At 71.2% G+C, this 56,426-nt stretch carries 49 protein-coding genes (2 of these 49 only partly in view); 24 read left to right on the top strand and 25 right to left on the bottom strand.

The window, feature by feature from the left end; translation table 11 throughout:
• A protein-coding gene (locus tag ACTMTU_RS11830) for a universal stress protein (protein ID WP_441263425.1) crosses the window boundary here: on the top strand, positions 1–188 show its end. Its footprint begins 265 nt before the window's first position; the window shows 188 of its 453 coding nt (coding positions 266–453); its start codon lies beyond the left edge, outside the window; it ends in the stop codon at positions 186–188.
• Between the two features lie 70 nt (positions 189–258).
• Here the strand turns inward: ACTMTU_RS11830 and ACTMTU_RS11825 are convergent, their stop codons facing one another.
• The 3 genes from ACTMTU_RS11825 to ACTMTU_RS11815 all read right to left on the bottom strand — a co-directional run bounded on the left by ACTMTU_RS11825 (position 259) and on the right by ACTMTU_RS11815 (position 2,717).
• Positions 259–1,116: an ABC transporter permease gene (locus tag ACTMTU_RS11825; RefSeq protein ID WP_441263424.1), complete on the bottom strand. Its 858-nt coding sequence runs from the start codon at positions 1,114–1,116 to the stop codon at positions 259–261.
• The gene (locus ACTMTU_RS11820) at positions 1,113–2,081 is read right to left on the bottom strand and encodes an ATP-binding cassette domain-containing protein (protein WP_441263423.1); all 969 of its coding nucleotides are present in this window, start codon (positions 2,079–2,081) and stop codon (positions 1,113–1,115) included. Before ACTMTU_RS11820 ends, ACTMTU_RS11825 begins: the two co-directional genes overlap by 4 nt.
• A gap of 231 nt (positions 2,082–2,312) precedes the next feature.
• Entirely contained in the window at positions 2,313–2,717 is a 405-nt protein-coding gene (locus ACTMTU_RS11815; protein WP_441263422.1) for a hypothetical protein, read from the bottom strand.
• Between the two features lie 192 nt (positions 2,718–2,909).
• Between ACTMTU_RS11815 and ACTMTU_RS11810 the strand changes: the two genes are divergently transcribed.
• From ACTMTU_RS11810 to ACTMTU_RS11800, 3 genes are all read left to right on the top strand, one after another.
• Entirely contained in the window at positions 2,910–3,935 is a 1,026-nt protein-coding gene (locus ACTMTU_RS11810) for an endonuclease/exonuclease/phosphatase family protein (RefSeq protein WP_441263421.1), read from the top strand.
• A 156-nt stretch (positions 3,936–4,091) separates the two neighbouring features.
• Positions 4,092–4,361, top strand: a complete 270-nt coding sequence (locus ACTMTU_RS11805; RefSeq protein WP_441263420.1) for a DUF2630 family protein — start codon at positions 4,092–4,094, stop codon at positions 4,359–4,361.
• Positions 4,362–4,430: 69 nt separating this feature from the next.
• Positions 4,431–6,392, top strand: coding sequence for an FUSC family protein (locus ACTMTU_RS11800; protein WP_441263419.1), 1,962 nt, complete (start codon positions 4,431–4,433; stop codon positions 6,390–6,392).
• Positions 6,393–6,419: 27 nt separating this feature from the next.
• Here ACTMTU_RS11800 and ACTMTU_RS11795 read toward each other — a convergent pair whose 3' ends face one another.
• Positions 6,420–6,824: an RNA-binding S4 domain-containing protein gene (locus ACTMTU_RS11795; protein ID WP_441263418.1), complete on the bottom strand. Its 405-nt coding sequence runs from the start codon at positions 6,822–6,824 to the stop codon at positions 6,420–6,422.
• Between the two features lie 231 nt (positions 6,825–7,055).
• Between ACTMTU_RS11795 and ACTMTU_RS11790 the strand changes: the two genes are divergently transcribed.
• Complete coding sequence (locus ACTMTU_RS11790) at positions 7,056–8,528, top strand: APC family permease (protein ID WP_441263417.1); 1,473 nt, start codon at positions 7,056–7,058, stop codon at positions 8,526–8,528.
• A 61-nt stretch (positions 8,529–8,589) separates the two neighbouring features.
• A complete protein-coding gene (locus tag ACTMTU_RS11785; RefSeq protein ID WP_441263416.1) occupies positions 8,590–9,546 on the top strand; it encodes a hypothetical protein in 957 nt (318 codons plus the stop codon).
• Positions 9,547–9,559: 13 nt separating this feature from the next.
• Here ACTMTU_RS11785 and ACTMTU_RS11780 read toward each other — a convergent pair whose 3' ends face one another.
• Entirely contained in the window at positions 9,560–11,608 is a 2,049-nt protein-coding gene (locus ACTMTU_RS11780; protein ID WP_441263415.1) for a PhoX family protein, read from the bottom strand.
• A gap of 273 nt (positions 11,609–11,881) precedes the next feature.
• On the opposite strand from ACTMTU_RS11780, the gene ACTMTU_RS11775 reads away from it, so the two are divergent.
• Together ACTMTU_RS11775 and metG are read left to right on the top strand one after the other, a co-directional pair.
• Positions 11,882–13,600, top strand: coding sequence for a VWA domain-containing protein (locus ACTMTU_RS11775; protein ID WP_441263414.1), 1,719 nt, complete (start codon positions 11,882–11,884; stop codon positions 13,598–13,600).
• Positions 13,601–13,739: 139 nt separating this feature from the next.
• Complete coding sequence (gene metG / locus ACTMTU_RS11770; RefSeq protein WP_441263413.1) at positions 13,740–15,347, top strand: methionine--tRNA ligase; 1,608 nt, start codon at positions 13,740–13,742, stop codon at positions 15,345–15,347.
• Between the two features lie 68 nt (positions 15,348–15,415).
• Here the strand turns inward: metG and ACTMTU_RS11765 are convergent, their stop codons facing one another.
• The 4 genes from ACTMTU_RS11765 to aspS all read right to left on the bottom strand — a co-directional run bounded on the left by ACTMTU_RS11765 (position 15,416) and on the right by aspS (position 19,476).
• Positions 15,416–16,198, bottom strand: coding sequence for a L,D-transpeptidase family protein (locus ACTMTU_RS11765; RefSeq protein WP_441263412.1), 783 nt, complete (start codon positions 16,196–16,198; stop codon positions 15,416–15,418).
• 11 nt (positions 16,199–16,209) lie between these two features.
• Complete coding sequence (locus ACTMTU_RS11760; protein ID WP_441263411.1) at positions 16,210–17,058, bottom strand: hypothetical protein; 849 nt, start codon at positions 17,056–17,058, stop codon at positions 16,210–16,212.
• Positions 17,045–17,566 (bottom strand): SigE family RNA polymerase sigma factor, encoded by a 522-nt coding sequence (locus ACTMTU_RS11755; protein WP_441263709.1) that lies wholly within the window; start codon positions 17,564–17,566, stop codon positions 17,045–17,047. Before ACTMTU_RS11755 ends, ACTMTU_RS11760 begins: the two co-directional genes overlap by 14 nt.
• 137 nt (positions 17,567–17,703) lie before the next feature.
• Positions 17,704–19,476 carry an aspartate--tRNA ligase gene (aspS, locus tag ACTMTU_RS11750; RefSeq protein ID WP_441263410.1) on the bottom strand — a complete coding sequence of 591 codons (1,773 nt, stop codon included), beginning with the start codon at positions 19,474–19,476 and terminating at the stop codon, positions 17,704–17,706.
• Positions 19,477–19,615: 139 nt separating this feature from the next.
• Here aspS and ACTMTU_RS11745 point away from each other — a divergent pair, with 139 nt between their 5' ends.
• Complete coding sequence (locus ACTMTU_RS11745) at positions 19,616–21,742, top strand: ATP-binding SpoIIE family protein phosphatase (protein ID WP_441263409.1); 2,127 nt, start codon at positions 19,616–19,618, stop codon at positions 21,740–21,742.
• Here the strand turns inward: ACTMTU_RS11745 and ACTMTU_RS11740 are convergent.
• The 3 genes from ACTMTU_RS11740 to ACTMTU_RS11730 form a co-directional block, all read right to left on the bottom strand.
• A complete protein-coding gene (locus ACTMTU_RS11740) occupies positions 21,670–22,737 on the bottom strand; it encodes an AI-2E family transporter (protein WP_441263708.1) in 1,068 nt (355 codons plus the stop codon). The two genes, ACTMTU_RS11745 and ACTMTU_RS11740, sit on opposite strands and share 73 nt — an antisense overlap.
• Positions 22,738–22,916: 179 nt before the next feature.
• Positions 22,917–23,873: a pirin family protein gene (locus ACTMTU_RS11735; RefSeq protein WP_441263408.1), complete on the bottom strand. Its 957-nt coding sequence runs from the start codon at positions 23,871–23,873 to the stop codon at positions 22,917–22,919.
• Between the two features lie 144 nt (positions 23,874–24,017).
• Entirely contained in the window at positions 24,018–24,470 is a 453-nt protein-coding gene (locus tag ACTMTU_RS11730) for an SseB family protein (protein ID WP_005314710.1), read from the bottom strand.
• Between the two features lie 132 nt (positions 24,471–24,602).
• Between ACTMTU_RS11730 and ACTMTU_RS11725 the strand changes: the two genes are divergently transcribed.
• From ACTMTU_RS11725 to ACTMTU_RS11715, 3 genes are all read left to right on the top strand, one after another.
• Positions 24,603–26,429 (top strand): acyl-CoA dehydrogenase, encoded by a 1,827-nt coding sequence (locus ACTMTU_RS11725; RefSeq protein WP_441263407.1) that lies wholly within the window; start codon positions 24,603–24,605, stop codon positions 26,427–26,429.
• Between the two features lie 189 nt (positions 26,430–26,618).
• Entirely contained in the window at positions 26,619–27,914 is a 1,296-nt protein-coding gene (locus tag ACTMTU_RS11720) for a M18 family aminopeptidase (protein ID WP_441263406.1), read from the top strand.
• A 197-nt stretch (positions 27,915–28,111) separates the two neighbouring features.
• A complete protein-coding gene (locus tag ACTMTU_RS11715) occupies positions 28,112–28,411 on the top strand; it encodes a hypothetical protein (protein WP_159689632.1) in 300 nt (99 codons plus the stop codon).
• A gap of 104 nt (positions 28,412–28,515) precedes the next feature.
• Here ACTMTU_RS11715 and ACTMTU_RS11710 read toward each other — a convergent pair whose 3' ends face one another.
• A complete protein-coding gene (locus ACTMTU_RS11710; protein WP_441263405.1) occupies positions 28,516–30,327 on the bottom strand; it encodes an NHL domain-containing thioredoxin family protein in 1,812 nt (603 codons plus the stop codon).
• Between the two features lie 128 nt (positions 30,328–30,455).
• Between ACTMTU_RS11710 and ACTMTU_RS11705 the strand changes: the two genes are divergently transcribed.
• Both ACTMTU_RS11705 and ACTMTU_RS11700 read left to right on the top strand, forming a co-directional pair.
• Positions 30,456–31,118: a hypothetical protein gene (locus ACTMTU_RS11705; RefSeq protein WP_441263404.1), complete on the top strand. Its 663-nt coding sequence runs from the start codon at positions 30,456–30,458 to the stop codon at positions 31,116–31,118.
• Between the two features lie 115 nt (positions 31,119–31,233).
• The gene (locus ACTMTU_RS11700; protein ID WP_441263403.1) at positions 31,234–31,728 is read left to right on the top strand and encodes an LURP-one-related/scramblase family protein; all 495 of its coding nucleotides are present in this window, start codon (positions 31,234–31,236) and stop codon (positions 31,726–31,728) included.
• Between the two features lie 42 nt (positions 31,729–31,770).
• Here the strand turns inward: ACTMTU_RS11700 and ACTMTU_RS11695 are convergent, their stop codons facing one another.
• Positions 31,771–32,577: a carbon-nitrogen family hydrolase gene (locus tag ACTMTU_RS11695; protein WP_441263402.1), complete on the bottom strand. Its 807-nt coding sequence runs from the start codon at positions 32,575–32,577 to the stop codon at positions 31,771–31,773.
• Between the two features lie 167 nt (positions 32,578–32,744).
• Between ACTMTU_RS11695 and ACTMTU_RS11690 the strand changes: the two genes are divergently transcribed.
• Positions 32,745–33,569, top strand: a complete 825-nt coding sequence (locus ACTMTU_RS11690) for a maleylpyruvate isomerase family mycothiol-dependent enzyme (RefSeq protein WP_441263401.1) — start codon at positions 32,745–32,747, stop codon at positions 33,567–33,569.
• An 87-nt stretch (positions 33,570–33,656) separates the two neighbouring features.
• On the opposite strand, the gene ACTMTU_RS11685 is transcribed toward ACTMTU_RS11690, so the two are convergent.
• From ACTMTU_RS11685 to pdhA, 5 genes are all read right to left on the bottom strand, one after another.
• The gene (locus ACTMTU_RS11685) at positions 33,657–34,964 is read right to left on the bottom strand and encodes an MFS transporter (protein ID WP_441263400.1); all 1,308 of its coding nucleotides are present in this window, start codon (positions 34,962–34,964) and stop codon (positions 33,657–33,659) included.
• Positions 34,961–35,614, bottom strand: coding sequence for a GntR family transcriptional regulator (locus tag ACTMTU_RS11680; protein WP_441263399.1), 654 nt, complete (start codon positions 35,612–35,614; stop codon positions 34,961–34,963). Before ACTMTU_RS11680 ends, ACTMTU_RS11685 begins: the two co-directional genes overlap by 4 nt.
• A gap of 160 nt (positions 35,615–35,774) precedes the next feature.
• A complete protein-coding gene (locus tag ACTMTU_RS11675) occupies positions 35,775–37,205 on the bottom strand; it encodes a dihydrolipoamide acetyltransferase family protein (RefSeq protein WP_441263398.1) in 1,431 nt (476 codons plus the stop codon).
• Between the two features lie 14 nt (positions 37,206–37,219).
• The gene (locus tag ACTMTU_RS11670; RefSeq protein WP_441263397.1) at positions 37,220–38,200 is read right to left on the bottom strand and encodes an alpha-ketoacid dehydrogenase subunit beta; all 981 of its coding nucleotides are present in this window, start codon (positions 38,198–38,200) and stop codon (positions 37,220–37,222) included.
• Positions 38,201–38,202: 2 nt separating this feature from the next.
• Entirely contained in the window at positions 38,203–39,354 is a 1,152-nt protein-coding gene (gene pdhA / locus ACTMTU_RS11665; protein WP_441263396.1) for a pyruvate dehydrogenase (acetyl-transferring) E1 component subunit alpha, read from the bottom strand.
• Between the two features lie 327 nt (positions 39,355–39,681).
• Between pdhA and ACTMTU_RS11660 the strand changes: the two genes are divergently transcribed.
• The 3 genes from ACTMTU_RS11660 (at position 39,682) to ACTMTU_RS11650 (ending at position 41,908) form a co-directional block, all read left to right on the top strand.
• Positions 39,682–40,347 (top strand): response regulator, encoded by a 666-nt coding sequence (locus ACTMTU_RS11660; protein ID WP_441263395.1) that lies wholly within the window; start codon positions 39,682–39,684, stop codon positions 40,345–40,347.
• A 121-nt stretch (positions 40,348–40,468) separates the two neighbouring features.
• Positions 40,469–40,885, top strand: coding sequence for a pyridoxamine 5'-phosphate oxidase family protein (locus ACTMTU_RS11655; protein ID WP_441263394.1), 417 nt, complete (start codon positions 40,469–40,471; stop codon positions 40,883–40,885).
• Positions 40,886–40,900: 15 nt separating this feature from the next.
• Positions 40,901–41,908, top strand: a complete 1,008-nt coding sequence (locus ACTMTU_RS11650) for a phosphotransferase (protein ID WP_441263393.1) — start codon at positions 40,901–40,903, stop codon at positions 41,906–41,908.
• Between the two features lie 46 nt (positions 41,909–41,954).
• Here the strand turns inward: ACTMTU_RS11650 and ACTMTU_RS11645 are convergent, their stop codons facing one another.
• Positions 41,955–43,505: a protein kinase domain-containing protein gene (locus ACTMTU_RS11645; RefSeq protein ID WP_441263392.1), complete on the bottom strand. Its 1,551-nt coding sequence runs from the start codon at positions 43,503–43,505 to the stop codon at positions 41,955–41,957.
• Positions 43,506–43,875: 370 nt separating this feature from the next.
• Between ACTMTU_RS11645 and ACTMTU_RS11640 the strand changes: the two genes are divergently transcribed.
• From ACTMTU_RS11640 to ACTMTU_RS11615, 6 genes are all read left to right on the top strand, one after another.
• Positions 43,876–45,483, top strand: coding sequence for a protein kinase domain-containing protein (locus ACTMTU_RS11640; RefSeq protein ID WP_441263391.1), 1,608 nt, complete (start codon positions 43,876–43,878; stop codon positions 45,481–45,483).
• A gap of 385 nt (positions 45,484–45,868) precedes the next feature.
• Positions 45,869–46,243 carry a hypothetical protein gene (locus tag ACTMTU_RS11635; protein ID WP_441263390.1) on the top strand — a complete coding sequence of 125 codons (375 nt, stop codon included), beginning with the start codon at positions 45,869–45,871 and terminating at the stop codon, positions 46,241–46,243.
• Positions 46,244–46,327: 84 nt separating this feature from the next.
• Entirely contained in the window at positions 46,328–46,975 is a 648-nt protein-coding gene (locus ACTMTU_RS11630; protein WP_441263389.1) for a PadR family transcriptional regulator, read from the top strand.
• Between the two features lie 349 nt (positions 46,976–47,324).
• On the top strand, positions 47,325–48,086 hold the full coding sequence (locus ACTMTU_RS11625) for an ABC transporter ATP-binding protein (RefSeq protein ID WP_441263388.1): 762 nt from the start codon (positions 47,325–47,327) through the stop codon (positions 48,084–48,086).
• Entirely contained in the window at positions 48,083–50,944 is a 2,862-nt protein-coding gene (locus ACTMTU_RS11620; protein ID WP_441263387.1) for an FtsX-like permease family protein, read from the top strand. The genes ACTMTU_RS11625 and ACTMTU_RS11620 overlap by 4 nt, the downstream gene beginning before the upstream one ends.
• Positions 50,945–51,089: 145 nt before the next feature.
• Complete coding sequence (locus ACTMTU_RS11615) at positions 51,090–51,632, top strand: bacterial proteasome activator family protein (protein WP_005314769.1); 543 nt, start codon at positions 51,090–51,092, stop codon at positions 51,630–51,632.
• Positions 51,633–51,807: 175 nt separating this feature from the next.
• Here the strand turns inward: ACTMTU_RS11615 and ACTMTU_RS11610 are convergent, their stop codons facing one another.
• The 5 genes from ACTMTU_RS11610 to ACTMTU_RS11590 all read right to left on the bottom strand — a co-directional run.
• On the bottom strand, positions 51,808–52,797 hold the full coding sequence (locus ACTMTU_RS11610) for an NAD(P)H-quinone oxidoreductase (protein ID WP_441263386.1): 990 nt from the start codon (positions 52,795–52,797) through the stop codon (positions 51,808–51,810).
• Between the two features lie 10 nt (positions 52,798–52,807).
• Complete coding sequence (locus ACTMTU_RS11605) at positions 52,808–53,887, bottom strand: potassium channel family protein (RefSeq protein ID WP_189473223.1); 1,080 nt, start codon at positions 53,885–53,887, stop codon at positions 52,808–52,810.
• Positions 53,884–55,305 (bottom strand): molybdopterin molybdotransferase MoeA, encoded by a 1,422-nt coding sequence (locus ACTMTU_RS11600; protein WP_441263385.1) that lies wholly within the window; start codon positions 55,303–55,305, stop codon positions 53,884–53,886. Before ACTMTU_RS11600 ends, ACTMTU_RS11605 begins: the two co-directional genes overlap by 4 nt.
• Complete coding sequence (locus tag ACTMTU_RS11595) at positions 55,302–56,201, bottom strand: NTP transferase domain-containing protein (protein WP_441263384.1); 900 nt, start codon at positions 56,199–56,201, stop codon at positions 55,302–55,304. The genes ACTMTU_RS11600 and ACTMTU_RS11595 overlap by 4 nt, the downstream gene beginning before the upstream one ends.
• Before the next feature lie 88 nt (positions 56,202–56,289).
• Positions 56,290–56,426 carry the end of a dihydrolipoamide acetyltransferase family protein gene (locus ACTMTU_RS11590; RefSeq protein WP_441263383.1) on the bottom strand. The gene runs 1,309 nt beyond the window's last position, so 137 of the gene's 1,446 nt are visible here — the last part of the coding sequence; the start codon falls outside the window, past its right edge — the gene reads right to left on this strand; its stop codon occupies positions 56,290–56,292.

The raw sequence follows: 56,426 nt of genomic DNA, 5'->3' as shown, positions 1-56,426 counted from the left end.
TGACCCGTACCGTCCTGATCGGCAGTGCGGCGCAGGCCCTGATGGACAGGTCCGCGGGCGCCTCGCTGCTGGTCGTCGGCGACCGGGGCTACAGCGGCTTCAAGGCGACGCTGCTCGGCTCCGTCGGCCTGCACCTCACCCAGCACGCACCCTGCCCGGTCGTCGTCGTACGCGGCGAGCGCGACTGACGCACCTTCTTGACGGCGACGCCCCCGGCCTCTTCACGGGCCGGGGGCGTCGCCGTCGCGGCGGGCGGGGTCACTTGCGGTTGTAGAGGCGCATCGTGACCGTGCCGAAGACGACCACGAGCACGGCCGACCAGCCGAGCAACCAGGCGATGTCCGCCGCCGGCCAGTTGCCCGCCATCAGCTCCCGTACCGCGGTGGAGACATGGGTCACGGGACTGTTGTTTACGAAGGCCTGGAGCCAGCCGGGCATCGTCCGCGGGTCGACGAACACGTTGCTCAGGAACGTCATCGGGAAGATGACCATCATGCTGACGCCCATCACCGACTTCTCGGTGCGCAGCAGCAGGCCGAACATCGTCCAGATCCACGAGAACGCGAACGAGAAGACCATCAGCACCGCGATACCGAGCACGATGCCGACCGGTCCGCCGTCGGGGCGGTACCCGATGATCAGCCCGACGGCCAGCATCACGACCGAGGCGATCAGATAGCGGACCACGTCGCCGAGCAGATAGCCGACCATCGGCGCGGGCCGCCAGATCGGCAGCGTGCGGAACCGGTCGAAGACGCCCTTGGAGATGTCGTTGTTGACGGCGACACCCGTGTACATCGTGATCATCACGACGCTCATGGTCAGGATGCCGGGCAGCAGGAACTGGATGTACGCGTCAACGGAGCCGGCGATCGCGCCCCCGAAGAGGTACGTGTACATCAGCACCATCATGATCGGGAACGCCGTCACGTCGAACAGCTGCTCCGGCACATGCTTGATCTTGAGCATGGCGCGCCAGCCGAACGTCAGCGACGCCGACCACGCACTGGGCCTCGGGGGCCGCTCCGCGGCCACCAGCAGCGAGGCGAGGTCCTCCGCCTTCGGTGCTTCGAATTCCAGCTCGCCGGGGTCCTTGGTGGTGGTGGCGGTGCTCATGCGGCCTCCCCCTTCTTGTCGGTCAGGGCGAGGAAGACCTCGTCCAGGCTGGGCTGTCCCAGCGCGAAGTTGTCCACGGTGATGCCCGAGCGGGCGAGCTCGGCCAGCGCGTGCGCCGCCTGCTCCGCCGCTCCGCGTTCGGTGGCCCGGCCGTTGACCCGGGCGGTGAGGGCGACCGGGTCGGCGTCGAGCAGCACCTCCGCGCCCAGCGCCTCCGCCAGCACCCGCTCGGCCTTCGGCCGCTGGTCGGCGTCGCGCAGCCGCAGGTGCACGGCCCCCGACCCGACGGAGGCCTTCAGCTCGCCCTTCGTGCCCTCGGCGATGACCTTGCCGTGGTCGATCACGGCGATCCGTGACGCGAGATGGTCGGCCTCGTCGAGGTACTGCGTCGTCAGCAGCACCGTCGTCCCCTGGGAGACGACGGCCCGCACGATGTCCCAGACCTGGTTGCGGCTGCGCGGGTCGAGGCCGGTGGTGGGCTCGTCGAGGAAGAGCAGGTCCGGGGTGTTGAGGATGGACGCGGCGATGTCGATGCGGCGCCGCATGCCTCCCGAGTAGTTCTTCACCTGCTTGCCGGCCGCCTCACGCAGACCGAACGCCTCCAGCAGCTGGGCCGCCCGGTCCCTGGCCGCCGGCTTGGCGTGGCCGAGCAGCCGCGCGAGCAGCACCAGGTTCTCCGTGCCCGTCAGGTCCTCGTCGACGGAGGCGTACTGGCCGGTGAGGCTCACCCGGCTGCGGACCGCGTCGGCGTCCTTCTGCACGTCCTTGCCGAAGACGCGGGCTTCGCCGCCGTCCGGTCGCAGCAGGGTGGCGAGCATCCGGACCGTGGTCGTCTTGCCGGCGCCGTTCGGTCCGAGAACTCCGTAGACCGTGCCGGCCGGCACCCGGAGGTCGACGCCGTCCACGGCGCGGTTGTCGCCGAAGACCTTCACCAGTCCGGTGGTCTCGATTGCCAGATCAGTCATCGTCAAGTCCTTCGGTCCCTTGGTGCCCGTGCAGTAGAGACGCCGTGGAGTGCGGGAAGTCATCGGTCGGGCGGAAAATTCGCGGCCGGCCCGGTGGTCCCGAGTCAGCGCGATGCCCCCGACCGCCGCCGCCCGGGACGGTCGCGGCAGGGCGCCGGCCCCCGGCGGCATCGCGTCGGCGGGCCGTCGTTGACGGCCCGCCGATCGAGGTTTGCCTGTGACCAGCCTGTCTCACTCCCGCGTGTAATAGAAGTAGAAGGTCACGGCGGCCACACCCGCCCCGACCGCCACACCGATCCCGGCGGCCCGCAGGACGCTCCCTCCGGCGAGACTGGTCAGGAATCCGACCGTCGCCGCGGTCAGGGCCCCGTAGGCCAGGGCCCGCAGTTCACGGGGCAGCGCGTGCTGGACGCGCATCAGCGCGAACAACAGCGCGGCGATGACGACCGCGGTGATCACTCCGAGGACCCACTGGCCCCCGGTCGCCACGCCGTCGTTCTGGGCCCGCTTGATGAACGCTGCCCAGATACCGAGGACGAGTCCCACGGTGACGGGCACCGCCCAGGCGGTGGGACTGTGGTGCTGTCGTTCTGAAGTCCGGCGCCGGCGGTGCGGCATCGCTGCGTGTGCGGCCATGACGGAACGCTCCTTCCCTCTTCCCCCGCGCCTCTTCAGGGCACACCCGTGGGCGGCCGCGGGCAAGTCCTGGGAGGACCGGACCGGGACCGGCGCTCCGTTGCCGGGGGTCGTCCGCAACGAACCCGCGGAAACGGGCGTCTCATGTCCCAGGGGCCACACGTTCCCGTACGCAGAGGCTCGGAGGCCGGTTTGGACAGCGCGACCCGGCAGAGCGCGGAGGCGGACGGGGCAGGGACCCCGTACGGCACGGCCGGCTCCGGCGCACGGCGCACCGCGGGATGGCTCGCCGCGCTGCTGCTCCTCGCCCCCACCGCCGTCGCCGCGTGCCGCGCCGCGGACACGGACGGTGTCACGCCCGTCCCGCAACTGCTCGCGTTCCTGCCGTGGCTGCTGCTGCCCGCCGGCGCCGCCCTGCTCCTCGCCCTGCCGGCGCGCAGCCGTTTCCTCGCGGGCTGGGCGGTCGCGGTGCTCGCGGTCACGGGGTGGTTCGTCAGGCCCTACGACACCGGGCTGACCGAGAAGCCGCCCGGTCCCGTCGTCGCCCGCCTCGACGTGCTGACCTCGAACATCGAGTTCGGGCAGGCCACAGGGGCGCTGGTGGCCACGCTGCGCCGCGAGCGGCCGGACATCGTCTTCGTCCAGGAATGCGACCACGCGTGCGCCGATGCCCTGGAGGCGGACGTGCCGCGTGCCGACTACCCGTACCGCCATGTCGTGGCGGACTTCTCCGCCGCCGGTTCCGCGATCCTCAGCAGGCATCCGCTGCGGCCCGCCCCCGGTGTCGACACCACGCTCGCCATGCCGGGGGCCGTCGTCGACGTCGCCGGGCGCGAGGTCGGCCTCCAGCTCGCGCATCCCCTGCCGCCGGTCCCTGAAGCCGTGGACGACTGGCGCCGGGAACTGGGGCTGCTGCGGGACCACGCGGCCCGCGCGAAGGGCTCGCCGACCGTGGTGGCGGGCGATTTCAACGCGGGCCAGGACCACGCCGCGTTCCGCCGCATCCTCCGGGCGGGCGGGCTGAGCGACGGCGCCACCCTCGCCGGCGCCGCCCGCACGCCCTCCTGGCCGGCCGCGCTGCGCCGCCCGCTGGGCACGCAGATCGACCATGTGCTGGTCAGCGACGACTTCTCGGTGCGCCGGGCCCGCTTCCTAGACCTCCCGGACACCGACCACCGCTCGCTCCTCGTAGAACTCGAACTGCACGACGTGCGCTGACCGCCGGTGGGAGCGAAAGTGGGTACGTGGTGCGGGACGACGGGGGCCCCGGTCAGGAGGCACCGGGCGGGCGCCTCGCGCCGTGACCGTGTGACCGGCTCACCGCCGAGGACGGCACACCGGGCACCCCGCACTACGGACCACGGAGCGGACGCCATGGACCACGAGCAGAAGAACGAGCAGGTCGACGAGCAGATCATCGACGACATCGGCAACCTCGTCGCCGAGGAGCGGGCGCTGCGCGACCGTTCCACCGACCAGCGCGGCCTCGGTCCCGACGAACAGGCCCGGCTGCGGCAGCTGGAGATCCGTCTCGACCAGTGCTGGGACCTGCTGCGCCGGCGTCGCGCGAAGGCCGAGTTCGGTGAGGACCCCGGCACGGTGCGGGAACGGCCCGCCGAAGAGGTGGAGAACTACCGCAGCTGAGCACGGTCTCGGCAGGGCGGGCCGCGGTGGAGCTTGCGCCCGGCGGCCCGTTCGGGGTCTCTTGAAGCCATGGGACGACGCGAGGACGGCAACGGCGGCCGCACGGGGCGCCTGACGCCGCCGGCCTGGCTGATGCACGGTCTGCGGCCCGCGTCCGTGCCCGTCCCCAAGGCCGCTGTCGGCCGTGCCGCCGTCGCCCTCGCCGCGCCACTGGCCGTCGGTCTGGCGACCGGCCGCCCCGAATACGGCGCGCTGGTGTCGATGGGCGCACTGGCCGGTGTCATCGGCGACACCGCCGACGCCTACCGGATGCGTCTGCTGAACATCGCCGTCCCGCAGTTCTTCGGAGCGGTCGGCGTGACCCTCGGCATCCTGGTTCACGGGGAGGGCTGGGTCGCGGTCGGTGCGCTGACCCTCGTCGCGCTCGTCTCCGGCATGATCTCCTCCATCGGCGCGGTGGCCTCCGTGTCCGGGCTGCTGCTCCTGCTCAACGCGGTGGTGGGGGCGGGACTGCCGATGCCGGGGCCGTGGTGGAAAGCGCCGCTGCTGCTGACGCTCGGCGGGCTGTTCGTCCTCGTACTGACCCTGCTGGCCTGGCCGGTGCGTGCCCGGGTCCCGGAGCAGGCGGCGGTCGCCGCGACCTATCGCAGCGTCGCCGCGCTGCTGGCCGCCGCGGGCACCACCGACTACGACGCCCGCCGTCAGGACGTCACCCAGTCGCTCAACACCTCGTACGACCTCGTCCTGGCCCGGCGTGCCCGCGACCACGGCCGGCGGGGAGGGCTGGTCCGGCTGCTCGCCCAGCTCAATGTGATCGTCCCGCTCGTCGAGGCGGCGGCCGCGGCGCATCTTTACGGGCGTGCCTCCCGGCGGCCCGAGATCGCGGCGGCAGTACGCGAGTTGGCCGACTCGGTGGAGCAGGAGCGCACCACCGCGCCCGAGTTCGTGCTGCCCGAGCCCGAAGGCCCGGCCGACCGTGCCGTGAACAGCGCCCTGCGCCACGCGTCGGCAGTCGTCCACCGGACCGACCCGGACCCCGCGGGCGTGGACGACCGGCTGGGCCGGCCGGCGGCGCTCGGCGTCAGGGCGCGGCAGGCGGCCCGCAACGTACTGCTGTCGGAGTCCTCTTGGCGCTACGGGCTGCGGCTCGCGCTCTGCATCGGGCTGGCGCAGACACTGGTGTCGCTGATCCCGGTCACACGCTCCTACTGGGTGGCCCTCACCGTCACGTTCGTCCTGAAACCGGACTTCGGCTCGGTGTTCTCCCGCGCCGTGCTGCGTGCGCTCGGCACGGCCGCCGGTCTCCTCGTCGCGGCCGCCGTGCTGGCGGCGGTGGAACGCGGCTGGTGGGACGTGCCCGTGATGATGGTTCTCGCGGCGCTGATCCCGGCGTTCTCCGTCAAGGGCTACGCCTTCCAGACCGCGGCGATCACCCCGGTGATCCTGATGCTGTCGGACATCCTCAACCACGAGGGCTTCCATCTGGTGCTGCCGCGTCTCGTGGACAGCCTCATCGGGTGCGCCATCGTGCTGGTGGCCGGCTATCTGATGTGGCCGGAGAGCTGGCACACCCGGATCGGGGACCGGCTCGCGCAGTGCGTGGAGGACACGGCGCACTATGTGGCGTCCGCGTTCGGCGGCACGGACCACACGGAGCGCGCGCACGCCCGGCGGCGGATCTACCGCGACCTGTCCTCCGTGCGTTCCGAGTTCCAGCGGGCCCTGACGGAACCGCCGCCGACCGGCGCGCGGGCCGCCGCCTGGTGGCCGCTGGTCGTCGCCGCCGAGCGGATCGTGGACGCGACGACAGCGGCGCGGGTCCGCGTCGACCACGGCGCCGAACCGCCCGACGCCACCGAGGTCACTGACATCGAGCGGCAGCTGCGCGAGCTGGCGGACGGGCTGCGGTCGAGCGAGGTGCTGGTCGAGGTGCGGGCGGATCTGCCGGGCGACGAGGAGGGTGTGCTGGCGCCGCTGCGCCAGGAGGTGCGGGCGGCGCGGGCGATCGCGTCACCCGCGCCGAGGTCGTGACCCGCCGCGTGCTCCCCGCCGGACCGGTCAGCCCTTGTGCCGGGCGCCGTGGAGCCGCTCCAGCTCACGCCGGTCGCGCTTGGTCGGACGGCCGGCACCGCGGTCACGTACCGCCGCCGGGGCGGCGAACTCCTTGGGCGGGGGCGGCGGGCTGTTGTCCACGTACGCCTCCGCCGCGACCGGCGCGCCCACCCGCTTCCGCAGGATCTTCGAGACGACCACAAGACGCTCGCGCCCGGCGTGGAACAGCCGTACCTGGTCCCCGACGCGCAGCGCCTGGGCGGGCTTGACGCGCTCGCCGTTGACACGCACATGGCCGGCGCGGCAGGCGGCGGACGCCTGCGAGCGGGTCTTGGTGAGCCGTACGGACCAGATCCACACGTCGACGCGTACGGTCCCCTCGCCTGACGTGGACGCTCCCTCTGCAGCCATGTCCCGACTCTACGACCCGCGGCGCTCCGCGGCACGGACCCGTACGGAGGGGACCGGACCCGGCCCGCCCCACCCCGTGCCGAGGGGAGCGGACCCCGCCCCCTCACCCGTACGCACACATCCGACTACGATGCGCACGATCCCCCGGAACGGAGCCTTCCCTCCGTACGGGCGACCCCTTTCTGATGCGCCGGCACCTACCGCGCGGCACAAGGGCTTTCGGAGACTTTCATGCGCAGCAGCTCCGGCAGAGGGCTCCGGCCCAATGTCCTCGGGACGTTCGACACCATCGTCATGGCCGTGGCGGGCAGTGCCCCCGCCTATTCGATCGCGGCCACCACGGCGGTGCTCGTCGCCACGGTCGGACTCGCCGGTCCCGCGGCGCTGCTGTACTGCGCGATCCCCATGCTCGGCATCGTCCTCGCCTTCGGCAGGCTCGGCCGTATCGACGTCAACGCGGGCGCCGGTTACTCCTGGGTCGGGCGAACCCTCCACCCGTTCCTGGGATTCCTCTCCGGGTGGGCGCTGGTCGTCTCGACGACGATCTTCATGGTGGCGGGGTCGCTGCCCGCGGGCGCGATGACCCTGGCCCTCTTGGACCCGGATCTCGCCGACGACCGGTTCCTCGCCACGGCCGTGGGGGCGGCGTGGTTCGTGGCGATGCTGCTCGTCGTGCTGGGCGGGGCGCGGCTGACGGTACGCGCCCAGCTGATCCTGACCGGCACCGAGCTGGCGATCCTGCTCTTCTTCGTGGGGGCCGCCGTGCTGCACGAGGGCGCCGCGACCGCCTTCGACTGGTCCTGGTTCGGCTTCTCGCACTTCGACGGGCCGGCCGGCTTCGCCTCCGGGGCGCTGATCGCCACGTTCTACTACTGGGGCTGGGACGTCACCAGCAACCTCAGCGAGGAGACCCGGAACAGCCGCCGCACCGCCGGGCTGGCCGCGCTCGTCGGTGTCGGGATCGTCTTCCTGCTGTTCGAGGCGTTCGCGATCGCCGTCAACGTCGTCCTGACGCCCGGCGAGATCCAGGCGGCCGGAGCGAACGTGCCGGCCGTGCTCGGGGCCGCCGTCTGGCCCGGTGTCGGCGGAAAACTGCTGGTCCTGGCGGTGTTGCTGTCGACCGTCGCCACCTTGGAGACCACCCTGATCCAGGTCACCCGCTCGCTGTTCGCGATGGGCCGCGACCGGACGATGCCTGCGGCACTGGGCCTGGTCCACCGCCGCTGGAACACACCGTGGGCGGCCGTGACGGTCGTCGGCGTGGTCGCCCTCGCCATGTTCGTGGCCTCCACGGCACTCGGCTCCGTCGCCGACGTGGTCGCCGCGGCGGTCGCCGCGATAGGCCTCCAGATCGCCTTCTACTACGGGCTCGCCGGGATCGCCGCCGTCGTCGCGTACCGCAGGATGCTGCTGGTGTCCGTGCGCGAGTTCGTGCTGGGCGGCGTCTGGCCGCTGCTGGGCGCGCTGTTCATGCTGTGGATCTTCTTCGAGTCGCTCGGTGAGCTGAGCGGCGCCTCGATCGCGATCGGTCTCGGCGGTCTCGCCTCGGGACTCGTCCCGATGGTCCTCTACTGGCGGCGGGGCAGCGCGTACTACCGGCCGGCCCGGCTGGACGCGGCCCGTGCCGTCGCCGGGGACGGCAGCAGTGACCGCGGCCCCCATCGCGGTGACTACGCCGACAAGGCGCTGGCCACGGACTTCTGAACACCACCCGGACCGCTGAGGGCCCGTCGCACGAAACGCACCGCCGAGGGGAGTGACGCAGATGGCCGTACGCCGCCGCTTCGTACCCGACTTCGATCCCGCCTTCGGGGACCGGCCCCTCACCGACGCTCTGCACGACATCGTCATCGGCCGCTGGCAGGGCGTCCGCGACCTGCTGCACGCCACCGGCGACGACTGGCCGCTGCGCACCCACCGGATACGGCTGCTCGCCCATGCCGCTGCCGGCTCCTCCGCGGCCGAGATATGGCGGGCCGCTGAACCGGACCGCCCCGACGCCGCGGTCCTCGGCGCCGCCACGGATGTCGTCCGCGCGTTCCAGCGGGTGATCGCCACCGGCCGCGGCGGGGCCGACCCCACACGGCTCGACGCCGCGGTACGGGCCTGCCTCACCGCCGCCGACGCCCACCCCGCCGACCCGATGCCGTGGGTGTCGCTGCTGACGGTGGCCCGGCTCTACGAGGACGGGGTCCCCCGCCGTGAACTGCGCGGCTGGTGGGACGAGCTGCGCCGGCGCGACCCGTACAACGTCGAGGGCCATGTGCAGCTGCTGCGCTACCACTCGGCCCGCTGGCACGGGACGCACGGCCGGATGTACGACTTCGCCCGCGACGCGGCCGGCGCGTCACCGCCCGGCTCACCGCTGCCGGTGCTGGTGCAGATCGCCCGCGCGGAGGAGTACCGGTACGTCGCCGACGCCGCGCAGGGCCGGGTCGTGCGCGGATTCGACCAGCACTGGAAGCACGAGCTGGCGATCAGGGAGATCCGCCGCACCTGGGAGCGGTGGGTCCTGTGGCGTACGGACGGACCCGTCGCGCCCGAGGAGATCGGGGAGCTCAACTACCTCACGCACGCCGCGTGCCTCGCGGGACTGCGGCAGGAGGCGGGCGGACTGTTCCAGCTGCTCGGCGGCAGGGCGGCGTATCTCCCGTGGGCGTACACGGGAGACGCCGCCGAACAGTTCACGAGGTGGCGCGCACAGACGGGCGCCACCTCGTGAACGCGCCGCCGGGTCAGACGCCGATGTCCCCGCCGTCCTTGCGGTAGACGGCGACGACCGACGGGCGGACCAGCTTGCCCGGTCCGTCGGGCCAGGCGCTCGCGGGCTTCTCGACGGACGCGCCGTCGACCTCGCCCGGGTGCTGCACCGCCACCAGGACACGACGGTCCTGGATGACCGGGCCGCAGGTCTCCGCACCGATCGGCACGGTCAGGAACTGCTTCAGTTCACCACGGCGCTCGCCCTGCGTCGCCACGCCGAAGAGACCGTCGTGGGTGCCGAGCGCGTTGCCGTCCGTGGAGAGCCACAGGTTCCCGTGCGCGTCGAACGCCACGTTGTCCGGGCAGGAGATGGGGCTGACCCTGTCCTTCGGGAAACCGGCGAAGTAGGTCGCCGGGTCGTTCGGGTCGCCGGCGACCAGGAAGAGACGCCAGGCGAAGCCGTCCGACGCCGGGTCGTCCCAGTGCTCGGCCAGCTCGAGGACCTGGCCGTGCTTGTTGCCGTTGCGCGGGTTGGCCTCGTCCGCGCCCGCCTTGCCGGCGGCGCCGCGGTCCTTGTTGTTGGTGAGCGCCACGTACACCCGGCCGGAGCGGGGGCTCGGCTCGACGTCCTCGGGGCGGTCCATCTTCGTCGCGCCGACCTTGTCACCGGCGAGACGGGTGAAGACGTACACCTCCTCGGCGGTCATGCCGGGCACGTGCGACACGTCGCCCGTCGCGAGCGGGATCCACACGCCGGAACCGTCGAACTCGCCGTCGTTCGGGAGCTTGCCGGTGCCGTCGATCTCGGCGACCGGACTGTCGCCGGTCAGCTTGGCGACGTAAAGGGTGCCCTCGTCGAGGAGCGTGCGGTTGTGCTCGCGCGCGGCGCGGCCGCCGCCCTTCTTCATCCGCTTGGAGGAGACGAACTTGTAGAAGTAGTCGAAGCGCTCGTCGTCGCCCATGTAGACGACGGGCCGGCCGTCGGCGGTGAGCCGGGGCTGCGCCGCCTCGTGCTTGAACCGGCCCAGCGCGGTGCGCTTGGCGGGCGTGAAGTCAGGGTCGAACGGGTCGAGTTCGACGACCCAGCCGTGGCGGTGGACCTCGTTGGGCTCCTGCTTGAGGTCGAAGCGCTTGTCGAAACGCTCCCACTTGCGCTCCGTGGCGCCGGAGCCGAGGCCGTAGCGCTTGTCCGTCGCGCTCGAACCGTTCGCGAAGTACTGGTTGAAGTTCTCCTCGCCGTGGAGGGTGGTGCCCCACGGGGTGGTGCCGCCGGCGCAGTTGTTGAGCGTGCCCAGCACCTTGGTGCCCGACGGGTCGGCGGAGGTGCGCAGCAGCGCGCTGCCGGCGGCCGGGCCGGTGACCTCGAACTCGCTCGTCGCGGTGAGACGGCGGTTGAGCGGGTGGCGGTTCACCGGGGTGAGCTTGCCGGAGCGGTGCTCCTCCTGGACCACGACGACCGACAGACCGTGCGCGGCCCAGGCGATCTCGACCTGCTCGCGGGTCGGGTTCTCGGGGTCGTACCCCTTGAACATCAGGACCTCGTCCGTGTACTCGTGGTTCGCCACGAGTACCTGGCGGCCGCGCTCGCCCCGGAGCGGGAGCAGGCTGAGGAAGTCGTTGTTGTAGCCGAACTGGCCGGCCTGCGCCTTCGCCGACTGCCGGTCGGGGTCGAAGGCGGGGGCGCCGCGGAGGATCGGCTCGCCCCAGCGGATGACCACACTCTGCGCGTAGCCCTCGGGGACGGTGACCTTGTCGTCCTTGTTGGGGGCGACGGGCGCGAAGCGCAGACCCCGGGCGCCGTCCACCTTGCCGGCACCCGTCTTGCGGCCGGAGGCCTCCGCGGGAGTGGCCGACTGGACGACGACCGAGCCGCCGGCCGCGGCGGCGACGGTCACCACCGCGGCGGCGCGCATCATCGAACGGCGCGACAGGGCGCTCGCTATGACGTCACCGACGTACTCGTTGTCGCTGGTGTTCGGGACCTCGTGGAAGCAGGCGTCGCCACAGCGGTAACGGCAAGTGAGGGCGGAACGTCCGCCCGCGTGCGGAGTGGTGGTCAACAGCGGCAGCAGTTTGCGCACTTCGTCCTCCTTCGGCGCACCTGCGCCGACATGGTGTCGGAATGATTCCGGCCATGACGTTAGAGGCGCACATCTGCACGGCGGCGGACGCGAGATGAACGACGGATGAATGGGGCACGGCCGGGGCCCGGTCGAGGTGTGTGGAACGGTCCGGCGGGTGCCCTCCCCGGAGCCGCGCCGGGCGGCCGCTAACCTTACGTGTCCGCCCTGGCCTTGTTGCCCCGGGCAGGAGCGGACAGTCACCGCACCCAACTCATGTGAAAGGCCTCGCCCATGGGTATTCGGAGCATGCTGCGCAAGGTGTTCGGACGCGACCGCGATGAGCGTAACGAGTCGGCGGCACCCTCCGTTCCGGCCCAGAGCGAGCGCACGGAACCGGCCAAGGACACGTCCACCGCGACGGTCCCGTCCCAGCCCCCCACCGACCGGGCGGCAGACCTGGTCTCCGCCGCGTTCGACAACCCGGTGCCGCGCCCCCGCCCCACGTCGGTCCCGGCCCAGGCCACATCGCCGGAGCCGAGCGTCTCCACCGACGCGGCCGGGCCGAAGCCCGCCGCCGAGGACGTGGCCGCCGAGGCCGATGCCCCGGTGACCGAGCCGACGACGGAGGAGGCTCCCGAGGCCGAGTCCGCCGCGGACAAGGCGGTCGTGGCCGAGACGGCCGAGGACAAGGCCGCTGAGGCCGAGACCCCGGTGACCGATCCGACGACGGAGGAGGCTCCCGAGGCCGAGTCCGCCGCGGACAAGGCGGTCGTGGCCGAGACGGCCGAGGACAAGGCCGCTGAGGCCGAGACCCCGGTGACCGATCCGACGACGGAGGAGGCTCCCGAGGCCGAGGTCGAGGCCGTCGTGGCCGGGACCACCGATGTCGAGGTCGCGGCTGAGAAGGCCGCCGTGGACGAGGTCGCGGAGGACACCGCCGCCGAGGTCGTCGAGGACAAGGCCGTCGAGGTCGACTCGCCGACTGCGGACACGGACACGGACGAAGCCGCCCGGGACGCTGTCGCCGAGGCCAAAGCGTCCGAGGCCGTCGCGGCCGAGGAGCCCGCCGCCGAGCCCGTCGCCGCCGCTGACCCGGTCGTGGCCGAGCCCGAGGCGGCCGCGGAGGAGCCCGAGGCCGTCGCGGCCGAGGAGCCCGTCGTCGCCGAGCCGGTCGCCCCCAGCGAGCCCGCCGCCGACGAGCCCGTCGCGTCCGACGAGCCCGCCGCCGAAACCCCGGTCGCGGCCGAGGCCGAGGAGCCCGAGGCCGCAGCCGCCCCCGTCACCGAGGCCCCAGAGGCCGACGAGACCGAGGCCGCGGAGACCGAGCCCACCGTCGCAGACGGGCCCGCCGGGCGCGCCGCGATCGGGCTCGCGCGGGTCAAGGCGCGGGCACCGCAGCTGGTGGACGCGTACAAGGCCGCCGGCGCCGCCCTCAAGAAGGCGGAGCTCACCGGGGCGCGTGCCCGCGTGTACCTCGTCCTCGACCGGTCCGGATCCATGCGCCCGTTCTTCAAGGACGGCAGCGCCCAGCGCCTCGGCGAGCAGGCGCTCGCGCTCTCCGCGCACCTCGACGCCGACGCGACCGTCGACGTCGTGTTCTTCTCGACCGAGATCGACGGCACCGGCGAGCTCACCCTCGACTCCCACGAGGGCCGTGTGGACGAGCTGCACGCCGGGCTCGGCCGTATGGGCCGGACGAACTACCACCTCGCCGTCGAGGAGGTCCTCGCCCTGCACGCGAAGAAGAACACCGACGCCCCCGCGTTCGTGATCTTCCAGACCGACGGCGCCCCCGAGTCGAAGACCGCCGCCACCGCCGCGCTCGCGGCGACCGCCGGCAAGCCGGTGTTCTGGCAGTTCGTGGCGTTCGGTGAGCACGACGCCAAGGCGTTCGACTACCTGCGCAAGCTCCAGGTGGACAACGCCGCCTTCTTCCATGCCGGCCCGGCGCCCCTCGAGCTCCCGCACGCGGAGCTGTTCAAGGGCATCCTCGAGGTCTGGCGGCCGTGAGCACGACCCGGCGGTGACCCCCGGTGACGTCCGGGCGGACGCGGACAGCGTCCGCCCGGACGTACGGGGGCGCCGGAGGTCACCCGTGCCCTCGGCACGCGTGTGAGTCGATCTTCTCGGGCCCGATAGGATTTCGACCATGGCGGCCACTGGATCCGAGAAGCAGGGGGCGAAGGCGTATTACGTCTCGACCCCCATTTACTACGTCAACGACGCTCCTCACCTGGGCCACGCCTATACGACCGTCGCAGGCGACGTGCTCACACGCTGGCACCGTCAGCGTGGCGAGAAGGTGTGGTACCTCACCGGCACGGACGAGCACGGTCAGAAGATCATGCGCACCGCGGAGGCGAACGGCGTCACGCCCCAGGAGTGGTGCGACAAGCTCGTCGAGGAGGCCTGGAAGCCCCTCTGGGAGCACCTGAACATCGCGAACGACGACTTCATCCGCACCACGGAGAAGCGGCACACGGACCGTGTGCAGGAGTTCGTGCAGGACCTGTACGACAAGGGCGAGATCTACAAGGGCGGGTACGAAGGCCCGTACTGCGTGGGCTGTGAGGAGTACAAGCTCCCCGGCGACCTCATCGAGGCCGAGGACGGCACCAAGCTGTGCCCGATCCACAAGAAGCCGGTGGAGATCCTCAAGGAGGAGAACTACTTCTTCAAGCTCAGCGAGTACGGCCCGAAGCTGCTCGACTTCTACGCGGCGAACCCGGACTTCATCCAGCCCGAGTCGGCCCGCAACGAGGTCGTGAACTTCGTCAAGCAGGGCCTTCAGGACCTGTCCATCTCGCGCTCGACGTTCGACTGGGGCGTTCCGGTCCCGTGGGACGAGAAGCACGTCATCTACGTGTGGATCGACGCGCTCCTCAACTACGCCACCGCTGTCGGCTACGGCTCGAACCAGGCGAAGTTCGACGAGACCTTCCCGGCGAACGTCCACCTGGTGGGCAAGGACATCCTGCGTTTCCACGCGATCATCTGGCCCGCGATGCTGATGGCGCAGGGCCTGCCGGTGCCCGGCAAGGTCGCTGCCAACGGCTGGCTGATGGTCGGCGGCGAGAAGATGTCGAAGTCCAACCTGACCGGCATCAAGCCGCAGGACCTGACGTCCCACTTCGGTGTGGACGCGTACCGCTGGTACTTCCTGCGCGCCATCGCGTTCGGCCAGGACGGTTCGTTCTCCTGGGAGGACTTCACCGCCCGGTACACCTCCGAGCTCGCCAACGACTACGGCAACCTCGCCTCCCGCGTGGCGGCGATGGTCGGCAAGTACTTCGACGGTGCACTGCCCGCGGCCACGGCCTCGGGCGAGGCGGAGAAGGCCGTCCAGGACGGTCTGGCGAAGGCGGTCGCGGAGGCCGACCGGAAGATCGGCGAGGAGCTGGACTTCCAGAGCGGCATCCTGAGCGTCTTCGAGTTCGTGAAGCAGGTCAACGGCTACATCACGGAGCAGGAGCCGTGGAAGGTCGCGAAGGACGACTCCCCCGAGGGCCGGGCGCGTCTCGCGACGATCCTGTACACGGCGGCGGAGTCCCTGCGCGCGGTCGCGGTCCTGCTCAACCCGGTCATGCCGGAGACGTCCCAGAAGCTGTGGGACTCCCTCGGCGCCGAGGCCCCGCTGGGCGCCCTCGCGGACCAGAAGGTCCAGGAGGCCGGCGAGTGGGGCAAGCTGCCCGCCGGAGCGACGGTGACGAAGGGCGCGGTCCTGTTCCCGCGCCTGGAGGAGCCGAAGAAGGCCTGACATGCACTGATGTGCGACACGGCGAGGGCCCGGAACCGCTCGGCGGTTCCGGGCCCTCGCCGTCGCTCTCAGCGCGCCAGCGCCGCCGCGTCACCCATCACCACCACCGGCCGCTTGGCCGGGTCCAGCCACCGCAGCAGCTCCTTCATCCGGCCGCGCGGCAGCGACACACAGCCCTGCGTCGGCCCCCCGTGGTCGACGTGGATCCAGATGCCGCCGCCCTTCCCGGCGCCGAGCGGACGGGTCCAGTCCAGGGGTGTGGTGCCGGGCCTGCGGTTGTAGTTGACGGCCACGACGTAGTCGAAGGAACCGGCGAGCGGCTCCCCCTCGAATCCACGCCCGCTGATCCTGAAGGCGGGCCCACGGTCGTACGGGAGCTCCGTGCCCGGGTCGGGGAGTCTGCCACCGGCGTCGGTGAGCCCGAAGACGCCGACCGGTGAGCGCAGGTCGCCCTGGCGGTGGTCGTCCGTCCAGCCCTTGAGCGCGTTGTGCCCGTGCCACGGACCGGACGCGGGCTGCCAGCCCTGCCCCGGCTCCCGCTCGTACAGCACCGCCGTTGCCCGGTTGGAATCCGCATCCTTCCCGGTGACGACGACGGCCTGAAGGGCGTCCTCCGGGACCGCCGCGCGGGTCCTCGGCCCGAGGGCGGGGATCTCCGCGGGCCTGACGGCCTGGGGTTCCGGCGCGGAACGTCCCGCTCGGCCGCTGTTCCCTCCGTGGTCCTCCCCGCCGGACGCGGCGCCCGCGGTCCTGGACCGGTCCTCGACCGCGGTGTCCTGACCGGCCGCCGTGCAGCCGGTCAGGAGCACGCCGGCGCAGGCGAGCACGACGAGGGTTCGGTTGGCGAGCATGTACGGGCCTCTCAGTCCTCGGGTTGCGCATGGTCGCCGTCCTGCCCGGGCGTGCTGCCCGGGGCAGGTGGCGTGGGTCCGGTGTCCGCCCCCGTCGGTACGAAACGGGCCCCGGCGATCATGTGGCGTGCTTCACTCAGGGCCCCGCCGGCGTCCTCGGCCAGGCACAGGTGCGCGGTGGCGAGCGGGTCCCCGGCGCCCGGGCCGCCGATGAGCCCGCTGAGCTCCTGTACGCCGCCGATCGCGCGACAGCCGGGGGAGACGGTGCCGGATTCATGCAGAACGGGTGGCTCCAGCGCCTTCTTGCCCAACGGTCCGGGGTGCTCCGCGGTCACGACGAGCAGCGCGCCTCCCCCCTTCAGCGTCTTCACCGGCGGACAGCCCCACGGGTCCCTGGAACAGGGCCGGTCGTACGTGGAGAGCGGCTGTGTGGCGGCGTATCCACGGGTGGTCGCCTTCTGCCGGGGGTCCGCCTCCACCTCAAGAACGTCCCAGGAGGACGGCAGGGGCAGGACCAGACCGGCCGGCCCGTCGAAGCGGAGCTTCACCAGGTGCGGGGCGGACGAGGAAGGCGGGAACGGAGCGGACGCGGCGGGCAGCGCGGACCCGCCGCCCTGGCCGGCACCGGGCAGCAGCGTCCCCGCGACGATGAGGGCGGACACCGCGCACGCTGCCCCTCCGGCGGCGCGGCGCGAGCGCCGGCGGCGGGCGACACGCTCCCGTACCCGCTGCATCCGCTCCGTGGGGGCGGGCAGCCGGGGCACCGCCCGCTCGAGCAGGACACGCAGTTCGGACTCGTCCGCCCCCTCGGCACCACTGCCGGCAGGCTTCTGGCCTCCTGTGTCATCAAGGCCGGCCACAGCGCTCACCGCCTTCCACAGCGGCGGGCAGCGCGTCCCGCAGGGTGCGCAGCGCCTTGGCCGCCTGGCTCTTGACGGTGCCGGGTGCGCAGCCGAGGGTCGCCGCCGTGTCCTCGACGCTCAGGTCCTCGAAGTAGCGCAGCACCACGACGGCCCGTTGCCGCACGGGCAGCAGCCGTACGGCCGCGGCCAGCGACTGCTCCAGGTCGACGCCCTCGTACGCGTCCGTGTCCCCCGCCCGGTCCGGCAGCACGCCGTGCGGGACCTCGCCCCGCCAGCGTCTGCGCCACCAGGAGGCGTGGGTGTGGACGAGGGCCTTGCGGACGTACGCCTCCGGCCGGTCCCTCGCGATCCGGTGCCACTTCGGCCAGACCCGTGCCAGCACGGTCTGGAGCAGGTCCTCCGCGAGGTGGGCGTCGCCGGTCAGCAGCCACGCCATCCGCAACAGCCTGGGGCCGCGCGCGGCGACGAACTCCTCGAAGTCGCGCTCGCCCCGCCCACCGCGCATCCGTTCCTCGCCGTCCCGTTCGGTGTTCCACACCAGTTGAACGCGGTGGCGTCCCGGTCGGGTTGCCTCCGGACACGAAGAAGGGCCCCGGAACTCGATGGTTCCGGGGCCCTTCTCCGTGCGGTGCTCGTGCGGTGCTACTCGCCGGACTTGGCGACCGGCTTGCGCAGCTGGATGTTCAGCTCGCGCAGACGGGCCTCGTCGAGCTCGGTGGGCGCGCCCATCAGCAGGTCCTGCGCGTTGCCGTTGAGCGGGAACGCGATCGTCTCGCGGATGTTGGGCTCGTCGGCCAGCAGCATCACGATGCGGTCGATACCGGGGGCGATGCCGCCGTGCGGCGGGGCGCCGTACTCGAAGGCGCGGAGCATGCCGGCGAACTCGTGCTCGACGGTCTCACGGGAGTAGCCCGCGATCTCGAACGCCTTGAACATGATCTCGGGCTCGTGGTTCCGGATCGCGCCGGAGGACAGCTCGACGCCGTTGCAGACGATGTCGTACTGCCAGCCGAGGATGTCCAGCGGGTCCTTGGTCTCCAGGGCCTCGAGGCCGCCCTGCGGCATCGAGAACGGGTTGTGCGAGAAGTCGATCTTGCCGGTGTCCTCGTCCCGCTCGTACATCGGGAAGTCGACGATCCAGCAGAAGCGGAAGACGTTCTCCTCGAAGTGGCCGGCGCGCTTGGCGGCCTCGACCCGGACGGCGCCCATGATCTTCGAGACCTCGTCGAAGTCGCCGGCGCCGAAGAAGACCGCGTGGCCGGCGGCGAGGGCCAAGCGCTCCGTGAGGACCTTGACGTTCTCCTCGGTGAGGAACTTGGCGATGGGGCCGCTCAGGGCTCCGTCGTTGCCGACACGCACCCAGGCGAGGCCCTTGGCGCCCTGCTCGACGGCGTAGTCGCCGAGGCCGTCGAAGAACTTGCGGGGCTGGTCGGCGGTGTCCGGCACGGCCAGGGCGCGGACGTGCTTGCCGGCGAAGGCCTTGAACTCCGAGCCCGCGAAGACGTCGGAGATGTCGACGAGCTCCAGCTTGGCGCGCAGGTCCGGCTTGTCGGAGCCGTACTTCAGCATCGCCTCGCGGAACGGGATGCGCGGGAAGGGAGAGGTGACGTGGCGGCCGCCGCCGAACTCCTCGAAGAGCTCCGTCATCAGCTTCTCGATCGGCTGGAAGACGTCCTCCTGCTCGACGAAGCTCATCTCGACGTCGAGCTGGTAGAACTCGCCGGGCGAGCGGTCGGCGCGGGCGTCCTCGTCGCGGAAGCACGGCGCGATCTGGAAGTAGCGGTCGAAGCCGGAGATCATCAGCAGCTGCTTGAACTGCTGCGGGGCCTGCGGCAGCGCGTAGAACTTGCCCGGGTTGAGGCGGGACGGCACCACGAAGTCGCGGGCGCCCTCGGGGGACGTCGCGGCGAGGATCGGGGTGGCCATCTCGTTGAAGCCGAGCGCGGTCATCTTGTGCCGGATGGCGGAGATGACGGCGGTGCGCAGCATGATGTTGCGGTGCATGCGCTCACGGCGCAGGTCGAGGAAGCGGTACTCCAGCCGGCGCTCCTCGTTCACACCGTCGTCGGTGTTGACGGTGAACGGAAGCTGCTTGGCGGCGCCGAGGACCTCGACCTCGGCGGCCTCGACCTCGACCTCACCGGTGGGGAGGTCCGGGTTGACGTTCTCGGCGCCGCGGGAGACGACCTTGCCGTCGACGCGGATCACCGTCTCCTTGGTGAGCTTGTCGAGCACCTCCGCGGCCTTCGTGCCGGGCCGGGCGACGAGCTGCGTGATGCCGTAGTGGTCGCGCAGATCGATGAAGAGGATGCCACCCAGGTCTCGGCGATTGTGCAGCCAGCCGCTCAGCCGGACGTCGGCTCCGACGTCAGAGGCGCGGAGCTCGCCGCAGGTGTGGGACCTGTACCGATGCATCGTCGTTCATCCAGTCTTAGCGATTCGGGGTGGGCACAACCGTTGCAAGGTTACCGCCCGGCCTCACTGCCGCCCATTGACATAGACGCGACACCCTCCCCGCACGTCATAACCGTGATGATCGGAATAAAGTGAACCAATGGGCACGGAGGATGTTCTCGCCGCGATCGCGACCGGCGTGTGGCGATGGGACACCGCGTCCGGCACGGTCACCCTCGATGCCGAGGCCGCCAGGCTGATCGAGCTCGCAGCCGGGGCAGGTGATGTCCCCGCGTCCGCCGTACGCGCCCGCTTCCACCCCATCGACTGGGGCGAGATCAACGGCGTCATCTCCATGGCGGTCGCCGAGGGCACCCTCGCCGAGGCGAGGCTCCGGGTCGTGGACGGGACCGGACGGGTGCTGCGCACCGTCCGCAGCCGCACCAAGGCGCGCGCGGAGGGCGAGGGCTACCTGCTGGTCGGCACCCTCCAGGAGGTGGCGGAGCCCCACCCGGGCACGACGGCCGCCAAGACACCCGTCACCGGTGACTGGCGGCGCCACCGTGAGGCGTTCCTGCTGGACGCGGGCCGCGCCCTCGCGGAGGCCCGGTCCACGGCCGAGGTGCTGCGGGTCGCATCCTCCCTGTCCATGCCCGGCTTCTCACCGGACGGCCTGGCGGTCTTCGGTGTGGCCGGCGACCATCTGACGATCACCGGCCACCACGGGCACAGCGCGGAGGACGAGCAGCCGTTCACGGACCTGCCGCTCGACACCGACTACCCGGCCGCCGAAGTGGTTCGGACGGGGCGGGCCGTCTATCTGCCGACCCCGGGCGACTACCGCCGTCGCTACCCCGTCACCTGGCCCCTCGCCCAGCGCTTCGGCCGCCGGTCCTGGGCGTTCCTGCCCCTGATCGTCGCCGGCCGGACCATGGGCGCCTGGATGGCGGCCTTCCGCCATCCGGTCGCCTTCACGCCCGACGAGCGCTCCGTCCTCACCACGGTCGCCCGGATGCTCGCCCAGGCACTGGCACGCGCCGAGGTCGCCGAGACCGAGCGCGAGCTCTCCCTCGGGCTGCAGCGCTCGATGATGCCCCAGCTCGGCCCGGAGATCCCGGGCATGGCGGTGGCCGCACGGTACGTGCCGACCGGCGGCGGGTTGCAGGTCGGCGGTGACTGGTACGACATGATTCCGCTGCCCTCCGGGCGCACCGCCCTGGTCATCGGGGACGTCCAGGGACACGACGTACGGGCCGCCGGGCTGATGGGCCAGCTGCGGATCGCCCTGCGCGCGTACGCCTCCGAGGGCCACCGGCCGGACGCCGTCCTCTCACGCGCCTCCCGCTTCCTGAACGGCATCACCGACACCTACGCGGAGGGCGACTGCTCGAGCCCCCGCTTCGCGACCTGCCTCTATCTGGAGGTCGACCCGCCCACCGGCCTGGTCGAGATCGCCCGGGCCGGGCATCCGGAGCCGGCCGTGCGGACCTCTGACGGCACGGTGCTGCTGCGCCCCACGGAGGGCGGGCTGCCGCTGGGCATCGACCCGGACAGCGACTACCCGACGACCCGGTTCGTCCTGGAGCCGGGCGAGACGCTGATGATCTGCACGGACGGCCTCGTCGAGACCGGCGGGCACGACCTCGACACCGGCTGGGCCAGACTGCGCGGCGTCCTGGAGGAGCACTCCGGCAGTTCGCTGGAGGACCTCGCCGACAACCTGGTGCAGGCCGTGCACGGGCCGTCGTCCCACTACACGACCGGTCCGCTCGCCGACCGGCGCGAGGACGACATCGCGCTGGTGCTGCTGTGCCGGGAGGGACAGCCGTCCCGCCGGGCCCCGCGCCGTACCGCGATGGCCGTCGCCCAGGCGCAGCCGGAGCGGATCGCGGCGGCCCGGCACCATCTGCGCGAACTGCTCCACGACTGGGAGGACACGGAACAGGTCGACTCCGCGGTCCTGATGGTCTCGGAGATGGTCACGAACGTGCTCGTCCACACCGACGGCGACGCGCTCATCGTCGCCGAAGTGGCACACCGCACCCCGAAACGGCGTCTGCGCGTGGAGGTCACCGACACCAGCGACGAGCTGCCCCACCGCCGCCGGCCCGGCGAGATGGCCTCCTCGGGACGCGGGCTGCTGCTGATGCAGATGCTGGCGGACAGTTGGGGCGTGGACCCGAGGGGCGAGGGCAAGTCGATCTGGTTCGAGCTCTACGAGCCGGGCGCGCCGGCCGCACCGGGCGACGGACCGGTCCCGCCGGGCTCCTCGCCCCCGGCGCCGTAACGCGTCCGGAGTTCGCGCACGGCGCCGAACACCGCGGCGGTCACGGGCACGGAGAGCAGCATCCCGAGGATGCCCGCGAGGCTGGCGCCCGCCGTGATCGCCAGCAGTACGACCGCGGGATGCATGTGGACCGTACGGCTCTGGATCATCGGCTGGAGCACATGCCCCTCCAGCACCTGTACGGCCAGCACCACCCCGAGCGCCCACAGCGCGATGACGAACCCCCGGTCGGCGAGAGCGACCAGGACGGCCACCGCGCCGGAGATGAACGCCCCGAGATAGGGGATGTAGGCGCCCACGAAGACGAGCGCCCCGAGTCCGACAGCGCCGGGCACCCGCAGGATCAGCAGCCCGAGCGTGATGCACAAGGCGTCGATCAGCGCGATGAACGTCGTCCCCCGCATGAAGCCCTCCACACCGCGGAAGGCGCGGCGCCCGATGGCCTCGACGAGTTCGCCGGCGTCGCCCGGCGCGACGGAGCGCAGCGCTCCGACGGCCCGGTCGGAGTCCCGCAGGAAGAAGAAGATCAGCAGCAGCGCCAGGACGGCGATCGCGATCATCTCGCTGACCACGCTCAGGCCGGAGATCACACCGGAGGCCGCCGTTCCGCCGAACTTGCCGAGGAGTTCCCTGGCATTCGAGGCCAGGTCGTCGAGCGAGGTCCCGGCGGCTCCGAAGTGCCGGGAGAGGTCGGAGGCGGCCTGCCGCAGCGAGGCGATGATCTGGTCGCCGGTCTCGATCAGCGCGCTGACGACGATGTAGACCGCGCCGCCGACCACGGCCACCACGGCGACACACGTGAGTCCCGCGGCCAGCGACTGCTGCACCTTCATCCGGACCAGCCGCCGGTACAGCGGTCCCAGCAGCGCGGTCCCGAGCAGGGCGAGGAGCACGGGCGTCACGGCCGTCTGGAACCTGACGACGAGCCAGATCCCGACGGCCGCGACGCCGGTGACGAGCAGCGCGACGACGCACCAGGCGGCGAGGCGCTTCATGGGCTCCGGCAGCAGCGGCTTCGACTCGGGCACAGCCCCACCCGACCACGGCCGCCCGCACCCGTCCCGCCCACCCGGTCCGCACGGGTGACGCCCCGTCAAACGGACGGCGGGGTCGTCGACCTCGTGCCCGCCGCCCGCAAGAGCGGCAGGGAGCGGCAGGGAGCGGCAGGGAGCGACTACATGCCGTGGACCGCGGGAACGGTGCCGAGACGGCCCCGCTGGAAGTCCTCGAAGGCCTGCCGCAGCTCGTCCTGGGTGTTCATCACGAAGGGGCCGTAGTGCGCCATCGGCTCCCTGATCGGCTGCCCGCCGAGCAGCACGATCTCCAGGTCGGGCGTGTTCGAGTCCTGCGACTCGTCCGCACGCACGGTCAGCGATCCGCCCTCGCCGAAGACGGCCGTCTGCCCCTTCCGCACGGGCCGCAGTTCCTGTCCGACCGCACCGCGGCCCGCGAGGACGTACGCGAGGCCGTTGAAGTCCTCGCGCCACGGCAGGGTGATCTCCGCACCCGGCGCCAGAGTCGCGTGGACCATGGTGATGGGGGTGTGCGTGATGCCCGGGCCCTCGTGACCGCCGAGCTCGCCGGCGATCACCCGGAGCAGGGCGCCGCCGTCGGGGGAGGTCAGCAGGCGCACATGACCGCCACGGATGTCCTGGTAGCGCGGGTCCATCATCTTGTCGCGCGCGGGCAGGTTCACCCACAGCTGGAGGCCGTGGAACAGCCCTCCCGACACCACCAGCTCCTCCGGCGGGGCCTCGATGTGGAGCAGGCCGCTGCCGGCCGTCATCCACTGCGTGTCGCCGTTCTGGATGGTTCCGCCGCCACCGTTGCTGTCCTGGTGCACGAAGGTTCCGTCGAGCAGGTACGTGACCGTCTCGAAGCCGCGGTGCGGGTGCCAGGGCGTGCCCTTCGGCTCGCCGGGCGCGTACTCCACCTCGCCCATCTGGTCCATCATGATGAACGGGTCGAGGTACTGGTAGTTGATCCCGGCGAACGCGCGTCGCACCGGGAATCCCTCCCCCTCGAAGCCGCTCGGGGCCGTGGTCACGGCGAGCACGGGCCGCGGCAGCGCCTCGGCGGGTGCGGCGACGCGCGGCAGGGTGATCGGGTTCTCGACAGTCACTGCAGGCATGGCGGGACCTCCTTGTGCGACGACTTTAGTTGAACGATGAACTTCTTGCCACCACAAACGGAGAACGCCCGGGAGGAATTCCTCCCGGGCGCGGAAACAAGGACGCGAGGCCGGCAGCGGGCCGCCCGCATGGCGCGGCGACGGTTACCCGTACATCCGCCGCATGGCGAAGTCCACCATCTGCTCGACGGCCTTCGCGTCGAAGACCATCCGGTGGTCACCCTCCATGTCCAGCACGAAGCCGTAGCCCGTCGGCAGCAGGTCGATCACCTCGGCCCCCGTGATCACGAAGTACTTCGACTCCTTGCCGGCGTACCGGCGCAACTCCTTGAGCGAGGTGAACATCGGGATCACCGGCTGCTGCGTGTTGTGCAGGGCCAGGAACCCCGGGTTGTCGCCGCGCGGGCAGTAGACCTTCGACGTCGCGAAGATCTGCTGGAAGTCCTCGGCCGCCATCGACCCCGTCGTGAAGGCCCGCACCGCGTCGGCCAGTGACGGCGGCGACGGCTCGGGGTACAGCGGCTGCTCCCCGTAGGAGGGCTGCTGAGGCACGTACTGCTGCTGTTGAGCGCCCGGGGTCTGGTCGTAGCCGTACATGCCCGCAAGAGTAACGAGTCACAGTTGCCCCGATAGGGGTTGCATCTTATTACCGACGGGTAGCATCATCGTAGCTACTTGCTGGTACGTGGATGCGAAATCCAGACTTCCGATCTTTACGGAGCCGTCGCCATGGGGCACTACAAGTCGAATCTCCGCGACATCGAGTTCAACCTCTTCGAGGTCCTCGGGCGCGACAAGCTGTACGGCACCGGCCCGTTCGCGGAGATGGACGTCGACACCGCCAAGTCGATCCTCGAAGAGATCGCCCGCCTCGCGGAGAACGAGCTCGCCGAATCCTTCGCGGACGCCGACCGCAACCCGCCGGTGTTCGACCCCGCGACCAACACCGCCCCGGTCCCCGAGAGCTTCAAGAAGAGCTACAAGGCCTTCATGGACTCCGAGTACTGGCGTCTGGGCCTGCCCGAGGAGATCGGTGGCACCACCTCGCCCCGCTCCCTGATCTGGTCCTACGCGGAGCTGCTGCTCGGCTCGAACCCGGCCGTCTGGATGTACTCCTCCGGTCCCGCCTTCGCCGGCGTCCTCTTCGAGGAGGGCAACGAGGCACAGAAGAAGATCGCCGAGATAGCCGTCGAGAAGCGCTGGGGCTCCACCATGGTCCTCACCGAGCCGGACGCCGGCTCGGACGTCGGCGCCGGCCGCACCAAGGCGATCCAGCAGGAGGACGGCTCCTGGCACATCGAGGGCGTGAAGCGCTTCATCACCTCCGGTGAGCACGACATGGAGGAGAACATCCTCCACTACGTCCTCGCCCGCCCCGAGGGTGCCGGTCCGGGCACCAAGGGCCTCTCCCTCTTCCTCGTGCCCAAGTACCACTTCGACTGGGAGACCGGCGAGCTGGGCGAGCGCAACGGCGTCTACGCGACGAACGTCGAGCACAAGATGGGTCTCAAGGCCTCCAACACCTGCGAGATGACGTTCGGCGACCAGCACCCCGCCAAGGGCTGGCTGATCGGCGACAAGCACGACGGCATCCGCCAGATGTTCATGATCATCGAGTTCGCCCGGATGATGGTCGGCACGAAGGCCATCGCCACCCTGTCCACCGGCTACCTCAACGCGCTCGAGTACGCCAAGGAGCGCGTCCAGGGTCCGGACCTCAAGAACTTCGCGGACAAGACCGCCCCCAAGGTCACCATCACGCACCACCCCGACGTGCGCCGCTCCCTGATGACGCAGAAGGCGTACGCCGAGGGCATGCGCGCCCTCGTGCTGTACACCGCCTCCATCCAGGACGAGATCGCCGTCAAGGAGACCGCGGGCGAGGACGCCAAGGCCCTGGTGGCGCTCAACGACCTGCTGCTGCCGATCGTCAAGGGCTACGGCTCGGAGAAGTCGTACGAGCAGCTGGCCCAGTCGCTGCAGACCTTCGGCGGCTCCGGCTACCTCCAGGAGTACCCGGTCGAGCAGTACATCCGCGACGCCAAGATCGACACCCTCTACGAGGGCACCACCGCCATCCAGGGCCAGGACTACTTCTTCCGGAAGATCGTCCGCGACCAGGGCCAGGCGCTGAACGCCCTCTCCGAGGAGATCAAGAAGTTCCTCGCGGTCGGCACCGGCGGCGAGGAGCTGGCCCCCGCCCGCGACGCGCTGGCCAAGGCCGCCGTGGACCTCGAGGCGATCGTCGGCACCATGACGAACGACCTCATCGCCACCGGCGAGGACGTCAAGAACATCTACAAGGTGGGCCTCAACACCACCCGCCTGCTGATGGCCTCCGGCGACGTGGTCGTCGCCTACCTGCTGCTGCGCGGCGCGGCCGTCGCCGCCGAGAAGCTCGAGACCGCCTCCGCCAAGGACGTGCCGTTCTACCAGGGCAAGATCGCGGCGGCGAAGTTCTTCGCGGCCAACGTCCTCCCGGGCGTCTCCGTCGAGCGCGCGCTCGCCGAGACCGTCGACGGTTCGCTGATGGACCTCGACGAGGCCGCCTTCTAGGCTCCCGTCAGACCGTCACAGGGCCGCCGTCCGACTCCTCGGACGGCGGCCCTGCCGCGTCCCCTCGGTACCCTGGCCCGTGCCCCGCCGGACCGTCACGGCAACCGTTTCCAGCCGTCGCCGGCACCCTGTGGACCAGGTGTCACAGATGGACGAACGGGCAACTTACCCCCTCGTTAAGGTGAACCCATGAGCAGCGAACCTGCCCGCTTCGATCGCGGCCACACCGACGACCTCATGTCCTTCCTCACGGCAGCACCCACGCCGTACCACGCGGTCGCCGCGGCTGCCGAACGGCTCGAGAAGGCCGGCTTCCGGCAGGTCCTCGAGACGGACGCCTGGGAGGGGACCACCGGCGGCAAGTACGTACTGCGCGGCGGGGCCCTCATCGCCTGGTACGTGCCGGAAGGCGCCTCGGCCCACACCCCGTTCCGCATCGTCGGCGCACACACCGACTCGCCGAACCTGCGGGTCAAGCCCCTGCCCGACACCGGCGCGTACGGCTGGCGGCAGGTCGCCGTCGAGATCTACGGCGGCACCCTCCTCAACACCTGGCTCGACCGCGACCTCGGGCTCGCCGGCCGGCTCACGCTGCGCGACGGGTCCCACCGGCTGATCAACATCGACCGGCCACTGCTGCGTGTACCGCAGCTCGCGGTCCACCTCGACCGCTCCGTCAACACCGACGGCCTCAAGCTCGACCGGCAGCGCCACATGCAGCCGATCTGGGGGCTCGGCGACGTCGAGGAAGGCGATCTGATCCGCTTCCTCGAGGCGGAGTCCGGCATCCCCCAGGGCGAGGTCACCGGATGGGACCTGATGGCCCACTCCGTCGAACCGCCCGCATATCTGGGACGCGACCGCGAACTGGTCGCCGGCCCGCGGATGGACAACCTCGTCTCCGTGCACGCCGGAACGGCCGCCCTGGCCGCGGTCGCGACCTCCACCGAGCTGCCCTTCATCCCCGTCCTCGCCGCCTTCGACCACGAGGAGAACGGCTCCCAGTCGGACACCGGAGCCGACGGCCCGCTGCTCGGGTCGGTCCTGGAACGCTCGGTGTTCGCCCGCGGCGGCAGCCTCGAGGACCGGGCGCGCGCCTTCGCGGGAACGGTCTGCCTGTCGTCCGACACCGGCCACGCCGTCCACCCCAACTACGGCGAGCGGCACGACCCGACGCACCACCCGCGCGCCAACGGCGGCCCCATCCTCAAGGTCAACGTCAACCAGCGGTACGCCACCGACGGCCAGGGCAGGGCCCACTTCGCCGCGGCCTGCGAGAAGGCCGGCGTGCCGTGGCAGACGTTCGTCTCGAACAACGCGATGCCGTGCGGCACCACCATCGGCCCCATCACGGCGGCCCGGCACGGTATCCACACCGTCGACATCGGCGTCGCCATCCTGTCGATGCACAGCGCCCGTGAACTGTGCGGCGCGGACGACCCGTACCTGCTCGCGAATGCGCTCGCCGCGTTCCTCGAGGGCTGAGCACGGCAGCCGGCCGCGGCCCCGCCCGGGGTCGTGGCCTGCCGCGGCGGTGACGGAAGCCCTCGCCAAGGGCCTGTTCCCTGCGGCGCCCGGTCCCACCGGAGCGGCGTAGAAGATGTTGCCGCCACCTCCGGGGCGGTCGACGCTGAGTGCGGCAAGGGGGGCCCACTCGGCACGACACGATCGGAGCTACCGCCATGAGGATGATGCTGCGGGCCGTCATGGACACGAAGCAGACCAACGAGCTGACCGACCCGGCACGGATCCAGGAGATCTGGGGCCGCATCCTCGGCAGGCTCGAGCCGGAGGCCGCCTACTTCGGCCCGCACCAGGGCTGCCGCTCCTGCATCATCGTGTTCGACATGCAGGACAGCGCCCAGCTGCCCCTCCTCCTCGAGCCGCTCTTCCATGAGCTCGGGGCGAAAATCGAGGTCCAGCCGTGCATGAACAAGGACGACCTGATGCGGGGCCTCGAAGAGGCGGCCAAGGCGCGCTGACCGCCCCCCGCCCCCTTCACCGCCGGCCTGTTCCTGCTGAGTCCGTCCGGCTGAGCCTGTTCCTGCCGGGCCGGTCGCTTGGCCCGGTCGCGGCCCGTCCGCTCCTACTCGGCCCGGTCCATCCCCGCCAGCACGAGCGGCAGCCGCGTAGCGCCCTCGGCCGTGACCCGCACCGGAACGCCCCAGTCCTGCTGGTGGACGTGGCAGGCCGGATACTCGTTCGCCGGGTCGTCGTCGCACGACGCCGCCATCGCGGAGACATGCAGCACGCCCTCCCCGACGGCCGGATCGATGTCCAGCTCACGGCTCAGGTCCGTCCCCGCGCCGTCGCCCGCGCGCAGCAGCCCGGGCGGGGTCGAGGAGACCAGCAGCCGCGTCGAAGGCCCGTAACGGGTGTCCAGCTTCTGGCCGGCCGGGGCCTCGAAGACCACGTCCAGCCGGAGCGTGCCCGGCGCGACATCGGTCGCCGCACGCTGCGTGCGGTGCGCGACCGATTCCACTCGTACCGCCTCGTCGGGCAGCCGCAGCCGGGTCAGCCGGTGCCTGGCCGACTCCACGACCACGATGTCCTCGCCGGCCAGCACCGCCCCGCTGGGCTCGCGCAGATCCGTCGCGAGAGTGGTCACCTCGCCGGTCGCGGGATCGAAGCGGCGCAGCGCGTGGTTGTAGGTGTCGCTCACGGCGACCGATCCGTCGGGCAGCGCGGTGACCCCCAGCGGGTGCTGGAGCAGCGCCTGTCCGGCGTCGCCGTCGCGGTGCCCGAAGTCGAAGAGTCCGGTGCCGACGGCGGTGTGGACGTGAAGGTCCCGGTCGATCCAGCGGACCGCGGACGTCTCCGAGTCGGCGATCCACAGCCGGTCCTCGGTGGCCGCGAGCCCGGAGGGCTGGGCGAACCAGGCCTCCGCGGCGGGCCCGTCGACCAGGCCCTCGTTGGTGGTGCCCGCAGCGACCTGGACCGTGCCCTGCTCGGGGTCGTACGTCCACAGCTGGTGCACCCCGGCCATGGCGATCCACAGCCGGCCCTCCCACCAGGCCACGTCCCACGGGGAGGAGAGGGCCACCTCGAGCGCCGGCCCGGAGGTCGGTGAGCCCTGCCACCACTGCTTCCCGGTCCCGGCGAGCAGCTCGATCGCGCCGGTCGCCGGGTCGTAGGCACGGATGGCGTGGTTGACGGTGTCGGCGACGGCGACCCGCCCGTCCGGCAGCAGCGCGAGCCCCTGCGGCTCGTTGAACTCGCCGTCGCCGATGCGGCGCACGACGGTCTCGCCGTCCGCCTCCATCTCGACCAGCTGGTGCCGGGTGGAGTCGGAGACGAGGAGGTTCCCGCTGGGCAGCAGCAGGGCCTTGCCGGGGAAGCGCAGGTCGGTGGCGACGGGTTCCGGAGCGACGTAGGGGCCGTCGCCGCGACGCAGCGTGCCCTTCGCCGCGTGCTCCGCCTCGAGCTCCTCGACCAGCTTCTCGATGGCGTGCGCGTGCCCCTCGCCGGCGTGCTGCGCGACGACGTACCCCTCGGGGTCGATGACGACGAGCGTCGGCCACGCGCGCACCGCGTACTGCTTCCAGGTGGCGAGCTCGGGGTCGTCGAGGACGGGGTGGTGCACCTGATAGCGCTCGACGGCGTCCACGACGGCCTGGTGCTCCGCCTCGTGCACGAACTTCGGCGAGTGCACCCCGATGATCACGACGGTGTCGCGGTGCTTCTCCTCGAGCTCGCGCAGCTCGTCGAGGACGTGCAGGCAGTTGATGCAGCAGAACGTCCAGAAATCGAGGATCACGATGCGTCCTCGCAGGTCGGCGAGGGTGAGATCCTTCTCGCCCGTATTGAGCCATCCACCCTTGCCGATCAGCTCGGGGGCACGGACACGGGCACGGCGGGGCGCGGGCGCGGGGGTGGGGGCCGGGGCGGCATCGTTCATGCTTCAAGCTTGCCATCCGGGCACGACCGCCGGATCACGCGCGTCCGGCAAGGCCTACGACAGGGGAGCGACGGTTGGCCGAGGACGGGAACGAGACGACAGTTGGTCGGACGGCGCCTGCGATTCAGGTGTTCAAGGCGCTGCCTGAGCGTACGGAGGACCGGCGGGAGCCGTTCGCCAGGTGCCTGGCGGACGTTGTCCGGATCCTCGGGCTCGATGTCGCTCCCGATCCGGAGCCCGGTGATCGGCGGGCCTGGGAGCGCGGCGCACGGGCGGCATTGCGGGAGGCCTGTCGCCGAGGCATCGAGCTTCCCGAGAAGTCGTTCGACGCCCTGGTCAAGGCGGCCGTCCACGATCCCGATCCGAGCTTCAACCGTCAGTTCGTCGAGCCCGCTCTGAACGCGTTCGGGCACACTCGCGTCCAGTCCGCGCTGCTGGGCTACCTGCGGAAGGGCACGGACCCGGAGCGGGCAGGCGCCGCGCGGGCCTGGTACTGGTCGGCTCTGCCCCTGCGTCAGCCCCTCGTACGGGCACAGGACCCGGACGCCGCCGCCCGGGCAGCTCCGGATGACGCCCCGGCCGTCCGGGCCGAGTGGCGCGACGCCGCTCTGCGCGAGTTCGTGAGCAACGAGGACCTGGACGTCCGGCGCTGCATCCTCCCCGGCCTGTCGCTCCGGAAGTCGGACTATCCGCCGGAGCTGCACGACCTGGTGGACGCCGCGGTGGCGGCAGCCCGGTGCCATCCGGACGACTACATCCGCCACCGCGTGGAGCATCAGGTCGGCGACTGACGCCCAGCCACAGCCCCTGGACCGTGGCCGGTCACGGCCCGCCCACGGCACCCGAACGCGTGCACGTGCAGCCGTACCCCCGTCCCGCAGCCCCCGCGGGGGTACTCATTCCGCCATGAAACATCTGGTGCGGGACAGGATCTTCGCGATCGGCGACGACTACTGGATCGATGACGAGCACGGGCGGCACGCCTTCCTGGTCGACGGGAAGGCCATGCGGCTGCGGGACACCCTGGAGGTCAAGGACCCGGACGGGAGGGTGCTGATCACTCTGCGCCGCCGGATGTTCAGCGTCCGGGACGCGATGACGATCGAACGGGACGGCGGGACGCTGGCCACCGTGCGCAGGAAGCGGATGTCACTGCTGCGCAACCACTACCGGGTGACGCTGGCCGAAGGCACCGAACTGGACGTCAGCGGGCGGATCCTCGACCGGGAGTTCGCGGTCGAGTACGAGGGGGAGCTCCTTGCCCACGTCTCGCGGCGGTGGCTGACGCTGCGTGACACGTACGGGGTGGACGTCGTACGGGAGGACGCCGACGCGGCGCTGCTGATCGCGGTGGCGGTGTGTGTGATCCGGATGGCGGAGAAGGAGCGGGAGGACCGCTGAGGAGGGCCCGCCCCGGAGCGGGCCCTGCCTCGACGCGTGCGGTCAGAGCTTGGGGGCGGACGGGGCCGGCAGGCCCAGGCGGCGGTCCTTGAGGGCGGGGAAGTCGTCCCGGGTCGTCGTGACCTTCGCGGGATCGAGGTCCACGGTGACGACCTCTTCGCCGGGGCCCGCCTCCGCGAGGACCTCGCCCCAGGGGTCGACGACGATGCTGTGGCCGGCCTGCTCGACGCCGGCGTGGGTGCCGGCCGTGCCGCAGGCGAGGACGTAGGCCTGGTTCTCCACCGCGCGTGCGCGGGCGAGCAGGGTCCAGTGCTCGCGGCGGCGGGCGGGCCAGCCGGCGGGGATCACCAGCGCCTGGGCGCCGGCGTCGACGAGGCCGCGGAACAGTTCGGGGAAGCGGAGGTCGTAACAGGTGGCGAGACCGATAGTGAGGGCACCCGGGAGCGGGACGGTCACCAGCTCCTCGCCCGCGCCCATCATCACGGCCTCGCCCTTGTCGAACCCGAAACGGTGGATCTTGCGGTAGACGGCGGCGAGTTCACCGGTGGGGGAGATGACGAGCGCGGTGTTGTAGAGGGTGCCGTCGGCGGCCTTCTCCACGACGGAACCGGCGTGCAGCCAGACCTCCGCGTCCTTCGCGGCCTCGGCCATGGCTTCGAAGGTCGGTCCGGTGGGCGGCTCCGCCTCCTGCTCGAACTGCTGGTAGGCGAAGGCGCCCACGGGCCACAGCTCCGGGAGGATCACCAGTTCGGAGCCCGCCTGTTCCCGCACCAGGGAGGCCGCACGCCGCCTTCGGGAATCGACCGTTTCGTCCGGATCTACTGCGATCTGAAGGAGAGAGGCGCGCACACTACCACCGTCCTGGCATTCGAGCCGTCAACACGGGCCTACGATCGTCACACGAAAGCACTGCCGGGGTGCCTTCGGGCAGCGTACTGTGCTCATCCGGGGGCCACCCCCGGACCCCCACAGCGCTGCCAGTCCAATTTGTCCGCGTACGACCGCCGAGGGGTCCCGTGACCGTCCATCCCAGCCTCCAGAACTACGCAGATGCCTGGACCCACTCCATCGAAGCGATAGCCGAGCTGGTCGGGCCGCTCGTCGAGGGTGAGTGGAACCGCGCCACTCCGTGCCCGGGCTGGTCGGTGCGCGACATCGTCTCGCATGTCATCGGCATGGAGTGCGAGATGCTCGGCGACCCGCGCCCCATCCACTCCCTGCCGCGCGATCTCTACCATGTGCGGAGCGAGTTCGCCCGCTACATGGAGATGCAGGTCGATGTGCGCCGCCACCACACGGCGCCGGAGATGACCGCGGAACTCGAGTACACGATGATTCGGCGGGCTCGTCAGCTGCGCAACGAGAACCGCAGCCCCGACACCCTGATCCGGGCACCGCTGGGGGCCGAGCAGACGGTCGAACTCGCCTACCGGATGCGGGCGTTCGACACCTGGGTGCACGAGCAGGACCTGCGGACCGCGTTGAACAAGCCGGGCAACCTCGACTCCCCCGGCGCGTATGTCGCCCGGGACGTGCTCCTCCAGGGCCTGCCCAAAGTGGTCGCCAAGGAGGCGGGCGCGCCCGCGAATTCGGCCGTCGTCTTCGATGTCCACGGCCCGCTGGAGTTCCTGCGCACGGTGCGGGTCGACTCCGACGGTCGCGGCTCGATCGACGGCTCGCCCTCCCTCGGCCCGCTGGTGACCCTCGCCATGGACTGGGAGACCTACTACCGGCTGGCCTGCGGCCGCGTCCGGGCCGCCGCGGTGCCGGACCGGATCAAGGTGGACGGGGACACGGAGCTGGCGGCGGCGATCCTGCGCGAGTTCGCGGTCACGCCGTAGACGTGCCTGCGGGGCCCTGGGAGGGGCCCCGGGGGCCCGTGGGCGCCGCCCCGGGCACCTGGGAGGCGCCGTCGCAGCCCGGGGGTCTCAGGCCGGGACGTGCACCGCCTCCACTCGGCTCGCCACCAGCCGTTCCCGTTCGCGTCGTGCCGCGCGGGCGCGCAGTCGCAGGATCTGGGTGATCCCGAGCGTCTCCAGTACGAAGACCGACGAGAAGGCGATGCGGTAGTCGTCGCCGGTTGCGTCCAGCAGGACGCCCACCGCCAGCAACGTCGTCATCGAGGCGACGAACCCGCCCATGTTGACGATCCCGGACGCGGTGCCCTGCCGTTCCGGCGGGTTGGCGGGACGCGCGAAGTCGAAGCCGATCATCGAGGCGGGACCGCAGGCGCCGAGCACCGCGCACAGTGTGATGAGCAGCCACATGGGCGCGTGGTCGCCCGGGTAGGCGATGGTGGCCGCCCATAGGGCTGCGGTGGCGCCGACGGTGCCGAGCGCCAGTGGCACCCGTGCTCCGTGGTGGCGGGCGATGACCTGCCCGTACACCAGGCCCACCAGCATGTTGGAGAGCACCACGAGCGTCAGCAGGCTGCCCGCGGTCTCGCGGGACAGGCCCTGCGCCTCCACCAGGAACGGCATTCCCCACAGGAGCAGGAACACCATGGCGGGGAACTGGGTCGTGAAGTGGACCCACATGCCGAGCCGGGTTCCGGGCTCACGCCAGGACGTGGCTATCTGCTTCCGCACGAAGGCGGGCCCCGCGTGCCGGGCCGGCGGGGGTTCGTGGCCTTCCGGATGGTCGGAGAGGAAGAGCGAGAGCAGGATCAGGACGACCACCCCGCACGCGGCACTGCCGACGAAGGTGGCGGTCCAGCCCACACCGTGCAGCATGCGGGCGATGACGAGCGTCGAGACGAGGTTGCCGGCCATTCCGAAAAGGGCGGCGACCTGCCCGATGAGCGGTCCGCGACGGGCGGGGAACCAGCGCGATCCGAGACGCAGCACGCTGATGAAGGTCATCGCGTCGCCGCAGCCGAGCAGGGCGCGGGACGCGAGCGCCGTCTCGTACGAGGGCGAGAGCGCGAAGCCCAGCTGGCCGACGGTGAACAGCACCACGCCGATGGTGAGCACCTTTTTGGTGCCCAGCCGGTCGACCATCAGGCCCACCGGTATCTGCATGCCCGCGTAGACGAGTAGCTGGAGGATCGAGAAGGTGGACAGGGCGGAGGCGCCCACGTCGAAGCGGTCGGCGGCGTCGAGGCCGGCGACGCCCAGGCTGGTACGGAAGATGACGGCGACGAAGTAGACGGCGACGCCGATGCCCCAGACCGCGGCGGCGCGGCGGCCGCCGGGGGGATCACCGGGCAGGGAGACGACGGGGGCGGAGCCGCTCACCGTGTCTCACCCCGGACCAGGTCCTCGACCCGGCCGAGGTGCCCGCGCACGCAGGCGGCAGCACCCTCGGCGTCTCCCGCCTTGATCCTGTCGAGGATCTCGGCGTGCTCGTCGTGGTTGCGGGTGATGCGGTCCGGCAGCGCCTGCATCATCGCGACGCCCATGCGCAGCTGTCGGTCGCGGAGCTGGTCGTACAGCCTGGAGAGGATGTCGTTGCCGGCGTGCTTGACGATCTCGGCGTGGAAGCACCGGTCGCTGACGGCGAAGGCGGCGAGGTCTCCGGCGTCGGCGTGGCGGCGCTGTTCGGCCAGCAGTTCCTCCAGGCGGGCGATGAGCACGGCGGGAGCGGGCACGGCCCGGCGCACCGCGAACTCCTCGACCAGCAGGCGGGTCTCGACCACATCCCTGATCTCCTGGGCGGAGACGGCGAGGACGAGCGCGCCCTTCTTCGGATAGAGCTTGATGAGCCCTTCGACCTCGAGCTTGAGCAGCGCCTCTCGTACCGGTGTGCGGGAGACCCCGACGGCCTCGGCGAGTTCACCTTCGGTGAGCAGGGTGCCGCCCTCGTAGCGCCGGTCGAGGACGGCCTGCTTGACGTGGGTGTAGACGCGGTCGGCGGCAGGGGGTCGTTTCACGGGCGCGGCAGGCATGCGCACAGCATAGATACAACAGAGGTGCATCAGGCAGGCGCGTCCGCATGACGGAAGCCCATTTCCGGCAAACACCCATGAAACGCATCGCTTTCAACGTGAAACGCCCGGCCGGGACTGCCCGGCCGGGCGTTTCACGTGAAACAGGACTTCAGGGCCATCAGGCCCAGGTGATCAGCCTCTTCGGCTGCTCCAGGATCGCCGCGACATCGGCGAGAACCTTGGAGCCGAGCTCGCCGTCGACCAGGCGGTGGTCGAAGGAGAGCGCCAGGGTGGTGACCTGACGGGGCTTCACCTTGCCCTTGTGGACCCACGGCTGAAGCTTGATCGCGCCCACAGCGAGGATCGCGGACTCACCGGGGTTGAGGATCGGCGTTCCGGTGTCGACACCGAAGACACCGACATTGGTGATGGTCACCGTGCCACCCTGCATCGCCGCCGGGGTGGTCTTCCCCTCGCGGGCCGTGGCCACCAGCTCGCCCAGCGCCGCCGCCAGCTGCGGCAGGGTCTTGTCGTGCGCGTCCTTGATGTTCGGCACGATCAGGCCCCGCGGAGTGGCCGCGGCGATGCCCAGGTTGACGTAGTGCTTCTGCACGATCTCCTGGTTCGCCTCGTCCCACGAGGCGTTGACCTCCGGGTTCCGCTTGATGGCGACCAAGAGGGCCTTGGCGATCAGCAGCAGCGGGTTGACCCGCAGACCGGCCATGTCCTTGTCGGTCTTGAGCTCCTCGACCAGCTTCATCGTGCGCGTCACATCGATCGTGACGAACTCCGTGACATGCGGTGCCGTGAAGGCGCTTCCGACCATCGCGGACGCGGTCGCCTTGCGCACGCCCTTGATCGGCACCCGGGTCTCGCGCGCGCCCGCCTCGACGGCGGGGGCGACGAGCGGCTCCTGCGCGGCGACCGGCTCTGCGGCCGGCGCCGTGATCGGTGCCGCGGCGGCGGCCGGGGCGGCGGCCGCGTGGACGTCCTCACGGGTGATGACGCCGTCAGGGCCGGTCGGGGTGACCGTTGCCAGGTCGATGCCCAGGTCCTTGGCGAGCTTGCGCACCGGCGGCTTGGCGAGCGGACGCGGCGCCGTCGGCACGCCGTGGCCGTTCATCTCCGCCTGGACGGCCGCTGCCGCCCGGCTCTGCTCGGGCGCACCCGCCTGCTTGCGCGGCCTGCGCTTGGTCGAGGACTCGGCGACGCCGTAGCCGACGAGGACCGGCTGACGGCCCTGCGGCTTGGCCTCCTCCGCCTCCGCGGCGGCCTCGGCGACGGGCGACGCCTCGGTCTGGGCGGGCGGCACCGCGGCGGCCTCGGCCGGAGCCGCCTCACCGCTCCCCGGCGCCACATCGACCGTGATGATCGAGGTGCCGACGTCGACGGTGGTGCCCTCGGCGAAGCGCAGCTCGTGCACCACGCCGTCGTACGGGATCGGCAGCTCGACGGCCGCCTTCGCCGTCTCGACCTCGCACACGACCTGGCCGTCGGTGACGGTGTCGCCCGGCTGGACGTACCACTTGAGGATCTCCGCCTCGGTGAGTCCCTCGCCCACGTCGGGCATCTTGAACTCGCGGAAGCGAAGGGAAGTGTCTTGAGTCATGGTCACGGCACTCCTCAGTACGCGAGCGAGCGGTCGACGGCGTCCAGCACACGGTCCAGACCCGGAAGGTACTCCTCCTCGAGCCGCGCCGGCGGATACGGGGCGTGGAAGCCGCCGACCCTCAGCACGGGGGCCTCGAGGTGGTAGAAGCACCGCTCGGTGATGCGGGCCGCGATCTCGGCTCCTGAGCCGTAGAAGACGGGCGCCTCGTGGACCACGACCAGCCGGCCGGTCTTCTCGACGGACGTCTGGATGGTGTCGAAGTCGATCGGGGACATCGAGCGGAGGTCGATGACCTCCACCGACTTGCCCTCCTCGGCGGCGGCCGCGGCCGCCTCGAGGCAGACCTTCACCATCGGGCCGTAAGCGGCCAGCGTGATGTCGGACCCGGGCTGTGCGACACGCGCCGCGTGCAGCCGGCCGGGGATGGCCTCGGTGTCCACCTCGCTCTTGTCCCAGTAACGGCGCTTCGGCTCGAAGAAGATCACCGGGTCGTCGCTCTGGATCGCCTGCTGAAGCATCCAGTAGGCGTCGGAGGAGTTCGACGGGGAGACGACCTTGAGACCGGCCACGTGCGCGAAGAGCGCCTCGGGGGACTCGGAGTGGTGCTCGACCGCTCCGATGCCACCGCCGTAAGGGATGCGGATGACGACCGGCAGCTTGATCTTGCCGAGCGCGCGGGCGTGCATCTTCGCGAGCTGCGTGACGATCTGGTCGTACGCCGGGAAGACGAAGCCGTCGAACTGGATCTCCACCACGGGGCGGTAGCCGCGCAGGGCCAGACCGATGGCGGTGCCGACGATGCCCGACTCGGCGAGCGGGGTGTCGATGACCCGGTCCTCGCCGAAGTCCTTCTGGAGGCCGTCGGTGATACGGAAGACGCCGCCGAGCTTGCCGACGTCCTCACCCATGATCAGGACCTTGGGGTCGGTCTCGAGGGCCTTGCGGAGCGACTCGTTGAGCGCCTTCGCGAGAGGAAGCTTCTGTACAGCCATGACTAGTTGCCCTCCTCGGCGAACGACGCCTGGTAAGCGGCGAACTGGGCGCGCTCCTCGTCGACGAGCGAGTGCCCGTCCGCGTACACGTGGTCGAACATCGCCATGTCCTCGGGGTCGGGCATGGCCCGGACCGCCTCACGGACCCGCTTGGCGAGCACGTCGCTCTCCTCGTCGAGGGAGGTGAAGAACGCCTCGTCGGCGTGGCCCTCGGCCTCGAGGTACGTCCGCAGGCGCAGGATCGGGTCCTTGGCCTCCCAGGCCGCACGCTCGTCGTCGTGGCGGTACTTGGTGGGGTCGTCCGAGGTGGTGTGCGCACCCATGCGGTACGTGAAGGCCTCGACGAGCGTCGGGCCCTCGCCGCGGCGGGCCCGCTCCAGGGCGGAGCGGGTCACGGCCAGGCAGGCGAGGACGTCGTTGCCGTCGACGCGGACGCCGGGGAAGCCGAAGCCCTGTGCGCGCTGGTACAGCGGCACCCGGGTCTGGCGCTCGGTGGGCTCGGAGATCGCCCACTGGTTGTTCTGGCAGAAGAACACGACCGGAGCGTTGTAGACCGCGGAGAACGTGAACGACTCGGCCACGTCGCCCTGGCTGGAAGCACCGTCGCCGAAGTACGCGATCACGGCCGAGTCAGCGCCGTCCTTGGCGACGCCCATGGCATAGCCGGTGGCGTGCAGCGTCTGCGAGCCGATGACGATCGTGTAGAGGTGGAAGTTGTTGGTGGTCGGGTCCCAGCCACCGTGATTCACCCCGCGGAACATGCCCAGCAGGTTGGTCGGGTCGACACCGCGGCACCAGGCGACGCCGTGCTCACGGTAGGTCGGGAAGACGTAGTCGTCGTCGCGCAGGGCGCGTCCCGAGCCGATCTGCGCGGCTTCCTGACCCAGCAGCGAGGCCCACAGGCCCAGCTCGCCCTGGCGCTGCAGGGCGGTGGCCTCGGCGTCGAAGCGGCGGGTCAGGACCATGTCCCGGTACAGCCCGCGCAACTCGTCGGCGCTCAGATCGATGTCGTACTCGGGATGCTGGACGCGCTCGCCCTCGGGCGTCAGCAGCTGTACGAGCTGGGGCTCGGAACTCTGCGGCTTCTTGGTGGCGCTGGCGCGCTTACTGGCGCGTCGCGGTTTACGCGCGGCAGCAGTGCTCTCCACGGTCACGTGCGTGCTCCTCCGTCGGTCCGGCCCCCGGGGTCCGCCGGAAAGCCAGTGCGGCTCGCCCACGTCCGTGCCCGCGCACGGGGTGTGTGCGACGCGGCCGGAAGTCAGGCGTGACAGGTGCCCCGGCGAACGTCCTGTCACAGGCACGTTACCCAGTGGGCAGCATTACTGCGAAACCCCATTTGACCTGCGATTTTGCTTGGATTTCCAAGTAAATCGAGAAATAGGGGAACAACCACTGGTCACAGCCCTGCAGGCCGCCGGAACACGGGCACGTTATCCCGGCCACCCCGGGCACGGGAAGAGTCAATATGTGAGACTGCCTCCGTGCGCGAAACGGCAAAAATCAGCGTATTTCTCCTCGACGACCATGAAGTGGTCCGGCGTGGCGTTCGTGAGCTGCTCGCCGCCGAGGCCGACATCGAGGTGGTCGGCGAGGCGGGAACCGCGGAAGACGCCCTGGTCAGGATCCCTGCGACCGCTCCGGATGTCGCCATCCTGGACGTGCGGCTGCCGGACGGCAGCGGTGTGGAGGTGTGCCGCGAGGTCCGTTCGCGCAACGAGAACATCAAGTGTCTGATGCTCACCTCGTTCGCGGACGACGAGGCCCTCTTCGACGCGATCATGGCAGGTGCCTCGGGATATGCGCTGAAGGCGATCCGCGGCAGCGAACTGCTCGCCGCGGTGCGGGACGTCGCCGCGGGCAGATCACTGCTCGACCCGGCGGCGACCGCCCGGGTCCTGGAGCGGCTGCGCGAGGGGAACAGGCCGGCCGGCGACGAGCGGCTCGCGAACCTCACGGACCAGGAGCGCAGGATCCTGGACCTGATCGGCGAAGGGCTCACCAACCGGGCCATCGGCGAGCGGCTCCACCTCGCGGAGAAGACCATCAAGAACTACGTCTCCAGCCTGCTCTCCAAGCTGGGCATGGAGCGGCGCGCGCAGGCCGCCGCGTACGTGGCGAGGATCCAGGCGGAGCGTCAGCACCACTGACACCGCCACCTTCACTCGTTCGGACCAACGCGTCCACGCGCGGTCATGGGACTTAGGTCCCGTCACGTTCGGGGCCGGCGCCTCTACCCTGCGGAGCCGTCGGACACCGAGAGTGGACGGCATGCCTTCAGAGGAACTCCGCGCCATCGAGCTGCTCGGCCGCGTCCGCTACGGCCTCCTGGCCACCAGTGTCCGGGCCATGCCCGTCCTGGTCCCCGCTCAACACGTCGTGGCGGACGGCCGGGTGCTGCTGATGCTGCAGGCCACCGGCGAGCATCTGCGGGCAGGCTGCGGGAGCGTGGTCGCCTACGGCGCGGACAACCTCAACTCCGGTGCGGCGGCTCTCTGGTCCGTGCAGGTCACCGGTACCGCGGAGACGGTCAGCCCGAAGGAGGAGGAGCTGGCGCACTTCGGGCCGCGGCCGGACCGCATCGACGGCGAGGACTTCCGGCCGGCATACCTGTGCGTCGAACCCCGCTTCGCCACCGTGCACAACCTGGGTGACTCCGCAGGGCATTCGGCACAACACATGCAGTGATCTAACATCTGGCGGGTGCCGCGCTCATCTGATACCGCTCCGCCCCTCTCCGCGCTTCTGCGCCGCTACGAGAACGCGGGCGAGCCCCTCTCCTGCAAACCCGTCACCCAGGGGCTCCTCAACCGTGGCTACCGCCTCGCGACCACCCGCGGGGCGTACTTCCTCAAGCACCACCTCGACGGCGACCACGAGGCCATCGCGCGGCAGCATCGCGCCACCCAGCGGCTCCAGGCCCTCGACGTGCCCGTCGCGCCGCCCCTGGAGGACCAGGGCGGTGACACGGTCGCCGTGATCGACGGCCACTGCTACGCCCTGCACCCCTGGGTCGAAGGCCGCCACCGCAACGGCGCCCAGCTCAGCACCGCCCAGTCACGGCGGCTCGGATCGCTCCTCGGCCTGGTCCACACCTGCCTGGCGCAGGTCATGGACGACGGCACCGCCCGCAAGACCGAGCACAACAGCGCCGACCCCGAAGAGACGTTCACCCTCATCGACGAACTGCTGGAGCTGGCCAGGTCGGCCCGGCCCCGCGACTCCTTCGACACCCTCGCGGAACACCGCCTCCTCCAGCGGCGCACGCTGCTGGAGCGCCACGCCGGCCGCAGACCGCCGCCGGGCGGCGCGGGCGGCTGGGTGCACGGCGACTTCCACCCGCTGAACCTGCTCTACCAGGGGGCGGAGCCGGCCGCGATCGTCGACTGGGACCGGCTCGGGGTACAGCCGCGGGCGGAGGAGGCGGTGCGGGCAGCGGCGATCTTCTTCGTCCTCCCGGTCGGCCGGCTGGAGCTCACGAAGGTGCGGGCCTACGCACGCGCGTACCGGCGTGCCGTCGGCGCCGACCCGGCCGAACTGCGGGCCGCCGTGCACCGGGTCTGGTGGGAGCGGCTCAACGACTTCTGGATACTGCGCTGGCGCTACCAGCTGCACGACCGAAGGGCCGACCCGCAGTTCCCCGCGGTGTCGGCCCTGGCGGTGTGGTGGACGAAGGAGTACGACGCGGTGTGCGACGCGTTCGCCGGGTGAGGCGTCCGCGGGTGCCGCAGGCACCGAAAGGGCCGGACCCGCCCCGTCACTCGCCGCCGTCGTTGCCCTCCACGGTGCCGCCCCCGCCTTCGGTGGCACCGCCCGTCTCGGTCGGGGGCGGTTCGTCCGTCGGCTCCGTCGGCGTCGGCGTCGTCTGCGTCGGCTTGCCCGTCGGCTCGGTCGGCTTGCCCGTCGGGGACGGCGTCCAGGACGGCGTCGGCTGGGTGCTCGGCGTGAACGACGGTACGTCCGAAGGGGTCCACGACGGCTGCTGGTTGCCGCCCGTGGAGGTGTCGGGCTCGTCCGTCGGCTCGGTCTCCTCCTCGGTCGGCGTCGGCGACTCCTCCGGAGTCGTCGGCGTCTCGGAGACCGTCTTTCCGTCGCCCGGGTTCGTGCCGCCCTTGTCGTTCGCCCTGTCGAGCGCGAAGGCGATGCCCACGACCACCGCTACCACGGCAAGGGCCGCGAGCAGCCACACCTTGCCCCGGCCGCCCTTGCCGCCGCGCCCGCCGGCGCCGTAACCGCCGTCGTAGCCCCCGTCGTTCGGGTTCATCGGGGGAAGGATCGGGCCCTGCGAGGTCTCGCCGTGCACGGGGTGCGCCGCGGTCGCGCCGGTCATGCCCCTCGCCGGAGTGCCGCCACCGTCGTAGAGCTGGACCGGCCCGGTGTTCCAGGTGCCGTTGTGGCTGCCCTGCTGCTGCAGCATCTGCAGCCCGTACTGCACCAGTCCGCGCATCTCCTCCGCGCTCTGGAACCGGTCGTCCGGGTCCTTGGCGAGGGAGCGCATCACCAGCCCGTCGAGCTCGGGCGGCACCACGTCCGAGACGTCGGACGGCGGCACGGGGATGTCCTGCACGTGCTGGTAGACGACCGAGAGCGGCGTCTCACCCGTGAACGGGGGCCGCAGCGCGAGCAGTTCGTACAGCAGGCAGCCCGTCGCGTACAGGTCGGAACGGTGGTCGACGGCCTTGCCCAGCGCCTGCTCGGGGGAGAGGTACTGGGGGGTGCCCATGACCATGCCGGTCTGGGTCATCGTCGACTGGGCGCCGTGCAGTGCGCGCGCGATGCCGAAGTCCATCACCTTGACCGCGCCGGAGTTGGTGATGATGACGTTGGCGGGCTTGATGTCGCGGTGCACGATGCCGTGCTGGTGCGAATAGGCGAGGGCCTCGAGGACGCCGGAGACGATGATCAGGGCCTGCTCGGGCGGCGGCGCCTCCGCGTTGACGAGCAGGTCGCGGATGGTGCGCCCCTCGACGAGCTCCATCACGATGTAGGGGACGGTCTGGCTGCCCACCACGTCCTCGCCGGAGTCGTAGACCGCCACCACCGCATGGTGGTTGAGGCCGGCGACCGACTGCGCCTCACGGGTGAAGCGGGCCTTGGAGACCGGATCCTCTGCCAGGTCCGGCCGCAGCAGTTTGACGGCGACCGTACGGCCGAGCCGTACGTCCTCCGCCGCGAACACCTCGGCCATGCCGCCGCGGCCGAGACGGTGCGTCAGGCGGTAACGGCCGTCTCCGACCAGTCCGCCGACACCCCAGGCGTCCGCAGAATCCGGCACTCCGCTGCCGTCTGCTCCGGGTTCGGGTGCCATCAGTCCTCGCCGTCGTATCTGTCCGCGTGCGTACTCTGCCTGCGGGATGTCATTTCTCGGGGTGCTGTGCCACGTCACGCTACAGCCTTGGCGCGGCAGGCCGGTTTTCGAGAGGGACCGGCCATCAAACCTCCTGGGCGCGGAGGGGTGCAAATTCCATGCTGTTCCTGTAACGCTTCCGAGACGCTTGTTGTGCGTACGGTCACGGAACGGGCACCTGGCTTGACGTGTCGGACCCCTGCGGCAGACTTGCCCCGTAATACGGGATCACGGTCCAGGTTTCTCGGTCCTCGAGACAAGGATCGGCAAGCAATTGCGAACCATCGCGGACCGGGCCGTCGGGCCACCGCGCCGAGGGGGATGCACAGTCATGAGCCAGGACGGCGCGCAGGGCCGCTATGCGGGTGGTTCCGTGGCGGGCGGCCGGTATCAGCTTCGCGATCTGCTCGGCGAAGGCGGCATGGCCTCCGTCTACCTGGCCTACGACTCCGCGCTCGACCGCCAGGTGGCCATCAAGACGCTCCACACGGAACTGGGGCGCGAGCAGTCGTTCCGCGAGCGGTTCCGGCGTGAGGCGCAGGCCGTCGCCAAGCTGTCCCACACCAACATCGTGTCCGTCTTCGACACTGGCGAGGACGAGCTCGACGGCTCGCTGATGCCGTACATCGTCATGGAGTACGTGGAGGGGCAGCCGCTGGGATCCGTCCTGGCCGCCGACATCCAGCAGTACGGCGCGATGCCCGCCGACAAGGCGCTCAAGGTCACCGCCGACGTGCTCGCGGCCCTGGAGACCAGTCACGAGATGGGCCTGGTCCACCGCGACATCAAGCCCGGCAACGTGATGATGACCAAGCGCGGCATCGTCAAGGTGATGGACTTCGGCATCGCCCGCGCGATGCAGTCGGGCGTCACGTCGATGACGCAGACGGGCATGGTCGTCGGCACGCCGCAGTACCTCTCCCCCGAGCAGGCCCTCGGGCGCGGTGTGGACGCCCGCTCCGACCTTTACTCGGTCGGGATCATGCTCTTCCAGCTGCTGACCGGCCGGCTGCCGTTCGACGCGGACTCGCCGCTGGCGATCGCGTACGCGCACGTCCAGGAAGAGCCGGTCGCGCCGTCCACCGTCAACCGGTCCGTCACTCCCGCGATGGACGCGCTCGTCGCCCGCGCCCTGAAGAAGAACCCGAACGAGCGGTTCCCGAGCGCCGCCGCCATGCGCGACGAGTGTGCCCGGGTCGCGAGCGCCGGACAGACCGGCGCACCCGTGATCATCAGCGGTGCGCCGGCGAGCAGCGGCGCGGGCGTCGGTTCCGCCGTCTTCCCGCCCCTGGACCAGTCCGCCCCGCCCCCGCAGAGCGGCGTCCAGACGCCCTACCAGCCGGGCCCCTACGGCGCCCCCACCCCGGCCCCGACGCCGCACTACGGCTACCCGACGCCCGCCCCGGCGTACCAGACACCGGCCCCGGCGGTCTCGACCCCGCCGCCGTACACGATCTCGCCGCAGCCCGCCACGACCGGCGGCAGCGGTGGCGGTGGCCGGCGGAACATGCCGGTGATCGTGGGCGCCATCGCGGTGGCGCTGCTCGCCGTCGGCGGTCTCATCACCGCGATCGCCATGAACAAGGACGACGACGATCCGGGCACCGAGGCCGGTGGCGACCCGACGACCAGCGAGTCGCAGCAGGCCGGCTACAAGGGCCCGGAGCGCCAGCGGAAGATCGACAAGACGAAGTGCTCGGACGCACAGGAGGGCTACGACGACCCGTCCAAGGTCCAGGCCCCCGACTTCGTCTACAAGGACATCCTGTCGGTCAAGGAGTGCGCGCAGGCCGCGGGCTGGAAGGTCAACGTCAAGGACGTGCCCAACGCGCAGTGGGGCGAGGGCGTCGTGGTGACTCAGTTCCCGGGCGCCGACGTCGAGGTGTCGGAGGACGACGCGACGTTCGACCTCGAGGTCTCCACCGGCTATCCGGAGTAGACCCTCCCGAGCCCCTTCGGGGGCTCCGCACGAAGCAAACGGCCCGGTACGCGCCCTGCGCACCGGGCCGTCTCCGTACCCGCCGCCGGGACGAGCCGGTGCCCGAGATGCCGGAGACAGGGCGTCATGTGACGCTGACTCCGATATGTCGGTGACGACGATTCGGCACGGGAGGGGTCATCCGGTGACTCCAGCGCTGCGCACTCGATGCGCGATCACCGTCGCTTCACTTCTCCTGCTGGCCACTCCGGTCTCCCACGCCGGGGAGCGGGAGCCGCGGGAGGCGTCCCCCCAACCCTCTGTCTCCAAATCCCTCGCCGGGCGGCAGGCAGGGGAAGGGCGCCAGCGCCCCGGCCGTCGTACGACGCCGTCGCCGAGCGCGAGCGTGAGCCCTTCCGTCGCTCCTTCGGGCACTCCCGCCGCGGCGGTGTCGCCGTCGAAAACCGGCGCCCCTGCGAAGTCCTCCGCGCCGGGCTGGCCGCCCCGGCGGCACGAGGACCGGCCGTTCCGCACGGGACGGCCCCCGGAGGACACCCGTCCGGAGGAGGACGGGGCACCCGAGACGGAGGAGCCCGGCGGGGCCTGGAACGCGCCGACCTCCGGACCCCGCCGGAGCGACCCCGCCGCCGCCCGCCACCAGGCACCTCAGTCCGCACCGGTGCCCGTCGCCCAGCAGATCTCGCCGCTCTCGCTGGGCATCGGCATGGCCCTGATGGGCCTCGGCATCGGCTTCCTGGGCATGCGGCTGCGCCGTCGCTGACTCCCGCGTCCCTCTCAAGGGGGACGCCATGAGTCCCTCCAGCGATGGTTGCCGCCATGGGCATACTCGGTATACATACTGAGTATGTCCATCAGGCACGGGCTCCTCGCCCTCCTCGAACACGGCCCCCGCTACGGCTCCCAGCTCCGCTCGGAGTTCGAGTCGCGCACGGGCGCCACCTGGCCGCTCAACGTCGGCCAGGTCTACACGACCCTCAACCGTCTGGAGCGCGACGGGATGGTCGCGCAGAACGGCGAGGACGAGGCCGGGCACGCGCTGTACGTCATCACGGACGCCGGCCGCTCGGAGCTCAGGAGCTGGTTCGAGACGCCGGTGGACCGCAGCAGCCCGCCCCGCGACGAACTGGCCATCAAGCTCGCCATGGCGGTCGGCGCACCGGGGGTGGACATCCGTGCCGTCATCCAGTCCCAGCGCCACCACACGGTGAACGCCATGCAGGACTACACGCGTCTCAAGGCCCAGGCGCTCGCCGCGATCGAGAGCGGGGGGTCGCGGGAGCGGGACGACGTGGCGTGGCTGCTCGTGCTGGAGCAGCTCATCTTCCAGACGGAGGCCGAGGCGCGCTGGCTCGACCACTGCGAGGTGCGGCTGATCAGGCTCTCGGCGGCGGCAGGGCGGGGGACGCAACCGACAGGGGATTCACCCGCCGTCGCACCGTCGGCACGGACGCACCCGACCACGGCCGGCGCCCGTCCGGCGCGGCCTGATTAGGCCGCTCCGGCTCAGGCCGGCTGGGCGAGCCGGAACCACCCGCCACAGAGGGCGCCCGGTCCACCGCGCGGACCGCACATCCCGCAGACCGCCGGCACCGCTCGTCCGCTCAGGACCACCGCCCTTCGACGGTCACGACCCCCGGGGGCGGACATCGGACGGGGCGGGCACAGCGCCGGGGCGGACACCCGCTCCGGCCGGCCGCCGAAGGCCACAGGGCGAACACCCGCTCCGCACCGGCCGCCCGGCCGCAGCGCGGCCCACAGAACCGAATCGGCCACCCGGCCGACCACACACCTCTCCGTACACCCGCTCGTGTGTACGCGCCCGACCAAGGGGGACTTCACCTATGTCCGAACAGCTGTCACAGCAGCCCCAGTCTGCACAGCAACCGGTGCTGCAACTACAGCAGTTGACGCGTGTGCACGGCAGTGGCGCCACCGAAGTGCATGCCCTGCGTGGGATCAACCTCGATGTCTTCCCCGGTGAACTCGTCGCCGTCATGGGCCCGTCGGGCTCCGGGAAGTCGACGCTGCTGACGATCGCGGGCGGCCTCGACGTTCCGACCTCCGGGCGCGTGATCGTCGAGGACACCGACATCACGACCGCCGACCGCAAGACGCTCGCCGCTCTGCGCCGGCGCAGCATCGGCTATGTCTTCCAGGACTACAACCTCATCCCGGCACTCACCGCCGCAGAAAACGTCGCCCTGCCGCGCGAACTCGACGGCGTCTCCGCCCGGAAGGCCCGTGGCGAAGCCGTCGCCGCTCTTGAGGAGATGGACCTCGGGCACCTCGCCGACCGCTTCCCCGACGAGATGTCGGGCGGCCAGCAGCAGCGGGTCGCCATCGCGCGGGCCCTCGTCGGCGACCGCCGCCTCGTGCTCGCCGACGAGCCGACCGGCGCCCTGGACTCGGAGACCGGCGAGTCCGTGCTCGCCCTGCTGCGCTCCCGCTGCGACGCCGGCGCCGCCGGCATCCTGGTCACCCACGAGCCGCGCTTCGCCGCCTGGGCCGACCGCGTGGTGTTCCTGCGCGACGGCGCGGTCGTCGATCAGACCGTGCGCAGCCAGGCGGACTCCCTGCTCTCCGGCCAGGCGGCCGAGCTGTGATCACCTGGTACCACTCCTGGCGCGCCGCGATCCGGATCGCGCGCCGCGACGCCTGGCGCTCGAAGGGCCGCAGCTTCCTGGTCCTGGCCATGATCGCCCTGCCCATCCTCGGTGTGAGCGCCGCGGACCTGACCGTCCGCAGCGCGGAACTCTCCACCGAGCAGGGACTCGAGCGATCGCTCGGTGCCGCCGACGGCAGGATCTCCGACCCGGGTCTGGGCGGTGTACCGATCATGCAGTCCCCGGACGGCAGGAACTACAACCCGATCGGCGACTTCGACAACAAGCCGTGGCCGGAGGGGAAGGCGGACATCACCAAGGCCCTGCCCGCAGGCGCGAAGACGCTGAAGGACACGGTCGGTTCCGCCAAGCTCCGCACGACACACGGTCTGCTGCACACGGAGATACGTGAGCTGAACGCCTCCGACCCGATGGCCGAGGGCATCCTGGCCGTGGTCAGCGGCCGGCTCCCGCAGAAGCCCGACGAAGTGGCCGCTACCACGCACTTCCTCGAGAGCAGCGGCCTCAAGGTGGGCTCCACGCTCACCGCTCGGGGATTCGACCGCGCGTACCGCATCGTCGGCTCGTACGAACTCCCCAACGCTCTGGACACTGACCAGGTCAACGTCTTGCCGGGTGCCATGCTCGCGCCGCTCGACAAGGCGCTGGAAACGGCGGGACTGTCCGGCACATCGCCCTCCACGACGCTGCTTGCGGCCGTTCCCGGCGGTTTCACGTGGAACATCGTCAAGGACATCAACACCAAGGGTGTGACGGTCGAATCACGGGCGGTGTCGCTGAACCCGCCGGCCGACTCCGAGGTGCCCCTCTTCCAGGAGGAGGGCTGGGGGAACTTCGAGGAGAGCACGGCCGCAAAGGCGGCGGCGCTCGCCGCTGTGGGTACCGTCGTCGGCCTCGCCATGCTGGAGATCTGCCTGCTGGCCGGCCCCGCCTTCGCGGTGGGCGCCCGGCGCTCCCGCCGCCAGCTCGGCCTGGTGGGGGCCAACGGCGGCGACCGCCGGCACATCCGGGCCATCGTTCTCGGTGGCGGTCTGGTGATCGGCGTCGCGGCAGCCGTGGTGGGCACGGTCCTCGGACTGGCCCTCACCTACCTGCTCCAGCCGCTGCTGGAGAACTACCTGGGCAAGCGCTTCGGGCACTTCGACGTCCGGCCGCTCGAACTGCTCGGTATTGCGCTGCTCGCCGTGCTGACCGGTCTGCTGGCCGCCGTCGTTCCCGCCGTCACCGCGTCGCGGCAGACCGTCCTCGCCTCGCTCACCGGCCGCCGCGGCGTCCGCCGCAGCAGCCGGGTGCTGCCGGTCATCGGTCTGATCGCGGTGGCTCTCGGTGCCTCGATCGCCCTGTACGGGTCGATGATGACCGACCAGTTCGCCATCGTCGCCGGCGGCAGTGCCCTGGCCGAGCTGGGCGTGGTCGCGCTGACTCCCGCCCTGGTGGGCCTGTTCGGCCGGATCGGCCGGATCCTGCCGCTGTCCCCCCGGCTCGCCCTGCGCGACGCCGTCCGCAACCGGGGACGCACGGCTCCCGCGGTCGCCGCGGTACTGGCCGCCGTCGCGGGCACCGTGGCCGTCGCCACCTACGCTGCGAGCGCCGATGCCCAGGGCGCCGCCGAGTACCAGGCACAACTGCCGCACGGCGCCGTCTCCATGACGATCGACGAGGGCGGCGGGCGTGACGTCCCGGGTGCGCGCAGCACCGTGCAGAAGCTGCTTCCCGTGGACGTGCGGGCGGACGTCGACCGGATCTCCGTGGGCAGGGCCGGCTGCGGGATGTACGACAGCGGCAAGGGCTGCGGACGGTACGAGATCATCGTGCCCAAGGCCAACGAGTGCCCGCTGTGGGCCACGGATCCGGCGCATCCGGACCAGGACCCGTCGGAAAAGTTCAGCAAGGCGGAACGCCGCAAGCTGGCCGAGGACTGGCGCTGCAAGGAGGGCAGCGGTGGCGGGGCCTACGTCGACGGCGGCGTGGCCGTCGCGGACGCCAAGCTGCTCAAGGTGCTCGGCATCGACGATCCCGCCGCGGAGAAGGCCCTGGCGGCCGGGCAGATCGTGTCCTTCGACAAGCGCAACGTCGACAGCAAGGGCAAGATCGGCATCCGGTTGATCACCGACATCGAGGCCGCCGACCGGGCCGCGGAGAAGGGCCAGCAGCCCCCGGGCGAGATCAAGACCTTCACCGCTCACATGGCCGCGAAAACGAACTCGTACGGCCTCTCCACGCTGCTCACGCCCGCCGCGGCCAAGTCGGCGGGACTCACCACGGTGCCGCTCGGCGCCTACTTCTCGACGGACAGGATGCCGAGCACCGAGCAGCGGCAGCGGCTCGACGGCGAGCTGGACAAGACGGGCGCCGCGGTCAACCTTCACATCGAGGAGGGCTACACCAGCGAGAACAGCATCGTCATGCTGGCGCTGACGGTGTTCGCCGGTCTGATCACGATCGGAGCGGCAGGCATCGCCACCGGACTGGCCCAGGCGGACGCAGAGGCCGACCTGAAGACGCTCGCCGCCGTCGGAGCCCCGCCGAGGGTCCGCAGGACGCTCAGCGGCTTCCAGTGCGGGGTGGTGGCCGCGATGGGCGTGGTCCTCGGCTCGGCGGCCGGCGTGCTGCCGGCGATCGGGCTGAGGCTCACCGAGGAGCGCCAGCAGCGGGCCTGGTACGAGCAGGCTCTGGACGAGGGCTGGGGCGCCATGGACTCGGTGCCGTACGTGCCGATCGTGGTGCCCTGGGAGACGCTGGCCGCTCTGCTGGTGGCCGTCCCGGTGGGCGCCGCCCTCCTGGCGGCCCTGGTCACCCGCTCCCGGGGCGCGCTCGCCCGGCGAGAGGCTGCCTGATCACGCTCCCGCTGCATCCGGCGCCGACTGGGTGATCCTTTGCCGGCGGATCGCTGTCCAGCAGTTTTGTGCCCCCGTAGGAGGGTGGATCACTCTCCTACGGGGGCACACCTCTGGTTACGCGCATGTACGAGAGAATGGCGGCATGGAGATGCCGAGGAATGAACGGTCGCAGGAGAGCCCACACGTCCTCGTCGTGGGACAGGACGGGATGGCCCTCAGCCAGGGTGACGGTGACAACGAGTCGCGTGAGGTCCCGGTGACGGAAATGGTCGAACAGCCGGCGAAGGTCATGCGCATCGGCAGCATGATCAAGCAGCTGCTCGAGGAAGTGCGGGCAGCTCCTCTGGACGAGGCGAGCCGGGTCCGGCTCAAGGAGATCCACGCCGGTTCGGTCAAGGAGCTGGAGGACGGGCTCGCGCCGGAGCTCGTGGAGGAACTGGAACGCCTCTCCCTCCCGTTCACGGACGACGCGATTCCGTCCGAAGCGGAACTGCGTATCGCGCAGGCCCAGTTGGTGGGCTGGCTCGAAGGTCTTTTCCACGGGATCCAGACCGCGCTGTTCGCCCAGCAGATGGCCGCACGGGCCCAGTTGGAGCAGATGCGGCGCGCACTGCCGCCCGGTGCGTCCCACGAGGAGGACGAGGGCGGTCAGCACGGCGCGATCCGCTCCGGTCCGTACCTCTAGTCCGGTCCGCACTCTTACCTCTGGGTCTCCGGTCCGGCCCTTACGTCCGGCCCATACCTCGGGTCCGGTCCACAGTCCCGGCCCCTTACCTCTGGTCCGGCACGAGGGCCCCGGCCACTTCTCGGTGGCCGGGGCCCTCGTCCGCGTGCGCTGACCCCCGCTGACCGGGGGTTGTTCAGGCCTGACCCGGAGCGATCAGCAGGACCTTGCCCACATGCTCCCCGGACTCCAGCGCGCGGTGGCCTTCCGCCGCGTCCGCGAGCGGGACCTTTCGGTCCACGACCGCGTGCACACGTCCCCCGCCGATCAGGGGCCAGACGTGTTCGCGCACGGCGGCCACGATCGCCGCCTTCTCGCCCAGCGGCCTGCCGCGCAGCGATGTGGCGGTGACGGCTGCACGCTTGCGCAGCAGAGCGCCGAGGTTCAGCTCGCCCTTGACGCCGCCCTGGAGACCGATGACGGCGAGCCGGCCGTTGACCGCCAGCGCCTTCACGTTCCGGTCCAGGTACTTCGCGCCGACGATGTCGAGGATGACGTCGGCGCCCGCTCCGCCGGTGACCTTTCCGATCTCCTCCACGAAGTCCTGCTCGCGGTAGTTGATCAGGGAGTCGGCGCCCAGCTCTGCACAGCGCTCAAGCTTCTCGGGGCTCCCTGCGGTGACGGCCACCCGCGCGCCCACGGCCTTGGCCAGCTGTACGGCCATGGTGCCGATCCCGCTTGCGCCGCCGTGGACGAGAAGCGTCTCGCCCGGTCGCAGATGGGCGATCATGAACACGTTCGACCACACCGTGGCCGTCACCTCGGGCAGCGCTGCGGCCGTGATCAGGTCCATGCCGTCCGGGACGGGGAGCAACTGCCCCGCGGGCACGGCCACCTTCTCCGCGTAGCCACCGCCCGCCAGCAGCGCGCACACCTCGTCGCCGACGGCCCAGCCGGAGACACCGGGTCCCACGGCCGAGATCCGGCCCGAACATTCGAGGCCGGGGTACGGGGAAGAGCCCGGCGGGGGGTCGTAGAAGCCCTGCCGTTGCAGCAGATCCGCGCGGTTCACCGCGCTCGCCGCGACATCGACGAGGACTTCGCCCTCACCGGGCACCGGATCGGGGACTTCCGCCCAGACCAGTGCTTCGGGACCGCCGGGCTCGGGAATCGTGATCGCATACATGGCGGCGAGGCTACTCGGACGAGTTCGGTGCGGAGTCGTTCTGCGCCCGCACGATGGTGATGAGCCGGTCGGTGAGCTGCAGCGGGCTCGCGGCCGGATCGTCGTATCCCAGCAGGCGGTGGCCGCGCAGCACGGACACGACCAGGTCCTCCGTCTCGCGGACACTGCGGCCCACTTCGGCCTTTATCACCGGCCGCTCGATCAGATCGAGACCGCTGCCCTGCTGGATCAGGTCCTCCATCACCGTTCCCGCGCTGGGGCTCAGGACGGACAGGCCGAGCAGTCGGCCGGCCGCGCCGGAGCTGGTGATCACTGCGTCCGCCCCGGACTGACGGAGCAACGGAGCGTTCTCCTCCTCGCGGACCGCGGCGACGATCTTCGCGCCACGGTTGAGCTGGCGGGCGGTGAGGGTGACCAGGACCGCGGTGTCGTCCCGCTGGGGTGCGACCACGATCTGCCGGGCCTTCTGCAGTTCGGCACGGATCAGGACGTCACTGCGCGTCGCGTCGCCGACGACGCCGACGAAACCCTCCGCGTTGGCGGCTTCGATCACCTTGGCGCTCGGGTCGACGATGACGATCTGGTCCTTCCTCAGCCCTGTGGCACAGAGCGTCTGCATCGCCGATCGTCCCTTCGTGCCGAAGCCGACGATGACGGTGTGCTCACGCAAGTTGGACCTCCAGCGGTTCAGCCGCCACTCCTCCCGGGTGCGTTCCGTGAGGACCTCGAGAGTGGTGCCGACCAGGATGATGAGAAAGAGAACGCGGAGCGGCGTGATCAGCAGCACGTTGGTGAGCCGTGCCCCGTCGCTGTACGGAACGATGTCTCCGTAGCCGGTGGTGGAGAGAGTGACCGTGGCGTAGTAGACGGCGTCGAGGAATGTGACCTTCTCGTCCGAATTGTCGTGATAGCCGGCTCGGTCGGTCCAGACGATGAACACCGTGATGGCGAGCACCATCAGCGCCATCAGCAGCCGCTTGCTCACCTGGCGCAGCGGACGCTCGACGATTCGCCGGGGCAGTTTCACACGGCCGCTGACGAGGTGCTCATCCGCATGCCGGGCCATGGCGTCCTGGCCGGGAAGTTTCACGTGAAACACCTTCCCGCGTCCGAGGTGGTCCAAGGCGCCAAGGTGGCCCAGGGCAGGTCGAGAACCTCCAGGTCGTCGCCGGCTCTCGCGCCTCCCGGAGGGACGACGGCGAGCCCGTCCGCGGCCGCGATGCCTCGCAGCATGGCGGGGCCGTTGTAGTGCAGGGGGACCAGCCGGTCCTCCCGGTGCACGACGGGAACGAGCCGGGTGTCGTGCGGGTGGCCGTGCACCTCGCCCTTCAGGGGGGCGCTGTACGCCGCTGGGGCGGGCCGGCCCGCGAGGCCCCGCAGCAGCGGCTCGGCCAGCGTCAGGAGACCGGAGACGGCGGCCAGGGGGTTGCCCGGCAGACCCACCAGGTACTTCCCCGGAGCCAGCCGCGCCAGCAGCATCGGATGCCCGGGTCGTACCGCAACCTGGTCGACCAGCAGCTCCGCCCCCGCCTTCCGCAGGACCGGATGGACATGGTCGACGGGGCCGGCCGCCGTACCGCCCGTGGTGATCACCACGTCCGCCTCGGAGGTGGTGACCGCCCTGTGGAGGGCCTCGGCGTCGTCTCCGAGCCGGCGTGTGGCCAGTACCTCCGCGCCCAGGGCACGCAGCCACGGACCGATCATCGGCCCGAGAGCGTCACGGATCAGGCCGTCGTGGGGCAGGGAGGAGGTGAGCAGCTCGTCGCCGAGTACGAGGATCTCCACGCGGGGACGGGCGAATGTGACGAGTTCGTCGTATCCGGCGGCGGCTGCGAGCCCGAGCACCGGCGGTGTCACCACGGCCAGGGCCGGCAGCAGTCGGTCGCCCGTCCGGCACTCCTGGCCTCGGGCGCGGATGTCCTGTCCGGGGATCACCTCACGATCGGCGTGGAGCTGCTGCGCGGCGGTGTCGACCCGGGCGTGTTCACTGCGGATGACGGCGGTGGTTTCCGGTGGAACGCGGGCGCCTGTGGCGATCCGTACCGCCGTGCCGTCGGGCAGCGGCCCGCTGTCGCCATGGCCGGCGAGGATCGATCCGTCACCGCGGAGCGCCCAGGGACCGGGGCCCGCCACCGCCCAGCCGTCCATGGCGGAGGTGTCGAAGGAGGGAAGGTCGCACAGTGCCGTGAGCGGCTCGGCGAGCACCTGCCCCAGCGCCTCGTCCAGCGGCACACGGTGGGTACGGGGGACGGCCGCGTGACCGGCCTGTGCCGCCCGGGACCGTGCGTCGGGCCATGCGGCGGCACGGTGGCGGTGCGGGCGGGCGACGCCCGCGGGAGGGGCAGCGTCGCCGGCCGGGCCGGTTCCGTCACCCGGCCTCGGACCGACCAGGGCCAGCGCTTCGTCGACCCCGTCCAGGTCGCCCGCGTCGGGTGGGGCCGCGCCGGCGGTGGGTGCCGGCTGCTCGCTGCCGGCCGCTGCCGCGGCCTGGCTATCGTGACCGGTCATCGGGCTGCGTCACCACCGCTCGCGCCCGCTGCCGGGTCGTCCGGCCGGGCGCCCTGCTCCGCCTCCTCGGCCCAGCGTGCAGCCAGCGCGGCCGCCTTGCGGGCGGCCTCCGCGACAGCCTCGGGTCCGCCCTCTGCCTTGGCCGCCGCGTAGCCCACCAGGAAGGTGGTCAGTGGTGCGGCGGGGCGCGCGACACCGTGGGCGGCGTCGCGGGCGAGGTCGAGAAGGACATGGGTGTCGACGTCCAGCTCGATGCCGAGCTCGTCCTTGACTGCGTTGATCCATTCGTCCAGCACGTTCACATGCTCCCTGATGCGGGCCCGGGCTGTTGAGATGTCCTCCCAGGTGTCGCAGTCGAAGGAGGCGAGAGGGTCGGACTCGATCCGGGCCAGGTCCAGTTCTCGGGTCAGTAGACGCAGCGGCAGTCCTGAAAGGCTCCCGTATTCGGCTGCGAGGAGAGCAAGTTCACGTCGAAGGGGCTCAGCGCGGTAAGCGGCCACGAGGGGCTGGTCACGGCCGTCGACGTCGGTCAGAACGACGCCCTCGCCGTCCCGCGCGGCGAGGGCGTCCACCAGTCTGCGCACCGTCCCCTCACGGAGGAACGGAAGATCGGCCGAGAGCACGAGGAGGGACTCGGCCGCGGTGTGCCGTACGCCGGCGTCGAGCGCCGCCAGCGGGCCGCCTCCGGCCGGCTCCTCGCGCGCCCACACGACGGGACGGGCGGTGGGCCTGCGCCCGCCGACGACCACGGTGCGGCCGGCGTCACGGCAGGCCGCGAGAACGCGGTCGAGCAGGGCCCGCCCGCCCACGCTCACCGCCGGCTTGTCCGCCCCGCCCAGCCGCTTGGCGGCACCTCCGGCGAGCACGATGGCGTCGTACGCGGTAGTCGCGGTCATTCCTGAAGTATGGTCCGCGATCCTGCGGGCGGGGAGGCCCGGTTCGATCTTTCTGCCGCCGCGGGCCCTCCGCGGCTGTGCCTGCTCCTTAGAGGGTGCGCAGCAGCACCGAGGGGTGCTCCACGCAGTCGGCCACGTAGCGCAGGAATCCTCCGGCGGTGCCGCCGTCGCAGACCCGGTGGTCGAACGTGAGCGAGAGCTGGACGACCTGCCGGACGGCCAGTT

It is taken from the genome of Streptomyces sp. OZ13 (genome assembly GCF_052068155.1).
Classification (GTDB): Bacteria; Actinomycetota; Actinomycetes; order Streptomycetales; family Streptomycetaceae; genus Streptomyces.
The sequence above is the reverse complement of the archived record's forward strand: the minus strand, read 5'-3'. Positions and strand labels throughout refer to the sequence as shown.

Bases quoted from the DNA above. Each gene is read 5' to 3' on its own strand.
- ACTMTU_RS11600 (WP_441263385.1), bottom strand. From the start codon at position 55,305: ATGACCGGTCACGATAGCCAGGCCGCGGCAGCGGCCGGCAGCGAGCAG.
- ACTMTU_RS11640 (WP_441263391.1), top strand. From the start codon at position 43,876: ATGAGCCAGGACGGCGCGCAGGGCCGCTATGCGGGTGGTTCCGTGGCG.
- ACTMTU_RS11630 (WP_441263389.1), top strand. From the start codon at position 46,328: ATGTCCATCAGGCACGGGCTCCTCGCCCTCCTCGAACACGGCCCCCGC.
- ACTMTU_RS11675 (WP_441263398.1), bottom strand. From the start codon at position 37,205: ATGACTCAAGACACTTCCCTTCGCTTCCGCGAGTTCAAGATGCCCGAC.
- ACTMTU_RS11680 (WP_441263399.1), bottom strand. From the start codon at position 35,614: ATGCCTGCCGCGCCCGTGAAACGACCCCCTGCCGCCGACCGCGTCTAC.
- ACTMTU_RS11800 (WP_441263419.1), top strand. From the start codon at position 4,431: ATGGGACGACGCGAGGACGGCAACGGCGGCCGCACGGGGCGCCTGACG.
- ACTMTU_RS11765 (WP_441263412.1), bottom strand. From the start codon at position 16,198: ATGCTCGCCAACCGAACCCTCGTCGTGCTCGCCTGCGCCGGCGTGCTC.
- ACTMTU_RS11610 (WP_441263386.1), bottom strand. From the start codon at position 52,797: ATGTATGCGATCACGATTCCCGAGCCCGGCGGTCCCGAAGCACTGGTC.
- ACTMTU_RS11595 (WP_441263384.1), bottom strand. From the start codon at position 56,201: ATGACCGCGACTACCGCGTACGACGCCATCGTGCTCGCCGGAGGTGCC.
- metG (WP_441263413.1), top strand. From the start codon at position 13,740: ATGGCGGCCACTGGATCCGAGAAGCAGGGGGCGAAGGCGTATTACGTC.
- ACTMTU_RS11790 (WP_441263417.1), top strand. From the start codon at position 7,056: ATGCGCAGCAGCTCCGGCAGAGGGCTCCGGCCCAATGTCCTCGGGACG.
- ACTMTU_RS11775 (WP_441263414.1), top strand. From the start codon at position 11,882: ATGGGTATTCGGAGCATGCTGCGCAAGGTGTTCGGACGCGACCGCGAT.
- ACTMTU_RS11730 (WP_005314710.1), bottom strand. From the start codon at position 24,470: ATGTACGGCTACGACCAGACCCCGGGCGCTCAACAGCAGCAGTACGTG.
- ACTMTU_RS11645 (WP_441263392.1), bottom strand. From the start codon at position 43,505: ATGGCACCCGAACCCGGAGCAGACGGCAGCGGAGTGCCGGATTCTGCG.
- ACTMTU_RS11655 (WP_441263394.1), top strand. From the start codon at position 40,469: ATGCCTTCAGAGGAACTCCGCGCCATCGAGCTGCTCGGCCGCGTCCGC.
- ACTMTU_RS11735 (WP_441263408.1), bottom strand. From the start codon at position 23,873: ATGCCTGCAGTGACTGTCGAGAACCCGATCACCCTGCCGCGCGTCGCC.
- aspS (WP_441263410.1), bottom strand. From the start codon at position 19,476: ATGCATCGGTACAGGTCCCACACCTGCGGCGAGCTCCGCGCCTCTGAC.
- ACTMTU_RS11745 (WP_441263409.1), top strand. From the start codon at position 19,616: ATGGGCACGGAGGATGTTCTCGCCGCGATCGCGACCGGCGTGTGGCGA.
- ACTMTU_RS11710 (WP_441263405.1), bottom strand. From the start codon at position 30,327: ATGAACGATGCCGCCCCGGCCCCCACCCCCGCGCCCGCGCCCCGCCGT.
- ACTMTU_RS11720 (WP_441263406.1), top strand. From the start codon at position 26,619: ATGAGCAGCGAACCTGCCCGCTTCGATCGCGGCCACACCGACGACCTC.
- ACTMTU_RS11805 (WP_441263420.1), top strand. From the start codon at position 4,092: ATGGACCACGAGCAGAAGAACGAGCAGGTCGACGAGCAGATCATCGAC.
- ACTMTU_RS11715 (WP_159689632.1), top strand. From the start codon at position 28,112: ATGAGGATGATGCTGCGGGCCGTCATGGACACGAAGCAGACCAACGAG.
- ACTMTU_RS11820 (WP_441263423.1), bottom strand. From the start codon at position 2,081: ATGACTGATCTGGCAATCGAGACCACCGGACTGGTGAAGGTCTTCGGC.
- ACTMTU_RS11795 (WP_441263418.1), bottom strand. From the start codon at position 6,824: ATGGCTGCAGAGGGAGCGTCCACGTCAGGCGAGGGGACCGTACGCGTC.
- ACTMTU_RS11670 (WP_441263397.1), bottom strand. From the start codon at position 38,200: ATGGCTGTACAGAAGCTTCCTCTCGCGAAGGCGCTCAACGAGTCGCTC.
- ACTMTU_RS11740 (WP_441263708.1), bottom strand. From the start codon at position 22,737: ATGAAGCGCCTCGCCGCCTGGTGCGTCGTCGCGCTGCTCGTCACCGGC.
- ACTMTU_RS11625 (WP_441263388.1), top strand. From the start codon at position 47,325: ATGTCCGAACAGCTGTCACAGCAGCCCCAGTCTGCACAGCAACCGGTG.
- ACTMTU_RS11615 (WP_005314769.1), top strand. From the start codon at position 51,090: ATGGAGATGCCGAGGAATGAACGGTCGCAGGAGAGCCCACACGTCCTC.
- ACTMTU_RS11815 (WP_441263422.1), bottom strand. From the start codon at position 2,717: ATGGCCGCACACGCAGCGATGCCGCACCGCCGGCGCCGGACTTCAGAA.
- ACTMTU_RS11700 (WP_441263403.1), top strand. From the start codon at position 31,234: ATGAAACATCTGGTGCGGGACAGGATCTTCGCGATCGGCGACGACTAC.
- ACTMTU_RS11825 (WP_441263424.1), bottom strand. From the start codon at position 1,116: ATGAGCACCGCCACCACCACCAAGGACCCCGGCGAGCTGGAATTCGAA.
- ACTMTU_RS11755 (WP_441263709.1), bottom strand. From the start codon at position 17,566: ATGCGCGGTGGGCGGGGCGAGCGCGACTTCGAGGAGTTCGTCGCCGCG.
- ACTMTU_RS11725 (WP_441263407.1), top strand. From the start codon at position 24,603: ATGGGGCACTACAAGTCGAATCTCCGCGACATCGAGTTCAACCTCTTC.
- ACTMTU_RS11785 (WP_441263416.1), top strand. From the start codon at position 8,590: ATGGCCGTACGCCGCCGCTTCGTACCCGACTTCGATCCCGCCTTCGGG.